This window comes from Flavobacterium sp. H4147, assembly GCF_029360735.1.
Taxonomy (GTDB): domain Bacteria; phylum Bacteroidota; class Bacteroidia; order Flavobacteriales; family Flavobacteriaceae; genus Flavobacterium; species Flavobacterium endoglycinae.
Map to the genome: position 1 here is coordinate 1 of NZ_JARKNB010000005.1, position 57,671 is coordinate 57,671.

Below are 57,671 nucleotides of genomic sequence, written 5' to 3' on the forward strand. Positions count from 1 at the left end.
TTTTCATCAGAACGGCTGTCAATTCAATATGTCTACGAACGTAATTTCTTTTCTTTTCCGCTTATCTCTCAAAGCGGGTGCAAAACTAAAACTTCTTTTTAAAACCTGCAAGAAAAATTTAAAAAAATTTTGAAACTTTTTTTTCGTCTCATTTTTCAATTTTTCTTCCAGTCTGCCAAGGAACTTTCCGTGTTTTGCGGGGTGCAAATGTAAAAAGCTTTTTCAATTCCCGCAAGCTTTTTTTGAACTTTTTTTTCGAAAATTTCTTTTCATTTCAATTCAGCTGCCTGACGGTATTTCTAAGAGCGTTTCGCTGATGCGGGTGCAAAAGTAGAACCTTTATTTACATTTACAAGACTTTATTTTATATTTTTTTCATGTTTTTTCGATGTTTTTCTTAACTCGCTGGCAGAAGTGCTTTTACATTTTGATTATTTTTAATTTTCTGTGGGGTTTTTCTGAATTGATCTGTATTTTTCTTATTTTACCCATCGTTTAGATTGGCATTTCTGAGGATTTTTTATTCTTTACAGCCGTTTTCCGCTCTTTATTATGGTTTTGAAAACATCTGTTTCCGGAAACTTTCTTCTGGAAACTGGATTTCCAGCCCCGGCAGCAGCGGAAATCCTTTTATGGCGGGGTCCGCCCTAAAAAGACTGGAGCCGACAGCGGGAATAAACTCCTTATCTTTACTGAAATTAAAAGTCTTAACTTCCAAAACTGTATCGCTTCGCTCCGCTCAGCTGGACAAACTGTACTTATATATTATATATGTATAAAAAAAACCGGCGGGTTTTAAAAACCTGTTGGATTTGAAATGAGAATTACTCTTATATATATAGCAGAAGAAAAAACGCAACCTATATTATAAAGTAAACTTGTACATATATATTGTATGTATTTCTGTAATCACCTATATTTGCATTCACAAAATTATAAACAATGATCAAGATTACTTTACCCGATGGGTCAATTAGAGAGTTCGCTTCAGGTGTAACTCCAATGGAGGTCGCTAAAAACATTAGCGAAGGTTTTGCTAGAAACGTGATTTCAGCATCTTTTAATGGTACAACTATCGAAACCGAAACTCCATTAACGACCGACGGTAATCTTATATTATATACTTGGAATGATGCGGAAGGTAAAAAAGCTTTCTGGCACTCAACTTCACACGTAATGGCTCAGGCTCTTGAGGAATTGTATCCTGGAATTAAATTAACCCTTGGACCTGCAATTGCTAATGGTTTCTATTATGATGTAGATTTTGGAGATCAGAAGATTTCTGAAGCTGACTTTAAAAAGATTGAGGATCGTATTCTAGAAATTTCAAGAGAAAAACACGATTTTAAAATGCGCCCTGTAACTAAAGCAGAAGCTTTAGAGATGTACAAAGACAACGTTTACAAGACTGAATTGATTTCTAATCTTGAAGATGGAACCATTACTTTCTGCGATCATTCTACTTTTACTGATTTATGCCGAGGTGGACATATTCCGAATACTGGGATTATCAAAGCTGTAAAAATCATGAGTGTGGCTGGTGCTTACTGGAGAGGTGACGAGAAAAACAAACAGCTGACTCGTGTTTACGGAACTTCTTTCCCTAAACAAAAAGATTTAACCGAATATCTTGAACTTCTTGAAGAAGCAAAACGTCGTGATCACCGTAAATTAGGAAAAGAGCTTGAATTGTTTGCTTTCTCTCAAAAAGTTGGCCAAGGTTTGCCTTTGTGGCTGCCAAAAGGTGCCGCCTTAAGAGATCGCTTAGAGCAATTTCTAAAAAGAGCTCAAAAGAAAGCGGGTTACGAGCAAGTTGTTAGCCCACATATTGGTCAGAAAGAATTGTATGTAACTTCTGGTCACTATGCTAAATATGGAGCAGATAGTTTCCAACCAATTCATACTCCAGCAGAAGGTGAAGAATTTTTATTAAAACCAATGAACTGTCCTCACCACTGTGAGATTTACAATGTAAGACCTTGGTCATATAAAGATTTACCAAAGCGTTATGCTGAATTTGGTACTGTATATAGATATGAACAGTCTGGAGAATTACATGGTTTAACTCGTGTTAGAGGGTTTACACAGGATGATGCACACATTTTCTGTACTCCAGAGCAATTGGATGAGGAATTCAAAAAAGTAATTGACCTTGTATTATATGTATTTGGCTCTTTAGGTTTTGAAAACTTTACGGCTCAAATTTCATTAAGAGATCAGGAAGACAGAGAAAAATACATTGGAACTGATGAAAATTGGGAAAAGGCTGAAAATGCAATTATCAACGCCGCAAAAGACAAAGGTCTAAATACTGTGGTTGAATATGGCGAAGCTGCTTTCTATGGTCCGAAACTTGATTTCATGGTTAAAGATGCTTTAGGAAGACAATGGCAATTAGGAACTATTCAGGTGGATTACAACTTACCTGAGCGCTTTGAATTAACTTACAAAGGTGCTGATAATGAATTACATCGCCCTGTTATGATTCACAGAGCTCCTTTTGGATCTATGGAACGTTTTATAGCAATTTTGCTTGAGCATACAGCAGGAAATTTCCCACTTTGGCTAATGCCTGAGCAGGCTATTATCTTGTCTTTGAGCGAGAAATACGAAAATTATGCTAAAAAAGTTTTAGATTTGCTAGAAAATCACGAAATTCGCGCCCTAATTGATAACCGAAATGAAACTATCGGTAAGAAAATTAGAGATGCAGAAATGCAGAAAATTCCATTTATGCTTATCGTTGGTGAAGAAGAAGAGAAAAATGGTACGATTTCTATTCGTCGTCACGGACAGGAAGGAAAAGGAAATATCACAGTCTCTATCGAAGAGTTCGCTTCGATTGTAGACGAAGAAATAAAAAAGACATTAAAAGTATTTACAGTTTAACTTAAATTAGAAAGTCATAGCAATAAAAAGTAACAGAGGTTTTCAACCTCGAGTAGAGAAAAAAGATGCACACAGAATAAACAATCTTATTCGTGTTCCTGAAGTACGTCTTGTTGGTGAAAACATTGAACCTGGGGTTTTTAAAATCGCTGATGCGTTACGTTTAGCTGACCAATTTGAATTGGATTTAGTTGAAATTTCGCCAAATGCAGAACCACCGGTTTGTAAAATCATGGATTACAAGAAATTTGTTTACGAACAAAAGAAGCGTGATAAGGCATTAAAAGCTAAATCGTCTCAGGTTGTAGTAAAAGAAATTCGTTTTGGTCCTCAAACAGATGAACATGATTATGAATTTAAAAGAAAAAATGCTGAAAAGTTCCTAAAAGAAGGTGCTAAATTAAAAGCATTCGTTTTCTTTAAAGGCCGTTCAATCATCTATAAAGATCAAGGGCAGATTTTATTATTACGTCTTGCAACAGATTTAGAAGAATATGGTAAAGTTGAGGCTATGCCAGTTCTTGAAGGAAAGAGAATGATTATGTTCATTGCTCCGAAGAAGAAAAAATAGTCTCAGTTTGCAGTTTCAGTATTCAGTTTTGAACCTGAAACTGTAAACTTGAAACAAAAATATAAGTAAGTAAGAATAAATTAAAACACTAGGAAAAATGCCTAAAATGAAAACTAAATCTAGCGCTAAGAAACGTTTTAAAGTTACTGGCTCTGGAAAGATTAAAAGAAAGCATGCTTTTAAAAGTCACATCTTGACTAAAAAATCTAAAAAACGTAAATTAGCTTTGACACACTCAGCGCTAGTTCACAAAACTGATGAGAAAAGCATCAAACAACAATTAAGAATTATCTAATTATAAGTCAAAAGTTGAAAGCCATAAAGTTTAAAAGTCAGCAGCTGACTTTAGACATTTGACTTTAGGACATTAGACTAAAAGATTTTCTTTAGGTTAAAAAATTATTTATATAACCTTGGAGTATGGCCATTAAGTTCCTTTGATTCAATTCAGGACGCCTGCTACAAAAACACATTAAAATTATGCCAAGATCGGTAAATTCAGTTGCTAAAAGAGCAAGAAGAAAAAAAATAATGAAGCAAGCCAAAGGTTTCTTTGGAAGACGTAAAAACGTTTGGACAGTTGCTAAGAACGCGGTAGAGAAAGCGATGAGCTACGCTTACCGTGACAGAAAACAGAATAAAAGAAACTTCCGTTCATTATGGATTCAACGTATTAACGCTGGAGCTAGATTAGAAGGAATATCTTATTCTCAATTCATGGGGAAAGTTAAAGCTAACGGAATCGAATTGAACCGTAAAGTTCTTGCAGATTTAGCTATGAACCACCCAGAAGCTTTCAAAGCAATACTTAATAAAGTAAAATAAACGTTTTATAAACTCAATTTAGATTTTACTTACTTATCATAAAAAAACCATTCGTTCTCACGAGTGGTTTTTTGCTTTTACAGCTAATCTGATTTATCTTTAAAACATAATTTAAACATCTATGATTACTGCACTTTTAAATCATATACAAAAGTTTGTTGCATTAGAACCTGAAGAAATAGATCTTTTGGAATCGAGTATTCTTTCATCAAAAGTAAAAAAGAAAGATCATTTGCTAAAAGAAGGCCAGATTTGCCATACGATGTACTTCATCGCAAAAGGTTGTGCCAGACAGTATATAATTAATTCAAAAGGTATTGAACAAACCTTGCAATTTGGTATAGAAAACTGGTGGATGACTGATTATATAAGTTATCATAATAATGTTCCTTCACACTTTTATATTCAGGCAGTAGAAAATTGCGAAATCGTTGTGCTAGAAAAAAATGTTCTAGAATCTATTTTAGTACAGATTCCTAAATTGGAAAGGTATTTCCGTATTGTTTCTCAGAAATCATTTGGAGCTGCACAAATGCGTATTAAGTTTTTGTTTACGATGTCGGCAGAAGAAAGATATAATCATTTTAAAAACCAACAACCAGATTTCGTACAACGTGTTCCTCAATATATGCTTGCCTCCTATCTGGATTTTTCTGCAGAATTTATGAGTAAAATCAGAGCGGGAAAGGTCTGATTTCATTTCTTGAAGTAGTTCAAGTTTTTAAGAGTATACATTGCTGACCTTTGTAATGAACTTTTAAACAATAAAAATGAAACCGAGAATCGTTATTCCGCAAGCAGCTCCAAAAGCTTATCAAGCGTTAGTAAATTTAGAAAAATATATTTCTTCTACATCATTAACTCCAGAACATAAAGAATTAATCAAAATTCGTGCTTCACAAATTAATGGCTGCGCTTACTGCATTAACATGCATACAGCTGATGCTAGAAAATATGGTATTTCTGAACAAAGAATATATTTAATTAGCGCATGGCGTGAAGCTGATGTTTACACTGAAGAAGAAAAAGCAATTTTAGCGTTAACTGAACAAGTAACTTTAATCCCTAATCATGTTAGTGATGAAGTTTATCAAAATGCAGCGAGTTTATTTGATGATAAATATCTGGCAGAAATTATACTTGCCATTATCACAATTAACTCTTGGAACAGACTTGCCATTACAACAGGATTAAGAGCTGTATAATTTTTTATAAAGATTTTTTGTATGAAATTTTACTAAAGCAAAAACCCTCTCTTCAGAGGGTTTCGTTGTATATAGCTGTAAATGAAAATTAGGAAAAAAGTTTTTTAGCTGTTTTTGAAAATACCGTATTTATACGCTATGCCAGGAATCTGTAATTTTTATTTTTGGTTCATGATTCCGAAATACCAGTTTCTTTTTCTCTATTTAATTCTAATTTTTGTAATTGTTTTTTCTTGTCAGGAAGCCGCTTTTACAAAAAGTAAACCGGATATTTCAACGTATTCAATTTCTGAAAACAGCATTGAAAACGTTTCTTCTCAATCTATAAATTCCGACTCAAGATCAGAAGATTTTATAAAACTACAAAACGAGCTGATCTCATTAAAGCTATTAATAAATAATAGTAAAGACAACGAATTTAAAGAGAACGTACTTAGGTATATGAAATTAAATGACAGTATCAATAAAGTACAATTAAAAGAATACAACCAATTAGCCGCTAAATCAAATTCGAAAGCATTTAATCTAAAACTAGCCGCTTATAAAACGGAAAATGAACTTCAGCTTGAAAGGCAAAGAAACCGCACTATTACTTCTTATATCATAATTGGCTTTACACTTAGTTTGGTTTTAGCCTTATACTTTTATTTTAGATCAAGGACTAATAAGGAAAAAATTGAAGCTGCTTATCAAAGTGAAATCAGAATTGCTAAAAAACTGCATGATGAACTGGCCAATGATATTTTCCACACTATGGCTTTTGCCGAAAACAAAAATCTTTCGGAAGCAGAAAACAAGGAACATCTTTTAAACAATCTCGAGGCGATTTATACAAGAACGAGAGATATTTCTAAAGAAAACAGTTTGGTGGTAACCAATGAAAAATTCGTGATTTATTTAAAAGAAATGATTTCGGGATTTAACACCTCAAATATTAATCTTCTAATAAATGGTCTCGATTCTATTTCTTGGAACCGTATAGAGAAAAATAAAAAAATTACAGTTTACAGGGTTCTTCAAGAGCTGTTGGTAAACATGAAAAAACACAGTCAGGCGACGTTAGCAGGAATCAATTTTAAGGAAGTCAATAAGAAAATCATGATTACTTATACGGATAATGGAAAAGGTGTTGCGATACAAGATTTAAGATACAATAACGGTCTTCAGAGTGTAGAAAACCGTATTCAGAATATACGGGGAGAAATCATTATTGATACCAATCCAGGGAATGGATTTAAGTTGTCTTTTAAATTTCCTTCATAAAAAGATTAAAGCATTCCAGAATTCTTAAAATATGGAAAACCGTAAAGAAAGCGTACAGGAACTGCTAATTTTGATTTAATAAAACCCTTAAAATAAATTTTACTTTAGGTTATAATACAATTCTATGTTTAAAAAAGTTTTAGTTGCAGAAGATTTAGACAGTATCAGTTTGTCAATAGTTCAGGTTTTGGAAGAATTAGAAATCCCTGTAATTGATCACGTAAAATATTGTGACGATGGAATACTAAAAATAAAAAAGGCTTTACATGAAAAAGATCCTTATGATTTACTAATTACTGATTTATCTTTTAAAAATGATCATCGAAAAACTAATCTTTTAAATGGCGATCAACTTATCGAGGCAGTTAATGAAGTACAGCCAAAGATTAAAAAACTGGTTTTTTCTATTGAGGACAAATCATACCGCATCAAAAATCTTTTTAATGATTTAGGAGTTAATGCTTATGTTTCAAAAGGAAGAAATAGTATTGATGAACTTAAAGTTGCATTAAAAAGAACTTTTAACAATGAAGAAAGAATTCTTTCTTCCGATCTAGATTTCAACTTTAATGATAAATCCTTATTGGAAATTGAGCAATATGATATATATATTTTACAGCTTTTGGCAAAAGGATATATTTTAGAAAGCATTGCTAAAGAATTTAGAGAACGTTCGATTGTACCCAATGGCACCAGCAGTATCGAAAAAAGAATCAACAAGCTAAAAATATATTTTAAAGCAAACAACAATGTACATTTAATTGCTATCGCCAAAGACTTTGGTTTAGTTTAATTCTGAACAAATATTTATTGTGCTTATGAAACCAAAATACAAATTTAATTTTTCTAAAATCAACACTTCAAACAATAAGATTATTTTGAAAACCGTATTTCTTTGTCTTTTTCTATCCATAAGTTTCGCATTTGTTTCTGAAAAATCAGGCTGGCTTGAGGTTGAGTGGAAAATTGTTTTTATTCCAACTCTTCTCGTGTTACAAATTATAATTATATCTACTGCACTCAAAAACAGATATAAAAAACATTAAAAAAGCACTCCTAATTCCCTTTAAATATTTGTCGGTTTTATCTTAAAAAAAATAATAATTTCTCCTGAGATAGAATCAAGAATTCATATATTTGACTTTTACCATTACATGAAAAACATTACAGGTTATTTGCTTTTACTGTTCATTACATTCCAGTCTTTTTCTCAGGTCAAAATTATTTCGTGGAATGTCGAAAACCTTGGAAAGTCAAAATCTCAATCTACTTTAAATTTTATTGCCAATACCGTTAATAATTATGATGTGATAGCCATACAAGAGGTTGTTGCTGGTTACGGAGGTGCTCAAGCTGTGGCACAACTTGTTAATTTACTCAATCAGAAAGGAACTAAATGGGATTACAGAATTAGTGATCCTACAAGCGGAAACAGTTATAAAAGGGAGCGATATGCTTTTATTTGGAAAACGAATAAAGTAAAACTTAAGGGTGATGCCTGGCTGGAGAAAAAATACAATCTCGAAATTGACCGTGAGCCTTATTTTGCCACATTTGAAACTAATAAAAAGAATTTTACTTTGGTTAATTTTCATGCTATTACCAAAAGTAAACAACCTGAAACTGAAATTAAATATTTCAAATTTCTTCCAGCTGAATATCCAGATCTTAATTTAGTTTTTGCAGGAGATTTTAACTGTCCGGAATCGCATACCGTTTTTAATCCATTGAAAAAAATGGGGTATTCTTCTATGTTGAAAAAAGAAAAAACGACTTTAAAACAAAAATGCAAAGAAGATAATTGCCTCGCTTCTGAATTCGACAACATATTTTACAAGCCAAATACATTAAAACACATCAATTCGGGAACTATTTTATTCTATAAAAAGTTCGAATCTTTACAAGAAGCGAGAAAAATTTCAGACCATATTCCTATTTGGTTTGAATTTTCTTTGAACTAAATCTTATGTTTTTAGCTTTTTCTTTTTCGCTGCTGGAAATAAAACGTTATTTAAAATCAAACGATAACCTGGAGAATTAGGATGTAAGTCTAAAACTGTTGGCGGGTCGCCCACTTGATGTTGATAATCTTCAGGATCATGACCTCCAAAAAAGGTAAACATTCCTTTTCCTTTTTCGCCATGAATATATCTTGCTTCACCGTTTAATTCGCAAGTCCCCATTACTAAAACATTCGATTTTACAAGTGTTTCATTAAAAGAAGTAGTCTGCCCCATAAATCCTTTTACCAATTGTGTATGATTCTGACACAACATACTTGGAATTGGATCCCATTTTGCAGAATATTCCATCAATGTAAAATAGTCTTTTTCCATAGGAACTCTTCTTTTCCCAGTCATATCAATATCTGAGAATTCATAAACTTCAGGTCTTCTTTCTAAAATAAAATCTTTAAATGCAAAGGAATTCGAATAGTTTAATTTGGATTGATAATTGGATTCACTCGGATCGCCATCAAACATCGTTTCACAAATATCGACACCATCTGCTGCCAAAGCTATATCAAAACTATCTGTTGCAGAGCACATAGCAAACATAAATCCGCCGCCAATAACAAAATCACGTATTTTTTTTGCAACAGCACCTTTTTCTTCTGAAACTTTTGAATATCCTAATTTTGCGGCCAAAGCTTCAGCATCCTTTTTCTGTTCAATGTACCAAGGAGTATTTTTGTAAGCTGCATAAAATTTTCCATATTGTCCTGTAAAATCTTCGTGATGAAGATGAAGCCAATCATAAAGCAATAATTGATCATTTAAAACTTCTTCATCATATATTGGTGTAAACGGAATTTCGGCATACGTTAATACTAAGGTTACAGCATCATCCCATGGTTGTTTTCCTTTTGGAGTATAAACCGCAATTTTGGGGGCTTTTTCAAGAATTACAGATTCCATATTTTGTGAAGGACTCGAAATATCATTTAAAATCGATGCTTCTTCACTATCCGACAATACTTCAAAACTCACTCCGCGAATTTTGCATTCTCTGCGAATTTCATCTGCATCAGGCAATAAAAATGAACCACCTCTGTAATTAAGAAGCCAGCTTGCTTTATAATCGCGGCTCAAACACCAGTAGGTAATTCCGTATGCTTTTAAGTGATTTTGCTGTGTAGTTTCATCCATTGGAAGCAATAGAAAAGATGCTTTAACATTAAATGATAACAGCAGTATAAAAATGCAGACTAAACTTTTTCTCATCAGAAAATTATTTTAGTAAAGATATAAAGGAAGGAGCCAAAAACCCAATAGAATCAGAGGATTTATGACTAAACAAAACGTTAAATAGATTAAAACGCTTACTTTGCTTGTTAATTTTATAAAAAACAGGTAAAAATACGTAAACTATAGAAAGATTTTCTGCCTAAATTTGAAATCCTGAATCGGAATACTAATCGAGGAAAAAACACAATTATGAAACTTAACCAAAGTAAAGACCAGCAAAAAGGATTAAACATTATGCAAAAAATAGGTATTGGGGTACTTATTATTACAATCGTTTTTTATTATGTTCTATCAATTCAGTTTTTGACAAGCTAAATTACAATGTTAAAACTGCAATTTCGTTCTGAATAGCATACACAACCAAACCGGCAATATTTCTGGATTCAGTTTTTAGCAATAAATTATTACGATGTCCTTCTACAGTTCGCGGACTCAAGAAGAGATGTTCTGCAATTTCTGAAGTTGTTTTTTGCTTACAAATAAGCTGTAAAATTTCAATTTCGCGTGGAGAAAGAAAACTGGTTTCCAGATTGCCTTTTGTTGAATTTTTTGAAGAAACAATCGTTTCCTGAATTGTTTTCAAAACACTTTCGTTGTAATAAAAACCTTTTTTATTGACTTCATTGATTGTTTTGATCAAATCTTTTGGAGTAGTATTTTTTATTAAATACGCCACAGCTCCAACTTGAATCATATTGGCAATAAAAGATTTAGTATCATAACTCGTTAAAGCTATAATTTTTATATCGGGATATGATTTTCTGATAATTTTTGTGGCTTCAACGCCATTAAGAATCGGCATTTTTAAATCCATAATGATAATATCGGGTTTTACCTCGCTATTATCCAATTTGGTAATGAGTTCTTCTCCGTTTGAGGCTTCAAAAATAATCTCAATATTTTCCTCTCTCTGCAATAAAAAAGCTATTCCTTTCCGGAACAAAACTTCGTCATCGACTAAAGCAATTTTGATCAGGGCATTCATTTTTTTTTGTTTTTGGTCATTTTGGTTTACCGAAAGTACAAAATATGAATTAATAAAAATGAAATAACCTTATTTTATTGATGTTAAAGAGCGATTATTTCCTGTTTTTATCTTAAAAAGTAAAATTTACCGCAATGCCTTTGCCTATTTGTGAGTCAAATTTAATGGTTCCGTTTAAAAAAGACACTCGGCTGTCTATGTTTTTCATTCCCAGACCTTTTTGGTTTTCGAGGTTACTGCTGTCAAAACCAATCCCATTATCTTCATAATGACAGGTATTGGTACCGTTGTCATTTGTAAAAGCAATCCATATTTCGCTTGCTTTTCCATGACGAAGCGAATTATTCATCAATTCTTGCAGTATTCTGAAAATATGCAAGTGGCGATCTATATCTTTCTGATCAAAATCAATTTCGTTTTTATAATGCGTTTTTACTGATTTACTGCTTTCAAATTCTTCACACAATTCTTCAACTCCAGCATTTAATCCAAATTTTTCAAAAACAGGCGGAAGTAAATTATGGGCAATTTTTCTGGAATTTTCCAACGCTTTTGCGGTTAAATTAATGATGTTCTCAGTAATTTCATTGGTTTCGTCGGTTGTTAAATTTGGAGCAGAAAGCAAATGAGTGTTTAGCGAAACGATATTTAATTTTGAACTAATATCATCATGCAAATCTTGTGCTATACGTTTACGTTCTTCTTCTTGAGTTACAATAATCGCATGAAGTTGTTCTTTTTGGTATTGTAATATCAAATCTTTCTTTTCTAGTTCCTTTTGAATGATTTTTTTTCTTGAGAAATAGAAAAATATAATCAATATGATAGCAACTATTATTAAAAACAGTGAAATGTAGAGAATTATAGCGACAAGTTCTTTTTCTGGAATTGAATGAGTAGTCATATTGCAATAAGAGGATCGTATTAAGTTAGTAGGGTCTTTTTGAAAAAACTTTTTATCCAATCATATAATATAAAGAGTTGATAAATGACCATTAAAAAAGCATTTAGTTTCCAGCTTAAGTACTTTAGATCATCACTAAGCCCTAAAGAAAGGTTTCCTATTATAAACAAAACAGTGCTTGCCAATAAATAAATCACAATACCAACAGTAACGTAATAATAGGTTTTAGTTTCTGTAAGCATATTGTAAAAATGAAGCAAGGCAAAAACCACAATAAGAAGTGATGTAAAAGTGATTTCGAACAAATTAAATTTAAAAAACTCTGCAGAATCCATAATAAGCTGTGTTGTTAACACTAATAATCCAACAGCTAAACAAGATTTTACGAATATCTTTTGGCTTTTAATCTGCATTAATGAATTGTAAAACATTCCCAGTAATATCATTTGTCCAATAAAAAATAGATTTACAACTATTAAATTTTTAATTCCCAAATGATATAACAGTTCCATAGAAAACTGCATTGTAAATGAAAAAGCCAAATAACACACAAAAAAAACATTAGCTTTTTCCTTTCGGAAAAAGCTATATGAATAGAGTATTAGATTTAATAATAAAATCAAATAACCTGAATATATTAAAAAATCATCCATTTTTTAGATACATAAAAAATCAATATGGCGGACTAGGGCGTGTACCGTCATATACTACTTCTTCAGCCTCTTCCCCAGCTCTGGCATTTATACCGTTTGAAGCACCAACTCCGTAAACATCAATGTATTTACCAGCGTCATCTTTTTCTGCTCCTACAAAAAATAAGTTTTTTTCGCCTTCATCGTTTATACCTAAATAGGCACGAACGGCTGTGGTCTCTAGTTTTAAAACATTTTCTAAAGTTTCTCTAGGAATTAGAAATCCTTTTACTTTTTGAACCCCTCTGGCAGTTTCAATGGTACTGACACTTTCGTCGTATCTTTTTTCCCATTCTTTAGCAATAGACAATGGAACTTTAATAGGTCCTGGAAAGATTTCTTCACTCATAGTTTTAAAGAATTTAAAAGTTAGTTAATTGTTTATGGTCTTGCTAAACTACCGAATTAATTTTTATGTAAGAAATATTATTCTGTAAATTATGCCAATATTCTAATAAAAGTTAAACAAAAAAAAGTCTTTGTAAGAACGTATTTACAAAGACTTTTTTAGAAATTAATTTTATTTGGAATTAAAACGGAACATCGCTGTCATCGTCGTCATCATTTAGGTTACTGCCGAAAGCTTCATTTGCAGAAGGCAGATTTTTAGTGATAAACGGGTTGTCATCGTGATTCATTTTAGATGGAAGATCATCATAACCTCCTGTAAATTCTTCTAAGTTGTCGAACTTTCCTAAATGACCTAAGAATTTCAATCGTATATTTTCAAGTCCACCGTTACGGTGTTTGGCTATAATAAACTCTGCCTGACCTGTTGTTGATGATTGTTCATCATCATCCCATTCTTCAATTTTATAATATTCCGGACGATAAATAAACGATACAATATCGGCATCCTGCTCAATCGCTCCAGATTCACGAAGATCCGAAAGAAGCGGACGTTTACTAGATCCACGGGTTTCAACAGCACGGGATAACTGTGAAAGTGCAATTACTGGTACGTTTAACTCTTTTGCCAATGCTTTTAGGTTTCGCGAAATAGTCGAGATTTCCTGCTCACGGTTTCCTCCTCCTTTACCACTACCTCCCGCAGTCATTAACTGCAAGTAGTCAATAATGATTAATTTAATTCCATGTTGTGATGCCAAACGACGGCATTTTGCACGTAAGTCGAAAATCGAAAGCGATGGCGTATCATCAATAAATAATGGGGCTTTTTCTAAATCTTTTACTTTAGTACTCAGCTGTTCCCATTCGTGTTTTTCTAATTTACCAGTTCTTAATTTTTCAGAAGACAATCCAGTTTCAGAAGAAATAAGCCTCGTAATTAACTGAACAGATGCCATCTCAAGAGAAAAAATGGCTACCGCATGTCCAAACTGAATACTAACATTTCGCGCCATCGAAAGTACGAATGCTGTTTTACCCATACCCGGACGTGCCGCAATAATAATCAAATCCGAAGGCTGCCATCCTGAAGTTACTTCATCTAATTTTTCAAATCCGGTGGCAATACCACTCAAACCTTCTTTACCGGCAATCTCTTCAATACGTTTTTTGGCTTGAAGAACCAAACTCTGTGCTGTTTCAGAACTACGCTTGATATTTCCTTGTGTTACTTCATACAACTTGGATTCAGCTTTATCTAGCAAATCGAAAACGTCTGTTGTTTCATCATACGATTCTTCGATAATTTCCGAAGAAATTCGAATTAAACTTCTTTGAATAAATTTTTGAAGAATAATACGTGAGTGAAACTCAATGTGTGCAGAAGACGCGATCTTCTGTGTAAGCTGAATTAAATAAAAATCACCTCCAGCCAAATCCAGCTTTCCGTTTTTCTTTAACTGAGTCGAAACAGTCAAAATATCAATTGGCTGTGTTTCGGTAAAGAGCTGTAAGATTGCTTCAAAAATATGCTTATGTGCATCTTTGTAAAAAGCATCGGGCTGTAAAATATCAATTACATCATCTACTCCCTTTTTATCAATCATCATCGCTCCAAGCACGGCTTCTTCTAAATCAATTACTTGAGGAGGAAGCTTACCTTTTTCGAGATTAATAATAGTGGTTTTATCTACCTTTACAGGGTTTACATTTTTGAAATTTTCCATATAGCGAAAGTAACAAAATTTAAAAAAATAATGTCAGCTAGTTATAACTATTATATTGTTTATAAATTCATTCAGGTTGTTCATAACCAAAAAAAAATCCGAAACCGCAGGGCTTCGGATCTTTTAATCATATCTTATGAATTTACTCTTTAAACTCGCCCATATTACTGTATTTGTCCATTCTTTGGGCAATTAACTGGGCTGTTGATAAGTCTTTTAATTCATTATATCCTTTAGTAATATATTCCGCTACGGTTTTAAAAGTAGTTTCTCTGTCATAATGTGCTCCACCAAGTGGTTCAGGAATTACGTCATCAACTAATTTTTGCTTTTTCATGTCAGATGAAGTCAGTTTTAAAGCTTCAGCAGCACGTTCTTTGTACTCCCAGCTTTTCCATAAAATTGACGAACATGATTCTGGAGAAATTACAGAATACCAAGTGTTTTCTAACATATAAACTTTGTCTCCAACACCAATTCCTAATGCTCCACCTGAAGCTCCTTCACCAACGATAATCGTAATGATTGGTACTTGCAGACGAACCATTTCGAAGATGTTTCTTGCAATTGCTTCTCCCTGCCCTCTTTCTTCTGCTTCAAGTCCTGGATATGCACCTGGAGTATCTACTAAAGTAAGAACTGGAATTCCGAATTTCTCTGCCATTTTCATTAAACGCAAAGCCTTACGGTATCCTTCTGGATTTGCCATTCCGAAATTACGGTATTGACGTGTTTTTGTATTATATCCTTTTTGCTGACCAACGATCATAAACGACTGTCCGTTTACTTTTCCAAGTCCGCCTACCATAGCTTTATCATCTTTAAAACCTCTGTCTCCGTGAAGTTCTAAGAAAGTATCTCCACAGATCGCTTTAATATAATCTAAAGTATACGGTCTGTTTGGGTGTCTTGATAATTGTACACGCTGCCAAGCAGTAAGGTTTTTATATATATCTTTCTTTGTTTGCTCTAATTTCTTGTTGATTTCTTTACAAGTAGGTGTAACATCAACATCAGATTCTTTTCCAATTATGACACACTTTTCTAACTGTTCTTCAAGTTCTTTTATTGGAAGCTCAAAATCTAAATATTCCATGGATTTTTGAATTTTGTTTTTAAATCGAACCGCAAATATAAAAATATTATAGTATTCGTATAATTAATTCGTACTTAAAATATAATAATGTAATTTAAAAATAAGATTTATATTACTATTTTTCTTTGTTTTGATAATGTTTGAAAACGCCGTTTAGAATAACCGTTATAATAATTATTACTGCCCCGATATAAAATTCGACGCTCATTTTTTCTTTTCCTCCTAAAATGAAATATGCCAGAACAATTCCGTAAACTGGCTCTAAATTAGTGGTTAACATTACGGTGTATGGCGTTAATCGCTGCATTACTTTTACCGAAGCTGTAAATGCGTACGCCGTACAAATCGATGCCAAAATCAATAATAAAACCCAGTTATTTAAAGACATTTGAAAGAAATCAGCAGTGAATTTTCCTTGAAACAAAAAATAAATCGTGATAAAGAAAACACCCGCTCCAAATTCATAAAAAGTAATAACAGAAGGTTCGTGATCTGAGATTAATTTTCCGTTCATTAAAGTAAATAAAACTCCCAAAATAATGGCTGCCAATGCATAATACACTCCCGTAAGGTATTTTATTTCAACTTGCAGAATCAAACCTAAACCTGCAATAATAACAAGTCCGAAGAAAACTTCATACCAAAGCACTTTTCGGCCGTAGAATAAGGGTTCTAACAAAGAAGCAAAAAATGCTCCTAAAGAAAAGATCGAAAGCGTAATAGAAACATTGGAAACATGTATTGCTTTAAAAAAGAAAATCCAATGCAATGCAATTAATAATCCAACGAAAATTAATTTAAAAAATTCTTTTACAGGAACTTGGAAAGACTGTTTTTTAAAGGCGATAAATCCACCTAAAAAAATCATGGCAATCAGCATTCTGTACCAAACTAGATTTTCGGCATCAATAGTAATCAAAGCACCTAAAATGGCTGTAAAACCCCAGATAAAAACAATTAAATGAAGATTTAAATAACTTTTAAAATTATCGTTTCGCATTACGTAATAAGTAAACTGCCAAAATTCCGAAAACAATATTTGGGAACCAAACAGCTAATAAAGGTGAGAAAGTCGATTTTTCGGCAAGTGTCCCGAATATTTTATCAAAAAATACAAATGAAAACGCAATTGCAATTCCTATGGCAAGGTTCATTCCCATTCCTCCACGACGTTTCATAGAAGAAACCGAAACCGCAATAATTGTCAAAATAAAAGCCGAAACTGGAATACTGTATTTTTTATAAAGCACCACCAAATAAGTATTGATGTTTCCGGAACCTCTTTTTCTTTCTTTTTCGATAAAATCAATCAGTTTACCTAAAGTCAGTGTTTCAGCGATGTAAACAACAGGAGTTAAATCAGCCAGTTCGAATTTAAATTTTTCTTTTTTCTCTGGCGCTTTTTCAATAACATCATTTAACTCTCCAAGCGTTCTTTTGGTATAATCGTATAAAATATAGGTTTTCGCTTTCGGATCCCATTTAATACGGCTTGCTGTGATTTTATAGGTTAATTTTTCTTTTTCGAAATGTTCTAATGTAAAATTAAAAGCGGTTTTAGACTCTTCATTAAAACTGTTTACGAAAATAAAATCGTGATCGTTAATTTGTCTGTAAACATTGGTATTTTCACCCCGCATGAGTTCCTTACCGCCACCTTTTAAATATGTATATCTAAAGTTATTATAACCTTCACTAGCTGCCGGTACAATAAAAAATCCCATTAACAATACAAAAAGCGAAACGATTGTTGCTCCTATAATATAAGGACGAAGAAAACGTGTAAATGAAATACCTGAGCTTAGAATGGCAATGATTTCGGTATTATTAGCCAATTTCGAAGTAAACCAAATTACCGATAAAAACAAAAATATCGGGAATAAGGAGTTGATAAAGTAAATGGTAAAATTGTAATAATAGAACGCAATATCCATAAACGGAATCTTGTTTTCGAGCATCTTGTTTACTTTTTCAGAAACGTCGATTACAATCCCGATTGGTGCAAACAAAAGAAGCATCACAGAAAAAGTTCCGAGATATCTTTTTAAGATGTATTTATCTATTATTGACAGCATATTTAAATTATGAATTATGAATTATAAATTATGAGTTAATGAATTGCGCCAACAGCTAATTCATAACTCATAATTCATAACTCTTTTAAAGTCTTTGACTCATATTTTTAACCATCATTTCTTTCCATGGCCTAAAATCTCCGGCTAAGATATGTTTTCTGGCTTCACGAACCAACCACATATAGAAACCAAGATTATGAATTGTGGCAATTTGTTTTCCTAAATATTCGTTGGCCGCAAATAAGTGACGTAAATAGGCTTTAGAATATTCTGTATCAACAAAAGTATGTCCCATTTCATCAATTGGAGAAAAATCAGCTTCCCACTTTTTGTTTTTAATATTGATCGTTCCGTTTGCGGTAAACAACATACCATTTCTTGCATTACGGGTTGGCATAACGCAGTCGAACATATCAATTCCTAACGCAATATTTTCTAATATATTGATTGGAGTTCCCACTCCCATTAAATAACGTGGTTTGTCTTCTGGAAGGATTTCGCACACTACTTCTGTCATAGCATACATTTCTTCTGCAGGTTCACCAACAGAAAGTCCGCCAATTGCATTTCCTTGTTGTCCAGAATTAGCAATATATTCAGCCGACTGGCGACGCAGATCTTTATATGTACTTCCTTGAACAATTGGAAAAAACGTTTGCTCATATCCATATTTATAAGGAACTTTCTCCAAATGATTAATGCAACGATCTAACCAACGATGCGTCATATGCATAGAACGCTGTGCATAACGGTAATCACAAGGGTAAGGGGTACATTCGTCAAATGCCATAATAATATCAGCACCAATGGTACGCTGAATTTCCATTACATTTTCTGGAGTAAAAAAGTGGTACGAACCGTCGATATGCGATTTAAACTTCACACCTTCTTCTTTAATTTTTCTATTTGAAGAAAGAGAATATACTTGATATCCGCCAGAATCAGTCAAAATATTGCGATCCCAATTCATGAATTTGTGCAATCCTCCTGCTTTTTCAAGAATTTCAGTCTGCGGACGTAAATATAAATGGTAGGTGTTTCCTAAAATAATATCAGGATTTATTTCTTCTTTAAGTTCTCGCTGATGCACTCCTTTTACAGAAGCAACCGTTCCAACGGGCATAAAAATAGGAGTTTCTATAACTCCGTGATCTGTAGTAATACTTCCCGCTCTCGCTTTCGACTGCGGATCTTTCTGTAATAAATCAAACTTCATAAATTCGTTTTTCTCCCTATCGTTCGGGACGGCAAAGATAAACCAATTTGAGGAAAATTTAAGTAGAAAATTTGTCAATTAGATAATTATAAAAATCGATATTCCATTTATTCCAATTTTTCATACTTCAAATCATTATTTTTAAATAGCTCTTCATTTTTTAATTCTCTAACCTTTGAAAAATAAACTATCAAAATCATTATAAATGGTGATGCCGAGTAAAAATCATGAATCTATTTTTGCTTCACACTTTTTAATTTTAATATATATGGGATTAGCAGAAAAAAGATTAGCAGAATCGATTAAAACAGAAAAACTTCCAGCTTTTGAACAAAAACTATACGAACGCTCAGGCTATAATATTACGGTAGATATTGACTGGGCAACTTTTACAGCTTATGATGAATATCCATTATCAAGATTAGACATTGTATTTGATGATATCGAATCGTTTGTAAAAAAAATCTGCAGCGATGAAATAGGAAAAGAAGCTTTAAAAGAAAGTATGTCGATTATCAAACTAACAAACACTGACGACAGCAATGAGGTAAAAATGGAATTAAAAGATTCTACTCTATTCTTAAATTTTCAACTGGCAGGATCAACTTTCAGTTCTTTTACTGATTCACAGATTGCCAGTTATGTGGAAGGAAAATTATAATTCTTGATTTGGAATTTGGAATTTTAAAAAATTGGAACTTTCACAAAACATGTAAAAGGTAGAATTCCCAAACGTAATATTATAACATTCTCAAAACATGAATTATATAATTTTACAAAGCATAAAGAGATAACCAACTACGTTATTTCGACTTGCTTTAGCCATTATTAAAACCGTAGGATTATGAAAAATTCTGAAAAAACGAATGAGAATGAAATCGAACGCAATCTGGATGAAATGAATTATCCGACCAGCGAAGACATTTACAACAATGAAGATAAATTAGAAGATATTGACGCTGATGAAATTTCTACCGATAAAACCATCACTCAAAATAATAATGAATGGAAACAGAATAGCGACAAACTAGGAAACGATTTAGACATTCCCGGCTCTGAACTTGATGACCAACAAGAAGAAATTGGTTCTGAAGACGAGGAAAACAACTATTACAGCGAAGGTGACAACTGATGCTGTTTTTACTTATAAAAAAATTGTATTTAAAAGTCCTGCCTAAACGCAGGACTTTTTTATTAACAATTTTTTTTTTTCAGGATTGAAAATAAATTGTAAAAACCACACTTATTAAGGACTCAAAGACGAAACGGTCGTTATATTTTTTTAATTAATGTAAGAAAATCGGCTAAATTTAACAATTGCTGTAAAACTAAAGCAGAAAATCATTTGTCTTCCCGCAAAATAAAAATTACTTTTGCTACCAGTTTAACTTTTACATATAAAATGAAGCCTAACACACAACAATTAAGCGATTTAACGATCCAGGTAAGAAGAGATATTCTTAGAATGGTACATGCTGTCAACTCAGGTCACCCAGGTGGATCATTAGGTTGTACTGAATTTTTGGTAACATTATACCAAAATATTATGGAACGTAAAGAAGGTTTTGACATGGACGGAATTGGAGAAGATATCTTCTTCCTTTCAAACGGACATATTTCACCAGTATTTTATAGCGTTTTAGCTCGTAGCGGCTATTTCCCAATTTCAGAACTTGCAACCTTTAGATTATTAAACTCTCGTTTACAAGGACACCCTACAACTCACGAAGGATTACCTGGAGTTCGTATGGCTTCTGGATCATTAGGACAAGGTTTATCTGTTGCTCTTGGTGCGGCTCAAGCTAAAAAATTAAATGGTGATAAACATTTAGTTTTTACATTACACGGAGATGGAGAGTTACAAGAAGGACAAAACTGGGAAGCTATCATGTATGCTTCTGCTAAAAAAGTAGACAACCTTATTGCAACTGTAGACGTTAATGGAAAACAAATTGACGGAACAACTGATGAAGTTTTAGCAATGGGAAGCCTTCGTGCTAAATTTGAAGCTTTCGACTGGGATGTTTTAGAAATTGCAGAAGGAAACAATATCGATGCTATTATCGCAGGATATACAGATGCTAAATCAAGAACCGGAAAAGGAAAACCAGTTTGTGTACTATTACATACAGAAATGGGCAACGGAGTTGATTTTATGATGCACACTCATGCTTGGCATGGTAAAGCTCCAAACAACGAGCAGTTAGAAAACGCTCTTGCTCAAAACTATTCTGCAGATCAGGTTGACTATTAAAAAGTGTGCCGTTTCAGTGTTGGGTTTTCAGCTTAGAATCCCAAGTTACTTAGAAGCTTAGCATCTCAAAAAATAAAAAATGAAAAAATATACAAATACAGGAAGTAAAGATACTCGTTCTGGTTTTGGAGCGGGAATGACTGAATTAGGTCAAAAAAACGAAAATGTAGTAGCATTATGTGCTGACTTAATCGGATCATTAAAATTTGATGATTTCAAAAAGAATCACCCAGAGCGTTTTTTCCAAATTGGTATCGCAGAAGCGAACATGATTGGAATTGCAGCAGGTTTAACAATTGGAGGAAAAATTCCTTTTACAGGAACTTTTGCTAACTTTTCTACCGGAAGAGTTTACGATCAAATCCGTCAGTCTGTTGCTTATTCAGATAAAAACGTAAAAATTTGTGCTTCTCACGCTGGTTTAACACTAGGTGAAGACGGTGCCACACACCAAATCTTAGAAGATATCGGGTTAATGAAAATGTTACCTGGTATGACTGTAATCAATACTTGCGATTACAACCAGACAAAAGCTGCAACTTTAGCTTTAGCAGATCACCACGGTCCTGCTTATTTACGTTTCGGGCGTCCAGTTGTACCTAACTTCACACCTGCTGATGAGCCTTTCGTAATTGGAAAAGCAATCATGTTAAATGAAGGAACAGATGTTACTATTATTGCAACAGGACATTTAGTTTGGGAAGCACTTATCGCAGCTGAAGCTCTTGAAGCAAAAGGAATTTCTGCTGAAGTAATCAACATCCATACTATTAAACCTCTTGACGAAGAAGCTATTTTAAAATCTGTGGCTAAAACCAAATGTGTAGTTACGGCAGAAGAACACAACTACCTTGGAGGTCTTGGAGAAAGTGTTTCTGGAGTATTAGCTTTAAACAATCCAACGCCACAAGAATTTGTAGCAGTTAAAGATAGTTTTGGAGAATCTGGAACTCCTGAGCAATTAATGGAGAAATACAAGTTAAACAACCAAGCAATTGTTGAAGCTGTAGAAAGAGTAATCAAAAGAAAATAATTCATTTTCTCATCTCATAAAAAAACCTCGAAATTCACATTTCGAGGTTTTTTATTTTATGGTCTTTTTTCTTATCCATTATTTAATTGTGAAATAGAATTTTTAGTTTCATATAAAGACAAAAAAAACCTCAAAATTGAATTTTGAGGTTTTCTATTTCTAATTAATCCTTGAAACTATTTTTTCTGATAAGGATATGTTTTATCTAAATGTATTCTTAATCTTCCCGCCGCAGTATAATCTTCATCCACAAACTTCTTAGGATTTGATATAGATTCTGGCTGAGAAGGATCTGTAAGAGCACCTGTTGGTCTTCTCGGAATTCCTCTAGGTTCAGTTTCATCTGTATTTGGTGTATTTGGATTGTCTACAACCGGATCCCAAGGATAATATGTACTTATACCGTAATTAAACCCATTAACAATACCAACTTGTCCTGCAGGTTTTGTCAATTCATAATACGTTGAAAATCCATCACCATCATCATCTGTATCTACAAAATCAGCAATACCATCGCCATCAGTATCATCTGTAAAACCAGCTGGCGGAGTTGGGAATCTTGATGTATCTCTTACATCATATAGATAACCATCTTTATTAATATCTTCATCTACATCAAAAACACCATCAAAATCATGATCCAATCGCTGCAGGTTAAACAATTTAAAACTAAATACCAAACAAGAATACGAAGGTATATCTCCAACTCCACCACCGTAATATGCTAATCCTGAAGGCAGGAACATAACCCCAGCTCCGTAATTATCATAGGTAATTGAACCATCTGCGCCAGTTGTTGAAGTTCCAGTTTTAAATTTAGGAAAAATTTCACCCCATCCATCTATTACAGATGAAGCAGCATGCATATACAATTCAAAACTTCTCGCGACTCCATAAGAAGAATCAAAAACTTTTCCATTTAATAAAGTTCCTTCATAAGAAGCAGAAATTCGATCTGTGTTTGTAGGTGCTAATCCTGTTCCTTCTCTTAAACTCAAATAATATACATCATAATTAACATCATGATTGTAAACTTTTCTGGTCTGCAACGGATAAACTTTTTGATCCCAGATAGAAACCTGAGTCCCACCCGCAGGAATCTTAGTTATTTTAATATCATAATTAGCCGTAACTTCTTCAATATAATGGGTTTTTAAATATGCCTCAATAGAGTCTTTGTCTGCTTTATACTGCTCCTTATAATCTCTCAAAGGAACTGTTTCAGGATCATCATGATCTTTATTACAAGAAACCATTGCAATACCTGCAAGTAATAAAACAAAGTAATATTTAAATTTATTCATTATTGTTATTTTTTTAGGTGCGCAAGATACAATATTGATTTATTTTTGTAAAGAATTTAACTTGGATTTTAGAAAAATTATGAGGATAGATAAATACCTGTGGTGCGTACGTTATTATAAGACCAGAAATATGGTAACCGAGGCCTGCAAAAAGAATCAGGTTACTGTAAATGGGCAGGTTGCAAAACCATCGAAAGAAGTTTTTCCTACCGACCGAATTACCTTTAGAAAAGATCAGATTACCTATATAATAACTGTACTGGATATTCCAGAAAATCGTGTTGGAGCAAAACTTGTCGATATTTATCGTAAAAACGAAACTCCGCCTGAAGCATTCGAACATTTAGAAATGCTGAAACTTTCTAAAGAACATTATCGCAGAAGCGGTACAGGAAGGCCTACCAAAAAAGATCGTCGTGATATTGACGACTACGGAAATGATTTTATTGACGACGACGACGAGATTTAGAAAATTAATTATCAATTTTTAAAAATTTCAAATTCCAAAGTAATCCATATTCAATAATGAAATCCCAATTTCAAACTACGAGATTGGATTTGAAACTTGGAATTTGGAATTCCATCATTGATTTTCATCAGTGATTTTTAATCCCAAAAAATGGAATTTGGAATTTAAATTTTGGAATTTATTATTTGTACATTAGCCAAAAAATTACATCATGAGCAAGAATATCATCTTAACCAATCAGGAAATCGAACACAAAATAAAACGTATCGCGTATCAGATTTACGAAACATTTGTTGACGAAGAAGAAGTTGTAATTGCCGGAATTGCTTCTAGCGGTTCTATTTTTGCTCAAAAAATTGCTTCGGCTTTAAAAGATATTTCTACTTTAAAAGTTTCACTTTGCGAAGTAAAAGTCGACAAACAGAATCCGCAACTGCCAATTCAGACTTCTTTAACAAAAGAAGAATATGCCAACAAAGGATTAGTTTTGGTTGATGATGTATTAAATTCTGGAACTACCTTAATATATGCAGTCCGTCATTTCTTAGATGTACCACTTAAAAAATTCAAGACTGCAGTTCTAGTTGACCGAAACCATAAAAAATACCCTGTAAAAGCTGATTTCAAAGGAATTTCTCTTTCAACATCACTATTAGAACACGTTCAGGTTGTTTTTGATGAAAACGGAGACAATTATGCTTTCTTAAGCTAATATTGCCAATATATCGTTTACCGTATCTTCGACTGTTTTATGATCAACTGACACTTTATGCTGTGCATGGTTGTAATAAAAACTTCTGTCGAACAAATGCTTTGCGATAAATTCTTTCATTTCCTCTTCATTCATATCAGCAATTAACGGGCGCTTGCTTTTGTTATGCACTAATCTATTATATAAAGTCTCAATCGAAGCTTTTAAATAAACTGAAATTATATCGTCTCGCTGCAATAACAAATGATTATTGGCATAACATGGGGTTCCTCCGCCTAAACCAATAATGTAATTTTCTGAAGATTGAAGCAATTCTAGAAACATTTCATGCTCTAATTTTCGAAAATAGATCTCTCCATGCTTTTCAAAAATCTCTTTTATGGACAAATTTGCTCTTTTTTCGATGCAAATATCTAAATCCAAAAACGGAATATTGGTAATTTTTGACAGATTTTGGGCGATCGTTGACTTTCCGCATCCCATATATCCTAATAAAACGATTTTTTTCATTTCAATAAAACCCTATAAACTAGGGCGTTGTAAAAGTTAATTAAAAAAAGACAAAATTATAATAAAAACGCTTGCAAATTATAAAATAAACTCCGTATATTTGCACCCGCATTCAAGAAATTAAATGACTCGATAGCTCAGTCGGTAGAGCACATCACTTTTAATGATGGGGTCCTGGGTTCGAGCCCCAGTCGGGTCACAAATTTTGTAATAAACAAATTAAATTTCTTGAAAGCAATGACTCGATAGCTCAGTCGGTAGAGCACATCACTTTTAATGATGGGGTCCTGGGTTCGAGCCCCAGTCGGGTCACAAAAAGGTCGAGTAATTTAATTTACTTGACCTTTTTCATTTTAGGCCATGTGGAGAAACGGTAGACTCGCCATCTTGAGGGGGTGGTGCTCGTAAGGGCGTGAGGGTTCAAATCCCTCCATGGTCACGTAACGGGACAAAGAAGATTTTTTCTGCTTTGTCCCGTTTTTCTTTGAGGTTAAATTTCTTTTTATCGTACGTTTCAAAAATCTCAAAAGAGAATAATAATTCCAAAAGCATTAGGAAGTTAAACTCTGCATCAGCATTTAAAAAAAATAAAAATATATTTCACTGCAAAATAAGCAGTTAGAACCATAAGGTAAAATTTATTTGAAATTCGCTTTAAAAAAGTGCCGTTAAGCTAAAATAAGACCTTATATTTGCACCCTCATTGAAGAAATGAAGACTCGATAGCTCAGTCGGTAGAGCACATCACTTTTAATGATGGGGTCCTGGGTTCGAGCCCCAGTCGGGTCACAAAAGGCTGAGTAATTTATTTTACTCAGCCTTTTTTTGTTTTAAGCTAAACTATTACCAATATCTTTAAGTAACCCGTTTAAGCATCCCAAATACAAAGCGAAATTTAGCAGCAAATAATCCTAATTATTTTACGTATAATTCTTTCAAAAAAGCAGAACTTTCTTAAATTCGTTTTCGAATAATTAATCACTAATCCCAAATTAGTTTTATGAAAAACCTACTACTTGTATCATTTCTTATGATCAGCTGCTCGATCTGGGCACAATCCGCAACTGCTTATTTTGACAAAGCTTTCAAAAAAGCCGAAGCTGGAAACCACAAAGGCGCCATTGCCGATTACAACAAAGCCATCAGCATGAATTCGAAATTTGTTGAAGCCTACCAAAACAGAGGTGTCGCAAAATTCAAACTAAAAGATTACAAAGGCGCTTTGGCTGATTTTAGCAAAACAATCGATCTTGACAGCATGAATGCCGATGCGTATACGGGTCGTGCCAATGTAAACTTTACGCTTTCAAATTTTAATGAAGCAATCGAAGACTGTACCTCATCACTTGGCTTAAATCCTAAAGATTATATCGCTTACAATTTAAGAGGACTTGCCTACAATAAAATTGGAGACAAGAAAAACGCTTGTGCTGATTTTTCTAAAGCAATTGAGCTTGGCAGTAAAAGTGCCGCTGTGAATAAAGCTTCGATATGCAAATAACCTTTTTAAAATAATTCAAACAAAAAGCGCAAAGTTTTTGACTTTGCGCTTTTTTCATAATCGAATTTTCGCCTAAATATATTCCTTAATTTTTCTACAGAAGTTCCTTTTTTTTTCAGAAGTAAAAAGAATATCTACACTATCTTCAACTATTATTTGATTTCAATATCTTCACATACTACATTTCTTTTTTATAATATATCATTTTGTTATTTTTTTTAATACCTTACGAATCTTAAAACAATACAATTCGTATATAGGTTTAATTCTCCAAATCGTAAACCTCTAACAATCTTTTCTTTTTAAGATTGTTTTAATGTTGCTTTTAAGATTTTATTTTACTTTTGTTCACTTAATTACATAAAATGGTAAACAATATTAAAACTGTTTTCAGTATAAAAGATCTCGAAAATTTATCTGGTATTAAAGCACACACCATTCGTATCTGGGAAAAAAGATACAACATTCTGGAACCCATGCGTACAGATACGAATATAAGGCTTTACAACCTGCAAAATTTACAGAAGCTTTTAAATATTACCTTATTACACGAATACGGTTATAAAATTTCTAAGATCGCTACATATCCGGAAGAAAAGATTCCGCAGCTGGTTCGCGAAATTATATCAAAGAAAAACTCTCAGAATTATGCCATTACTTCATTTAAAATGGCAATGATGAATTTCGATCAGGAATTGTTTTTCAATACTTTTGACTGGCTTATTTCTGAGAAAACTTTTAAAGAAGTTTTCAAAGATCATTTTTTACCATTATTAAAAGAATTAGGATTATTATGGCAGTCAGAAACCATAACTCCGGCAAATGAACATTTCATGAGCCATTTGATCAAACAGAAAATCCTGATTTATACCGAAAGCCTTCAGATTCAAAAACCAACAAAAACAGACCGAATTTTTGTGCTTTCACTTCCGTTGAATGAAATTCATCAAATTGGTTTGTTATATCTGCAATACGAAATTTTATCAAGAGGGTATAAAACCATTTATCTGGGCGAAAGTATGCCTATTGAAAACCTTCAGGATTTGACCAAACATTTTGAAAATATCACTTTTGTCTCCTTCATGACCATTCAGCCGGATCGAAATGTAATTAATCAATACGTACGTTCTATGGGGCAGAAATTATTGCAGAATAACAATGAAATATGGCTTATGGGTAAAATGGTTGAACATATTGATAGAAAGGTTTTACCCGAAAGAATCCATATTTTCGACTCGATGGAAGAAACAATGGAACGTTTTTAAAAGTTTTGTTTAAAGTTTTTGTTATATTTGTTAAACAAATGACAAAAACTATCGCAATATTAGGATCAGGCTTTTCTTCATTAGCCGCTTCTTGTTACCTTGCACAGCAGGGAAACCAAGTAACTATTTATGAAAAAAATCCAACAATTGGCGGCCGTGCCAGACAATTCAAAAAAGACGGTTTTACATTTGACATGGGACCAAGCTGGTATTGGATGCCTGATGTTTTTGAACGTTTCTTTCGGGATTTCAATAAAAAACCTTCTGATTATTACGAACTCATAAAGTTAAATCCTGCTTACAGGGTTTATTTTGGTATTAATGATTTCATTAGCATTTGTGATAATTTAGAAGATATAAAATCAGCTTTTGAAGCTATTGAAAAAGGAAGTGCCGTAAAACTTCAAAAGTTTATTGATCAAGCAAAAAGCAATTACGATATCGCCATAAAAGATTTGGTATACCGTCCCGGAGTTTCTCCGCTGGAATTAGTTACACCACAGACAGCTTTAAAACTTAATCAATTTTTCAGCTCCGTAAGCGCTGATATTCGGAAAGAATTCAAAAACGAAAAACTGATCCAGATTTTAGAATTTCCTGTTTTATTTCTAGGCGCGAAACCCACTAAAACACCTTCTTTTTACAACTTCATGAATTACGCCGATTTCGGCTTAGGAACTTGGCATCCCAAAACGGGAATGCACGATGTTGTAAAAGCAATGGAAAAACTAGCTTTAGAATTGGGCGTTACCATAAAGACGAATTCTTCTGTTGAAAAAATTATAGTTGAAAATAAATCAGCAACAGGAATTTTAATCAATGGTGAAATTATAAAGGCAGATATTATTGTAAGCGGAGCCGATTATCAACATACCGAAACGTTACTAGAAAAAGAGCATCGGGCTTATTCTGAAAAATATTGGGAAAGCCGCGTTTTTGCTCCTTCTTCACTCCTATTTTTTGTTGGTTTTGATAAAAAAATAGAAAACATTTCGCATCACGCCTTATTCTTTGATGTTGATTTCAATCAACATGCAGCCGATATTTACGACAATCCAAAATGGCCGAAAGAACCTTTGTTCTACGCCAATTTCCCATCTAAAACAGATACAACTGCTGCACCCGACGGAATGGAATCTGGATTTTTTCTGATCCCGTTAGCTCCGGGAATTGAAGATACACCAGCATTACGATTTCTCTATTTCGAAAAAATAATCGCTCGTTTTGAGCAACTTACACAGCAGAGCATTAAAAATAACATTATCTTTAAGGAATCATTCTGTAAAAATGACTTTGTAACAGATTACAACGCGTACAAAGGAAATGCTTACGGAATGGCCAATACTTTATTGCAGACCGCGTTTTTAAGACCCAAATTAAAAAGTAAAAAAGTCCGAAATTTATATTTCACAGGACAATTAACCGTTCCGGGGCCGGGAGTTCCTCCAGCCTTAATTTCAGGAAAACTGACCGCTGAATTAATTCAAAAATCTTTAAGATCTTAAAAAATGAAATCACTATTCGACGCCGTTTCTTTTAAATGCAGCAAACTAGTAACCAAAAATTACAGTTCTTCTTTTTCGATTGCGGTAAAAATGCTTTCCCCTAGTATTCGCGATGCCATTTACAGTATTTACGGATTTGTTCGTTTTGCTGACGAAATCGTAGATTCATTTCATGATTACGAAAAAGAATATCTGATTGATGATTTTGAAAAAGAATACTACAAAGCAATGCAATTAGGCATCAGCTTAAATCCGATTCTAAATTCTTTTCAGCAAACTGTAAAACAATACAATATTACCGATGATATGGTTCAAGCTTTTCTAAAAAGCATGAAACTTGATCTTATCAAATCAAATTATCAAACCCAATCAGAATATATAGATTACATCTACGGATCTGCTGATGTAGTGGGATTGATGTGTCTAAAAGTTTTTGTTTCAGGAAAAGAACATAAATACGAACAATTAAAAAACGAAGCCATGCGTTTGGGATCGGCTTTTCAGAAAGTAAATTTCTTAAGAGATTTAAAAGACGACAACCTGATTTTAAACCGAACGTATTTTCCGGGAATTAACCTCAACAATTTCAACGAAGATTCTAAAACACAAATCATCAATGAAATTGAAGAAGATTTCCGAATTGCTTATCAAGGAATTGTAAAACTGCCAATCGAAGCCAAATTTGGGGTTTACACCGCTTATGTATATTATAAAAAACTGCTGAAAAAGCTGAAGAATACACCGTATTACGAAATTGGAAATTCCAGAATCAGGGTTTCGAATTACACAAAAGCTGGACTTTTAGCGCAGTCTTTTGTAACGTATAAACTGAAATTGGTTTAATTTAAATACATAGAATCATAAAAGGCATTTTACTTGTATAACATAGCTATATGTTAGAAACTAGTTTCTTTCCACAATCTTTTCAAGAAAAATAAAAATATGTCTCTATGTGTTTAAAAAACGAAATGCTTTTGAGTTAACCTTTTATAATATAAAGCTAAACTCAAAATGCACAAAATGATACTTTTAATATTTGAATAATTGTAAAATGATTTCCTTCTTAATCTTTTTAGGCGTTTTTCTGTTTATGGAATGTGTGACCTGGTTTACGCACAAGTACATCATGCACGGTTTTATGTGGTACTTTCACGCCGATCATCATCAACCGAAATACGAAAACACTTTTGAACGCAACGATATATTCTTCGTCATTTTTGCTACTCCTAGTATAATCTTGTTCTATCTTGGTGTACAAGGCGGATTCAACTATTTGTTTTTCATTGCCTGCGGAATCACTCTTTATGGAGTGTGTTATTTTCTAATTCACGATGTTTTGATTCACCAGCGCTTTAAATGGTTTAAAAACACCAAAAACAAATACCTCATCGGATTAAGAAAAGCACATAAAATTCACCACAAACACCTCAACAAAGAAAAAGGAGAATGCTTTGGGATGTTGTTCGTACCCTTTAAATATTATAAAATATAAAATTATTAGATGTTTTCCGCGGCAGCGGATGAGGTCACCTGTTTCAAGAATAATTTGTAATTATGAAATTATATAAAATAGTAACCGTACAACATATCAATGCCAGTGTAGAAGAATGCTGGGATTTTTTCTCAAGCCCGAAAAACCTGCAGACCATTACGCTCGATAACATGAATTTCCAAATTCAGGATTACGATGACAAACGAATGTATCACGGACAGATTATAACCTATACCTTAAAACCACTTTTTGGAATCAAAATTTCGTGGGTTACCGAAATTACAGCTTGTAAAGAAAAAGAGTACTTTATAGATATTCAGCGTTTTGGCCCTTACAAACTTTGGCATCACAAACACTTTTTTGAACGATTAGAAGACGGCAGCACCAAAATGACCGACATTGTTCATTATGCTCTTCCTTTCGGAATTTTAGGACGGATCATGAATCGATTGGTCGTAAAAACCAAACTAAAAAACATCTTCGATTATCGATATAACAAAATTGAAGAATTGTTTAATTCTAAAAAAGCTTAAAAATTTAAACACATAAAAACATAGAATTTAGAGGAAGCAAAAAGGCATTTCACTCACATACATACACATAGCTATGTGTTAGAAACTAGTTTCTTTCTAAAGGCTTTAAAAGAAAAACAATAACTATGTTTCTATGTGTTAAAAAAACACGTTCAGAGAAAAAATAAATGATTTGAAATCCTTTTAATCTTTGCTAAAAAATAAAATTTAAACACATAGAAACATAGAATTTAGATGAAAAAAAAGGCGTTTCACTTGTATAAATAAACATAGTTAAAATATACACATAGCTTATGTGTTAGAAACTGGTTTCTTTACTTTCCCTTTTTAATAAAAAGAAAATCTATATCTCATGTGTTAAAATAAAACGTTCAGAAAATAAATAAATCCATTTAATCTGCAGAAAACAAAACAATAATGACAAAACAAAAAGTTACTTTATTCTGGTTTAGACGTGATTTACGTTTAGAAGACAATACTGGATTATTTCATGCTTTGCAATCTGATTTTCCTGTTGTGCCTCTTTTCATTTTCGATGATGATATTTTAGAACATCTCCCAAAAAACGACGCCAGAGTAACTTTTATATACGATTCGCTTGAAAAAATAAACTCAGAATTACATAAGCTTGATTCTTCTATTTTAATCAAAAAAGGAAAGACGAAAGACGTTTGGAAATCCCTAATTGAAGAATTTGACATTCAAGACGTTTTCTTCAACAAAGATTATGAACCTTTTGCTATTGCGCGTGATACTGCAATTTCGTCTATCTTAAAAGAAAATAACATCAAATCTTTCTCTTTTAAAGATCATGTAATCTTCGAAGAAAAAGAAATCACAAAAGCCGACGGAAGCCCGTATACTGTTTACACGCCTTATAAAAACAAATGGCTTGAAAAATATAAGCTTTCTGGGCCTGTTTCGGAATATGATACTGTAAAACTTCAATCTAATTTTGCAAAACATAGCTTCAAATTTCCCCAATTGTCCGAAATTGGTTTTGAAAGAAGTTCAATAAAAGTACAGCCTCACAATTTAACACAAATTGGAAATTACAAAGAAACCAGAGATTTTCCTGCTTTAGACAGTACCTCTTATCTTTCACCTCATTTGCGTTTTGGCACTGTCAGCATTCGGAAATTGGTGAACTGGGCAGATCGAAAGAACCAAACTTTTTTAAGCGAATTAATCTGGAGAGAATTTTTTATTCAAATTCTGTTTAGCTTCCCGAAATGTGTCAATCATAATTTCAAGTCCAATTACGACGGAATTCAATGGCGAAACAATGAAGAAGATTTCAAACGCTGGTGTTCGGGAACAACTGGTTATCCAATGGTCGATGCTGGAATGCGTCAGTTAAACGAAACAGGATATATGCACAATCGTGTGCGTATGGTAGTGGCGAGTTTTCTTTGCAAACATTTACTCATCAACTGGCAATGGGGCGAAGCGTACTTTGCACAAAAACTTCTAGATTTTGAATTAGCATCTAATGTGGGAAATTGGCAGTGGGCAGCAGGAACTGGCTGTGATGCGGCGCCTTATTTCAGGGTTTTTAATCCCGAAATTCAACAACAGAAATTTGATTCTAAAGGAGAATACATCCGCAAATGGATTCCTGAATTTGATTTAGGTTACAACGAACCAATGATCGATCACGCTTTTGCGAGAGATCGTGCGATTGAAACTTACAAGAAGGGAATCGTTAAGTAAAATTCCAAGTTTTAAAAATTCCAAATTCCAATTAGTAGACGCAATTTTTTGTCTTCCTGAGCGAAGTCGAAGGATCACAAAGTGAGGACATATAGTATTGACAATGCATAGCGATCCTTCGACTTCGCTCAGGAAGACAATCGAAATACAAACAAAATGAAATAAAAAAAACAAATTCTTACAAAAAGAGAATTATTAAATGAATTTCAAAATTCCAAAAATTTACCCGCAATCTTGTCATTGCTATAAACGGACGGCCGAACTAAGAATTCGACAAAAATTTTAACCCCAATACTAAAACATAGTCCAAGGTTTCAACCTTGGGAACGCTTGGAATGGAACACATTGTATACCCAAGGTTGAACCTTGGGCTATGTTCAAATATGCTGAAGCCTTTGTCAAAGTTTAAACTTTGACAAAGGCTTATGTTTTTAAAATTGGAATTCGGAATTTAAATATTTGGAATTTTCGAAGTCTAATATTTCAAATAATTATCAACGACAATTTTTGCTTTCAAATCAAACATTAAATTGTACAAACCAAAGAAAGTACGATTCATGTAAATAAAGTGTTTAGAACCACGGTTTCCGTTCATTTTTTTAAGGTTTGTATCTTCTGAGAAACGTTTTCCTAACTCGGCAATAGCGTTGAAGAATTTTTCATCGGCAAAATCGAAAGTTTCGTTTTGAAAAGGTTTGGTGAAAAGCGATAATAATTCATGAAACATTTCGGTGAAATATTCAATTTCCGCCGGCGTATCATCTTTACGAAGAATTTCTAATTCAAATAATTTTTCGTTGAAAAGCTTTGCATCTGTAATAACATCCTTGTTTATTAATTCAAAATATGGAGTATAGAAATCATCCGGAATTTGTTTCATACAACCAAAATCCAAAGCAATTAATTGGTTTTCATCATTCACCAAAAAGTTTCCCGGATGCGGATCTGCGTGAACTTTTCTCAAAACATGAATTTGATACATATAAAAATCCCAAAGCGCCTGCCCTATTTTATCTCCAACTTCTTGGTTTGTATTTTTGGCAGTAAATTCAGAAAGGTGAATCCCTGTCATCCAATCCATTGTTATGATTTTCTCTGACGAAAATTCAGGATAATAATTTGGAAAAATGATGTTTTCAATTTTACTACAGGCATCAACGACTTCTTGGCTTTGTTTTAATTCTAACAAATAATTGGTTTCTTCAATCAGTTTGTCTTCAACTTCTTTAAAATATTTATCCGAATCTTTTCCCTGCAGATTAAACATTCTGATTGCAATAGGCTTTACCAAAGCCAAATCGGATGAAATACTGTTGGCAACTCCAGGATATTGAATTTTAACCGCTAATTTTTTATCTCCTTTTTTAGCCAAATGCACTTGGCCAATGCTGGCTGCGTTTACTGAATTTGGATTGAATTCATCAAAAATTTCAGTCGGTGTTTTGCCAAAATTATTTTTGAATGTTTTTAAAACCAAAGGCGCAGAAAGCGGCGGAACAGAAAACTGCGAAAGTGAAAATTTCTCTACATACGCCTGAGGCAGAAAGTTCTTATCCATACTCAGCATTTGAGCCACCTTCAGAGCACTTCCTTTCAAGCTTTTTAATCCGTCGTAAATATCTTCGGCATTATTTTCATTTAATTTGTCACGGGTCAAATCAGGATTTACTATTTTTTCAGCATAATGTTTCACATAGTTTACCCCAATTTTGGCTCCAGTCTGAACCAGTTTTCCTGCTCTTTCTATTTTTGAAGTTGGAATATAATCGATGGTTTTCATGATCTGCTGTATATTTTTTCTTTAAAAAGAAACTTTCCTAAATCTATTAAGTGATTTATTGGTGCTACATTCATGAGTTCGAATGACGCATTCACTGATTTCTCAATAAAAATATCTGTTTTTTCAAAAGCGGCTGATTCGTCTTCCATCCAGAATTTAATTGTCAGCATCAATTGCAGCCAAGCCGATTCTTGAATGGCTTTTTCTTGAAACTTCTGCAATTTTTCTTGTTCTAATCTGTAATCATCCGTTAAAATTTCAGAGACATATTCTTTAAAACTATTTCGCAGTGTCGTTAACTGAACTAGGTTTTTAAGTGGATTTCTGTCGATTTTAAGTGATTGAAGCACGTAACTTCTATTAGCAGTTAAAATCTCAAAGAAAGTAAAGTAGAAGCTCAGCATTTTATTTTTCATATCATACTGCTGATATTCTTCGTTGGAGTGAAGCAGATTTACAGTATTTTCAAAAAACAGTCGGAATATTTCTTTTTCTAAACCTTCTAATGTTCCAAAAAAGGAGTAAAATTCGGCTTCAGTAAAATCATTTCCTTTGGCAAAATGATACACTGATTTTGGTTTTTGTCCTTTTTCTAACACTTCTTCCATATATTTTGAAACGATCTCATCTTTGGTAATTACCTTCTTTTTAGATGCCATTTTATTAAAATTTAGAATTTGGTATAAAGGTAAACATTGTTTAAGTACCTTTACTACTAACAAAACCTTAGACACTGTTAAATATATTATAAACTATTATGACTCAAAATGTTCTATTAACAGGCGGAACTGGCTTCATTGGAAAACATTTAACTGATGTTCTTATTGAAGCGGGATATTCCGTATCTGTTTTGAGCCGTTCTGATAGAGAAAACACACCTCGCGTAACGTACTATAAATGGGATTTAAACAAAGATTATATCGATGAAAATGCCGTTCTTAATGCAGATTATATCATTCATCTTGCTGGAGAAGGAATAGTGGAAAAAAGATGGACGAAGAAACGAAAAAAAGTTCTAGTAGAAAGCCGCGTAAAACCAGTTGAATTGATTCATTCTGTTTTAAAACGGCATGATAAAAAACTTAACGCTTTTATTTCTGCTTCGGGAATTGGAATTTACGGTGCGGTTACAAGTCATAAAATATGTACCGAAGAAACGCCTCCTGCTGATGACTTTTTAGGCATGACCTGTCAGGTTTGGGAAAATGCCGCAGATACTATTGAAAGTTTAGGCATTCGAACCGTTAAAATTCGAACCGGAATTGTTTTAGGAAAAGATGAAGGTTTTATGAAAAAGGTGGCACCCAGTTTTAAAGCCGGTTTTGGCGCTGTTTTAGGAACGGGAAAACAATATCTCCCTTGGATTTATATTGAAGATTTATGCCAGATATATTGCAAAGCAGTTACTGACGATCAATTGCATGGCCCGTACAATGCTGCTATAACAGACAATACTACCAATTCGAGATTCTCCAAAATACTGGCATCATTGTACGGATATACAATCTGGCTTCCTAAAGCTCCTTCTTTTATTCTTAAAATTGTTTTAGGAGAAATGAGTGAAGCTATTTTAACTGGGCAAAGGGTTTCATCTGAAAAAATACAAAAAACGGGATTTGAATTTCAATGTACTGATTTAGAAAAAGCGTTAATCAATTGCCTAAAGTAAGTTTACTTCAAGGTTAACATTGTATCATCGCTTCGTATTACGCCCGTTAGCTCTGTATTGGCTGTTTTTGCAATTTTACCCAGAATAGTTTCTGGAATACTAATATTAAAATCGGATATCGCAATTGGAAAATCTGAAATAACTTGAATTCCTTCTGGAACTCTCTTAATTAAAGCATTCACAATAATCTCCTTTGATTTTCCGCGTAAATTTAGTTTGCCTTTTATCAGATATTCTTTTTCTTGTTCGCTAAGATCTTTCAAATCAAATTTTTCAATCTTTCCTTTAAATATTGCTTTAGGATAACGATTGCTTTCCATATAATTATCGTTGAAATGCTCTTGCATTAAATCTAATTTAAAACGAAAATCTTTGATTATAACAGTACAGATAAATGTACTTGTTTTTGGTTCTAAAAGTATGGCAACTTGTCTATTTACAGCTTTGACTTCCTCAAACAAAGGAACAGACGCTTCAAAGTTAATTGTCCCTGTGTTAGTAAAAAACTTATCTTGGGCAATGACAGAAAAAGTAGTAAAAAGTAAAAATAATAAAGTAGTTGTTTTCATAATCGTCTACAGTTAAACAATTATGTCATTCTATTTTTATTCTTTAATAAGAAAGCAAAAAATTATTCTAAAAATCAGATTAATTTATAAAAATGGAACGGCAGTATTCAGTGAATTTTTATTGGTTAAACATATACTTAAAGTTACGATTTTTTAACCAAATGGTTTTCAGAATTTTGCCAAATGTTTGTGAATTTTTCATGTTTTGAAAAAAATCCAAAACCTAAATTCTTCTATTTATTAAAAGGATAAAACACTAATAGAAAAGTATCTCGTTGGTTTAAAAAACCCATATTTTAAATTATTACAACTAAATTTTATAGAAGAAAATAAGGTTTAAAATATAGGTTTTGCATTTATACCTTTAGTAGAGAAATTCTTAAGAAGTTACTTCTGTACAAATCTCAATTAAAAATCCATTTAAATCTCTTGCGTATGCTACAATCTGTCCCCAAGGTTTTTCTACCGGTTCTGCAACTATAACGGCCCCAAAAGAAGTTGCTTTTTGCAAAAGTTCCGGTACATTATCTGTAATAAAACCAATTTCTATTGCAAAAGGTTTGTCTTCTAAACTGCTTTCTATAAAACCATCTTTTAAATTAGTTGCTGCCAATTTTTTTGAAGCAAATGAAAGTGTGGTTTCTCCTGTAATTAATTCCCCATAATCGTTATCTGGCGAGACAAATTTTCTCGAAAAACCAAAAGTATTTTCATAAAACGAAATCGATTCTTCGACATTATCAACGTATAAAATTGTATATCCAAATTTTACCATGTTTTCTAAATTTAATGAGTTTAAAAACTAAATATAAGAATACTTAGCTGATTTCTAAAAGAACATTATATTTATCTAAACTGGCCAAATCTTCGATTGAACTTACTGTAGTTACTTTTTCGTGTTCTTCAATTTCTTTACGGACTTCTATATGTTTAATCGCTTTTCTAAATCTGCGGACTTCTTCAAGATTAGATAAAATGAGTCCTGGAACTTGTACACTTTTACCATCTTTATCTTTGGCAACCATTGTAAAATAAGACGAATTACAATGTTTTATTACACCTGTCTGAATGTTTTCTGCTTCAACACGAATACCTACAACCATTGAACTTCTTCCCACGTAATTAACAGAGGCTTTCATCGTTACCAGTTCTCCAACTTCAATTGGTTTTAAGAAATTCACGGTATCTACAGAAGCGGTTACGCAATAATTACCTGAAAATTTTGATGCCGAAGCAAAGGCAATCTGGTCAAGTAATTGTAAAATATAACCTCCGTGAATCTTACCGCTGAAATTGGTATGCGAAGGAAGCATTAGTTCTGAAATACTAATTTTTGATGATGAAACGGGTTTGTAATCTAATGTCATGTTTTTGTTTTTGGTATTTTTGATTAATTATATGCATCAACACATAGAATCATAGATTAGATTTTTGTGAAAAGAGTAAAAGAAAGAAACTAGTTTGTCACCTATCTATGCTATTTTAATAAATAACGCCTTTTAGTCAATCTAAACTTCTATATGCCTATGTGTTACAATTTAATTTAATAATTCAGTTTCATCTGCGTTTAAAGCTCTGTTGATAATATTCTCTGGAAGTGATTTTTTAGCTTTGGCTCCCATCTTTTTCAATCGTTCTACACTGGAAATTAAATTTCCTTTTCCATCAACGAGTTTATTCATCGCATTTTCATATTCTGATTTTGTGTCTTTTATTTTGTTTCCAATTCTGACCAAATCGACTACAAAACCTTCAAATTTATCATAAAGTGCTCCAGCCTGACGCGCAATTTCAAAAGCGTTTTCCTGCTGTTTCTGATTCGTCCACATACTGTCAATCGTTCGCAGAGTTGCTAATAAAGTACTTGGCGTTACGATAACAATATTTCTATCAAAAGCTTTATTGTATAAAGCTGAATCCTCGTTTAAGGCAATGGCAAAAGCAGGTTCAATAGGAATGAATAGCAGAACAAAATCCGGACTTTCTATTTGATACAAGTCGTGGTAATTTTTACTTCCTAATTGTTCAACATGTCTTTTTATGGAAATTACGTGTTCCTTGAGCAATTCAATTTTTAATAGTTCCGACTCTTCATTGACCCACTTTTCATAAGCAACCAGCGAAACTTTCGAATCGACAATCATTTTCTTCCCATCTGGCAAATTGATTACAACATCAGGGAAAACCCTATTTCCTTCACTGTTTACAAAACTCTGCTGTACTTCGTATTCGCGTCCTTTTTCTAAACCTGATTTTTCGAGAACGCGTTCCAAAACCAATTCGCCCCAATTTCCCTGCATTTTACTATCGCCTTTTAAAGCTTTGGTCAGGTTCAAGGTTTCTTTGCTCATTTGAGCATTCATTTCGCTTAAACCAATAATCTGCTGGCGGAGTGCGGCGTGATAATCAATACTTTCTTTATGTGTCTGTTCCACCTTTTGTTCAAATCCTTGAATTTTATCCTGCAACGGAAGCAGAATACTTTTCATATTCAAGGTATTCTGTTCAGTGAATTTAGCCGACTTTTCTTCGAGAATTTTGTTGGCTAGATTTTCAAACTCTTTGGTAAATTTAGCTTGAAGCTCGTTTATCTCACTTTTTTGTTCTTTATGACGTTCCCATAAGTTTTCAAAATCTACTTCTTTTTTCGAAAGCTGAATGGCAAGACTATCTTTTTCAGTACGGATATTTTCTTTTTCAGAATTGACTAATTGCAACTGTTTTTGGAAATTATTTCGTTCCATTTCAAATTGTTCTTTCTGCAACTGCATTTGATTGGCATATGCCTGCAATCGTTCTTCCAAACTTACTTTTTCTGATTGAAATCGAGCCGAAAACAGCAGTTTTCCTAAGTATATACCTATTAGTAAAGCGATTACAAAAGCCAATAAAACCGGAAGAAAATCTATCATATTTAAGTTTATTTTAAAATAAAAGTACACAATAATACAGAGTTGAAAGTTTATAAAATTAAAAAATAACGAATTACTATTGGATTTTAAATTAAACGAACATTTTTTAATAATTCTTTCTTTTTTTACGCAACCTTTTCAATAAGTCGTCATCTACATGAGTATAACCTATTAAAATAGTATCATGAAAAAATTAATGCTGTGCTTATTTGTAGCTTTTGGAATTGCTGCTTGTTCACTTGGAAACGATGATCTGCCAAATGTAAACTGCGGAACTAATGCTGAACTTCCTTTTACAGGTATTCCTCTTTTGTGCACTTATAGTGTAAAAACACTGCCAAGTACTCCAACTGCGCTTGTGATAAACTCTCAGGAAAAACTGGAAACCTATTTTACAAAGCATGAAAGTACTTGTCCTGCTTCGGGTGATCTTAACATTGATTTCTCTAAAAATTTTATAATTGGAATTTTCGCAGGAGCAAAACCAACAAATGGTTATGCTATAAAAATGACTTCAATCGTAGAGAACAACTGCGAAATTGTAATCAATTTCTATGAAAAAGCACCATTAACAGGAGAAAATGTAACGCAAACGCCAACCTATCCATCTGATTTTATTGTTATTCCAAAAACTAGTAAAGGAATACTTTTCAACAGAACAAATGAAAGCCCAGATAATATTGTAATTGGAACATTCAATGCTGGTTGTACAGGAGCTGATTGCCAAAATTTCTTTCAAATTAATGATTTCAACATTTTGAAATTTCTAAATGTAAAAGCTGGAATGTATGATTTTGGGCAATATCAATATACTGCTAAAACTAAAAGAAGTGAATATACTTTATTCTTAAAAACTGTTCCTGCTGAGATTTTAGCTTTAAAAGGTCAGACTAAAACATACGGAACACCAGATTCTTCAGGTCAGGGAGGAGTTTATTTTGAACTACGCCAAGGCACAAGTATAACAAAAATTTATATTGACAACAACGATACAGCAGATCAAAGCGCTGAGGTAAAAGCGTTTAAAAAAGCTGTTAAAGATAAAATTACAAGCTTAAAATAATCGTCTAAAAATCATTAGTCTTATGTGTTTAAAAAGAAACAAAACACTGACAACCAAAGACTAACAAAGAAATATGCTGTTAAAAGTATTTACAAAAGCCTCTTTTGTAAGCTTATTAAAACTATTTTTGCAAAACCAAAATTAATTCATTTTTTGAAAGACGATTTAGAAAAATATATTAAGCAATGCATGAAAAATGACAGAGCAGGACAACTGAAAATATATCAGTTGTTCTCTCCTGTTTTATATGGTATATGCTTAAAATATATGAAAAATGAAGATGATGCCAAAGATGTATTTCAAGAAGCCTTTGTCATTGTTTTTCAAAAAATAAACCAATATAAGTTTGAAGGAAGTTTTGAAGGATGGTTAAAACGAATCTTTATCAACAAACTTATCGAAACCTTAAATAAGAAGAAAAAAGAGAGTTTCTTTTTGGATGTTTTTGATCCCGATACTGATTTTGTTGAGGAGGAAGAACTCGAAGTCATTTCGATAGATCAGGAAAAATTACTGGAATATATTAGGGATTTACCCGATCAATACCGGACGGTTTTTAACCTCTACGTTTTTGAAAAAATGAAACACAAAGAAATAGCCGATTTATTAAAAATCTCTGAAGGAACATCAAAATCAAATTTAAATCGGGCCAAGCATATTTTGCAAAAGAGAATATTGAGCATAAAAAATTTTAAAACAGCATGAAGAAGGAAAAAATAGAAGATATTTTTTCATCAATGGAAGACTTCTCAAGTGTTCCTCCTCCAGAATTATGGAGCCAAATTGAAGAAAAATTAGACAAACCAAAAAAGAAAAGAAGAGCAGTTCTTTGGTGGTCGGCGGCAGCATGCTTGTTATTGGGCTTATTACTTCCTTCTGTTCTGCATTTTACTTCTAACTCTGCAACTAAAACAACTGTTCCGAATGTTTTAGACCAAAATACTATTGTTCTTGATCAAAAAGATCATGAAAGATCTATTCCAGCTGCATCTGATGCTCAAACTAAAGAGGCAGAACTGGAAAAACAGCTTATGAATAACAGCCGGGTTTCATCATCAGAAAAAACTAGTAATCAATCAAACCAAAACCAAACACAGGAATCAATTAATGCTCAAACTGGTTCTAAACTTAAAAATACTTTCGATTCAAAAAAACAACAAAACCATTTCAACAACTCAATTTCGGCTGAAAAGGCAATTGTTTCAGCTCAAGAAAATAAACCTGATGCGGTTTCAAAAAATCAGATTTTGAATTCTAAAAAAGGCGTTTCTAATCAAACCGTTGCAGAAAAATCATTTTCTTCGGCTAAAGGAAATGCTTTCGACCAGACTTCTAAAAATCAATATAACGATTCTAAAACTGCTAAATCTAATCAGGTTGCTGCTAAATCTTTTGTCCCAAATCGATCTGACAGCTTTAATTTTGATTCAAAAACTCAATCAGCCGATCTTGAAAAAAGAAATGCAGATAAGGTACTTGCCGAAAAAACATTTTCTTCTGGAAAAAAGAAAACATTCAATGAGGCTTCTAAAAACCAATTTTCAAATTCTGTTTTTGAAAAAGCTTCAAACCCAAAAAATAATGATGCACTTGCGTTTATTCCTTTAACCGGAAATCAAAATGCAGCAAAATCAAGTATCGAAAAGCAAACTGCTCAAAATGCCATTGAAAGCAGAGAAATGGCTAGTGTAGTTCAAAAAGAAAACTCAAAAAGTACTTCTTCTTTTCCGAATGTAAATTCAATAAATAAAAAGCAAGATGTATTAAGCCACAAAGATTCTATTCAGCTTGCAGAACTTCATAATCTTGAAAAAGGAATTTTAACGCCGGAAGACAAAAAGAATATTGAAGAAAAATTAGCCGCTAAAACAGATAAATGGGCTGTTGCGGTTTTTGCCGGAATTAACAATTCTGAAAATTATAAAAATGAAAAAACGCTGGGCAGTTCAAACGATTCTAAGCAATCTAATACCTACGGAGTTAAGACTACTTATAAGATCAGCAAAAAGTGGGCTGTAGGTTCTGGTTTAAAAGTCAATGAATTAGGTCAAAGCGTGGCTAATGTATCGTATTTAAGCGCTCGAAACTTTGCTCTAATTGCACCAAGCAATGTTTATGATTCGCCTGCACAACCTAAGCAAATTGTAAGCAGTTCAGAATATTTACTTATTTCAAATACTACCAAAGAGGCATTTAAAAATGATGATGTACAAAGTGGTAATCTGGATCAAAGTCTTCGTTATATCGAAATGCCATTAGAGGTTTCGTATTCTGTTTTCAACAGAAATAAAGCGACTATCAATATTAATACAGGAGGTTTTGTTGGTAAACTTATTTCGAATAATGTGGCTTTAGACGGACATTCTATTGGAGAAAATATAAGTGCAAAAGATTATGTTTACGGTTCGACATTAAGCAGTACTTTGCAATATCGCGTGTACAAAAAAACAAATGTTTTTGTAGAACCTGCAATGAATTATTACATCAATCCATTAAACAGCCAGTCTTTCAACCAGTTTCAATGGGGATTGAATTTTGGTCTAAATGTTTCTTTCTAAAGTTAATTTGTAGTAATTTTCAGAAAAATTTTAGAATTGATTTTTTATGAATTTTGCTATTGCTTCATCTGATTTATTATTAAGCAAAGAAATTGTTTTTGATAAAGCCGAATTACAGCCAGCTTCGTTGCAAAAAGAAACTGAAAGCGAAGAATATAGTGCATATCGTTTTGTGTTAAACCATAAAAACATTTGTTACAGAGAAGCGAAAATTACTCCAACCAAAACGGGACAATTTGTTACTCTATGGAAACGCAATCAAAGAGGAACTATTGAACCCTTTGATTATTCTGATGATATTGATTTTGTGATTGTCAATGTTCGAAAAGATCAAAATTGGGGACAATTTATTTTTCCAAAGAAAGCATTATTAGAAAAAGGCATTTTTTCTACTCAAAATAAAGAAGGAATCAGAGCGACAAGAGTGTATCCGCCTTGGGATGAAACCACAAGCAAACAAGCACAAAAAACTCAGAAATGGCAATTAGATTATTTCTTTCTCTTTACACATCAAAGCAATATTGATTTAAAAGAATTGAAAAAAATATTCGCATAAAAAACAAAAAAGGCAGTTCAAATTTAAACTGCCTTTTTTTATGTATTTAAATCGTTACGATTATTTTTTAAGCACTTTGTTTTTGTAAACCACTTTATTGTTTTCAGATAACGTATAAACGTAAAGTCCCGGATATAAATCGCGTACTGAAAGTACAGTAGTCGAAAGTTCTTGACTGCTTTTAATCTCGATTGGGTTTCCTAACAAACGTCCGTTAATATCGTAAAGTCTCAATTTAAGATTTTTATTGTCATTGGTTTTCACCGCAACATTTATAACATCATACGCTGGATTTGGGAAAGATGCCACGTAGAATCCGTTATTAACCCCAAAATCTGGTGTTGATAATACATCTTCTTTTAATTCGAAACGCGCAATAACTGGTCCGTGGTCTGAAGTCGTTGTTGTATAACTAGCAATATCATTTCGCGGATCATACACCGCAATCGAATTGGCAATATATTCGTCGTTAAGTTCATTAGAAATCATGATATGATCTAAGAATCCGCCTGAACTTAAAAAACTGTAAGCACCGGCTTGGCTGATTCCTAAAGTAAGCGCGTTGTAGTTGTTTGTATCGGTTACAAAACTTTCATAAGATGAAGGTTGCCCTGCAATTACAGAAGCTTTTACATCGTCATTATAATCTCCTAAAATAATTAGATTAGCGTTTGGATAATTCGCATCTAAACTATCTTTCAACACTTGTGTATCGTATTTACGCATGTTGTAACGAGAAAGATCTGAACCACTGTTTGCACGAGCATGAAGGTCTATCAATTTGATTTCTTTTTTAACTCCTGCAATATTTGTTTCGATTGTTACCATGTATGGAAGACGTCCTGAAGAGAAAAAACTACTGCTGTTTCCTCCAGGATAATTCGCCAATGTTTTGGTTCCGGCACGTAATTCATCGTAAAATTCTTTGAACATTACACGTGTATTTTTTACCGTAGTGGTTTGAGTGTTGTAAAGCACGACTAATTTTTGAGGAGGGAAATTAGGATCTGGTGCTTGAAATGAATACGACCAAGAAGTTGATATTGTTTTGTCGAATGTTTTTCCGTTTATATTAATTTTCTGAATTAAAATATCAATTGAAGGATCATCTGAAACTTCTTGAACCACGTAAACGTCTGCATTTAGTTTATTCATTACTTTAGCAACGTTTTCAATTTGTAATGCATCATCTACAGGGCCAAATTCTACTCCGTCTGTTCCTTTTACATCTGTTCCGAAGAATTCTAAATTATAGGTTACTACATCAAAAGTATCTGCTTTTGGTAAAGATGATCCAGTTAGAGAACCAATTTGTTTGTTTAATGAAGTTCCTGTAACCGTCAATTTTCCTGTAATAGACAATTCTTTAGTTGTTGGAGCAAATCTTACATAAACCACTTTATTATTAGCAGCATCTGCAGCATCAACTACTACACTTGATTGGAAAGTCGTATTATCTAATGATAATTGATATCCTGCTGGAGCAGAAATCGTAATATCTCCATAACCTTCTGCTTTAAAAATAAAGGATTGGCTTGCAGAAAGTGTATTTGGACTTACGTCTCCAAAATCCAAAACGGGATTAGCATCTACATAACCTATTTCATTTGTAATCGCATAATCATCAAATGACCATTCAGATGCATTGTTTGTTCCACCAGCTGTTGTTTCGTAAACCCAAGCCACATAGGTATGACTGGTTTTATAACCGCTTAAATCTATATATTGTGACGGTGTGTAAGTTCCGGTTACCGTTGGAAAATTACCGTTTAATTCTACCCATGTTGCTGTTTCCGGATTGCTTTTCCCATCGTAATCTGTAGAAACCACTAATTTTAAAGATGGTCCTGCATAAAATTTACGTGAATAAAAAGATAACAATGGAAATGCTCCAAAATTATCCAAACGTAATTTTGGTGAGATCAACCAATCTTTACTTGGTCCATTGTCAGAATATCCATTCATTAAAACTGCACCTGGAGCGCTGTTTACGTTTCTTGCTGTAGTCGTATAAGTCCATTTGTTTACAGTTCCAGCTACATTATATTGTGTCCATCCACTGTTTGTTAAAACATTTGCATCATTGAAATTTTGAACATACGGATTAATTCCTGTTCCTGTTAAAGCAATTGTTTTTGTTCCAGCTCCAGTAGATTCATTTGTAATTGACCCTGAAAAACTGGTTAGTACATCTGGAATAAATTTCACGTAAACGGTTTGAGAAGCATTTAAAGCGAAATCAGCCACAGCGAAAGTTAACGATGAAGAAAATGTGGTATTATCTTTTGAGATTGAAAAATTAGCAGGAGCTGTCACTATAACATCATTGGTAAGGTTAGCAGCCTGAATTTGATAACTTAAAGTTTCTGAATCGTAATTTACTTCAGAAAAACCTAAATCTAAAGAAGTTTCAGTTGTCGTGATAGAAGGAATAGCAACACTTGAAGTAGTCGCATCAACTTTAACTACAGCCGACTGTACATTGCCATGAGCATCTTCTGAAACAGAAAAAACAGAGTAAGTGGCGTTTAAGGCTAGTCCAGCAAAGTTTTTTATATATTCTTGAGAAGCATCTGTAATATCTAAAAATCCTGATTGCAACGCTGCTGTTCCAGTTGCATCTTGCCCCGCTTTTACCTGAGCTGCAGATGGATCTGCGCTTCCTCCCGGAAGTAATACAAAATACGTTTTTCCGATTTCGTTGATTTTATTAATAAAGTCAAAGCTTTCAGATAAAATATTATCGGCTTTTGGATAACCTGCAACATTTACTGGCGCATCAACATCGCTTCCTATTGTAATATTATCTATGGCAAATGAAGGACGAGATCCTGCTCCAGAAACTTGTCTTGAAATCCATCGAAGCTGCACTACAGGCTGATTTTCACATTCTGCTGGAAGTGTAATTGATATAGTTTGAGGATTTTGCGGAGTAGTAACTCCTGAACCCGTTTGTAATGTAGTATTATTAGAATAAACAGTTTCTGTTAAAGTTGTAAATGCCGCAGCAGTGCCTACTCTATACTGTAAAACCATTTCGTTTACACGAGTATTATTTGTCCCGTCATAAGGATTACGAATAGTCATTGCATCGTACTGAACTTGTATAGCAGATTGTCCTGTTGTATTAACAGCAAGAGCAATTGTTAAGTCTAGTGAACCTGTGTTTAGAAAACCAATTTTCCCATTATAATTATGGAAATTTCCACTATTTGTACTTGCACCACTATTGGCAACCAAAGCTCTGTCGGCTACTAAAATTCCATTGGTATTAAAAGAAGCGCTTGGAGCAGTGGCAGCCGTCCAACCCTGAAAACCTGCTGGATAAGTTGTAGAGCTTGCTGCTAATCCGTCAAAATTCTGCACATAAGGCAGATTTTGAGCAGCGGGCATGGTCTGCGCACTTAAATGTAAAGAGAAGCAATAAAAAAAAACTAAAAAAGTCATTAAATGACGAAAAGAGTAATTGTTTTTCATACGTTGTAGAATAGAGTTTTTAGAATTCAAATTTATCTCGTTTAAAGTTAAGAGAATATTGTAAAAACATAAATTAATTGTAAGGTATTTTATAAAAAAGTGTCAGAAAAATAAATCCACCACTTTTCCAATTGCGATAAATGATAGAAATTATGCTGTCTGAGAATGCATTTATAATTTCTTTCAAAAAAACAAACAGCATTTTAAATTAACAGGAAAAAACACTATTACAAATAATAGATCACCTTTAAAAACAAAAAGCCATCTGAAAAATCAGACGGCTTTTGACATATTTGATACTATTTTTTCTTTACACTGCTGTATATCCACCATCGGCTATAATATAACTTCCGGTTGTAAAGGAAGATTTGTCAGAACTTAAAAAAGTAACCAATTCGGCAATTTCTTCAGAAGTTCCTAAACGATTCATTGGTGCTTTAGCTGCCACGGCATTCATGGCATCGCTATTAAGATTATCTTTTAATAAAGCGGTTTCAATATAACCTGGACCCACTGCATTACAACGGATTTTTTTCTGAGCATATTCCGCCGCAATATTTTTGGTTAATCCTACAACACCATGCTTAGAAGCGGTATAAGCAGGACTAAGCGGAGCTGCAACCTGCCCATGAATAGAGGCAATATTTACAATGCTTCCTCCCCCGTTTTTCTCCATTTGTTCTAATTGATAGCGGCAGGCATAAAAAACACCACTTAAGTTTAATGCAATTACACGATCCCAAGCTTCTGGCTCATATTCTCCAGTTGGTTTCGCCGGACCTCCCATCCCTGCATTATTACATGCAATATCAAGTCGGCCGTATTTTGAAACGGTAACCTCAACCATATGTTTATTGTCACTTGCACTCGACGAATCTCCTTTTACAAAAAAAGCTTCTCCGCCACTATCTTTTATAATTTTTACGGTTTCTTCACCGTGTTCCACATTAATATCCGAAACTACGACTTTTGCTCCTTCTCGAGCATAGGCTTCTGCAACGGCACGTCCAATTCCTGAACCGCCGCCAGATACAAAAGCTACTTTATTTTCTAAAAGTGCCATTTTATTAGGTATTTAAATTTGTTTTCTAAATTTACGAAGATAAAACGGCGGAATACCCTAAAAACGGGAGTTTATCATAACATTAACGGATTGTGCTAATCATATGTTATTTGATGTTAAGATCGCTTTTATGTCCAAAAAAAATTGTAATATCTGTTAATTATCTTCATCTAATTTCATGTTTCCTCTATCTTCATGATTGTCGGGATGAGAATTTGGATATCTATTGGAAGCAATATCAGAATTACGGTCTTTGTTCTCTACCGTTTTTTCGGCTTCTTCTTCCGTTTCGACTCCGCGATTGGCATTCGGATTATCAGGATTTATTTGATGAGGCGCTTTCTGAATATCTTCATTTTCATTTCGAGCACGATCTACCACTTTTTTATTCCCTTCTTCGTCTGTTACAACTTCTTTTTTAAGGTTGGCATCATCGGCTTTACCATCGTGTGAAATATTTTTCCCTTTTGTTTCGTCTATATCTTTTTGTACTCCGTTTATTTTCTTGGAGCCTAAATTATTCGTTCCCATAACTGTATTATTTTGAGTTTCTATTATAATATTACGAATTCTAAATTTTAAATCTAAATGGTTTAACATTGCTTTTAGTTTATAATTACAGGATTTTCTTATTTTTAATATTTATATTTCTAATCTTAAAATACATAATTATGGGCTTTTTTAAAATCAAAACCAGCTGGTCGAATGCCGAATTTATCTTGATAAAACTTTGCATGGCTTCTGCCTATATCTTTGTGGGAAGTTATTTTCACGATTTCTTCTCTGCCTATTATCCAATTTTAGGAATCATCTTTATAGTTACCGCTGTTTGGTTTGTTTACCAATGGCTAAAAAAGATGAAATCAGAAAGAATTTAACTTTCTTTAATTAATGTGATAAAGCGAGTATCTTTGCAAAAAATTAAAAAATGCACAGACACTTCCTTCTTTTTAAACCTTATGGCTACTTAAGCCAATTTATTTATGAACTAAAAAGAAAGAAAAAGCTTTTGGGCGAATTATATGATTTTCCTGAAGGAACAATGGCAATTGGAAGACTCGATGAAGATTCTGAAGGTTTGCTTTTATTGACAACTGACGGAAAAGTAAGCGAACAAATTAGAAGCAAAAAAGTCGACAAAGAATATTATGTTCAAGTTGATGGCATTATAACCCCCGAGGCAATTGAACAATTGCAAAATGGTGTTGAAATTGGTTTTGACGGAGGTAAATACAAAACCAAACCTTGTTCTGCTTTTATCGTTACCGAAATTCCTGATTTTGGACCAAGAGCCAAAAAAATCCGGGACGAGCGTCATGGCCCAACTTCATGGGCATCTATCACCATTAATGAAGGGAAATTTCGTCAGGTTCGAAAAATGACTGCTGCAGTTGGTTTTCCTACGCTGCGTCTGGTTCGTGTTCGAATTGGGAATGTATATTTGCAAAACCTAAAAGCAGGAGATGTTCAAGAGGTTTCTGATTTTCAATTAGATAATTAGAAATGTGGTAATTAGATAATGTGATAATCAGGTAATGTGACAATTAGACAATTATTGGAAACTCATAACTCATAACTCACAACTTATAACTCATAACTAAACAAAAAATGCTAAACGTAGTTCTTGTAGAACCAGAAATACCAAATAATACCGGAAATATCGGCAGATTGTGCGTGGGCACAGAAAGCAGGCTTCATTTAATTCATCCTTTCGGTTTTGTAATTAATGATAAAAATCTAAAACGTTCTGGGTTGGATTACTGGGTTCATCTTGATGTAACCGAATATCAAAATGTAGAGGAATGGATGGCAAAAATCCCAGACCATTCGCGAGTATTTTTAATGAGTTCGCATTCTCAAAAATCATATTTAGAAAATGAATTTCAAGATGGTGACTGGCTGGTTTTCGGAAAAGAAAGTGTTGGTTTAAGTCCAGAATTTATGGCAAGATTCGAGAATCATTTAACGATTCCTATGTCGCCGCTTATTCGTAGTTTTAATATTGCGAATTCCGTTGCTTTTGTTGTCGGAGAAGCAAAAAGGCAGATTGGATTACGTAAATAATTATTTAATTCCTGAAAGGTTTTCAAAACCTTGTAGGTTTGAATAGCATCCTGATAAGCACAAATACCTACAAGGTTTTGAAAACCTTGCAGGATAAAAATTCTTAACTCACGATAAATTTTCCTTTTTCAGCATCAAAAATAATATGTTCATCTTTGAATAAGTTGCTAAAACTTCCATTTGAAATCAAATTACAAGGTTGGTCCTGCACAACATTTTCTGGAGTCATAATAATCATTTCGTCACTTAATTGTATTGCCAGATCTATATCATGAGTTGAAAACAAAATGCATTTCTGAGTTTCCTGAGTCAGCTTTTTCAGTAATTTGAATAGCGAAACTTTATGAAGCAAATCCAAATGTGTTGTAGGTTCATCCAAAATAATCAATGGTGTATCTTGTGCCAAAGCTCTTGCAATTAAAACTTTCTGCAATTGCCCATCACTTATTTGATGATGCCTTTTTTGAGCCAGATGACTGATTTGAGTAAGTTCTAAAGCTTCATTTACTTTCGTAATATCTTCCGGCGTTAAAGTCCCAATCCAATTGGTATACGGCTGGCGCCCTAAAGCTACAAGTTCAAAAACGGAAAGATTGCTTGGCGGTAATTTCTCGGTTAAAACAACACTTAAATTTTGGGCTAATTCTAAAGGTTTATAGCTTGAAAGATTCTTTTCATTCAAAAAGACATTTCCTGATAAAGGATGTTGGATTCCAGTAATAGTTCTCAGCAAAGTAGATTTTCCAATTCCGTTAGCGCCTATTAAAGAAATCAGTTTTCTTTCGTTGAAATTTAAATTCAATTTCTCAGCAATAGGTACAACGCCTTTCTTGGATTTGTATCCAATATTTAAATCTGAAGTCTTTAAGATTGTTTTCATTTTTTAAAGATTCTGAGGTCCTGAGATTCTAAGGTTCTAAGTTTTTTTACTGATAATTACTTTTTCGCATTAACAGCCATATTACAATTGGTGCACCAATGATAGAAGTTATAGCATTGATTGGCAAAGTCGTTTCTAATCCTGGTAATTGCGATGCAATATCACAAAAAAGCATGATGATGCCTCCGTAAAAAAAAGTACTCCAATATAAAACCAAATGATTACTTGTCTTAAAAGTCAGTTTTGCAATGTGGGGAACTGCTAAACCAATAAAAGCCACTGGACCGGCAAAAGCAGTAACACTTCCTGCCAAAATACTGGTTGCAAAAATAATTACCAGTTGTGCTCTTTTATAATTCAGCCCCATACTTTTGGCGTAATTCTCACCCAAAAGCAATGCATTTAAAGGTTTTATACTGCTCGCGCTTAAAAGCAGACCAAAACCAACACAAACCGCCAAAATTGAAATTGAAGTCCAAGAAAGATTTCCCAAACTTCCTAAGGACCAAAAAGTAAATTTCTGCAATTGTTCTGCAGAGCTAAAATACGTCAGAACTCCAACAATTGCACTCGTAAAACTGGCAAACATAAGTCCGATAATCAAGATTGCCATGGTGTTTCGCATTCGCTGTGCTACCAACAAAACAAGTAATAAAACTGAAACACTTCCTAAAGTAGAAGCCAATACTATTCCGTATGAGGATAATAAAAATGAGTTTAAGAAGGACGGCAGAAAACCTGCTCCTAAAATCACAATGGCTACAGCCAATATCGCTCCCGAACTTAATCCTAAAACATCAGGACCTGCCAAAGGATTTCTGAATAAAGTCTGCATCAGCAAACCACTTACCGATAATCCAACGCCCACTAAAACGGCTGTAAGAGCTTTTGGCAGTCGGTAATTAATTATAATATATTCCCAAGTCGATTTACTTGCCTGACCTCCGCTAATACTAGTATACACTTCTTTAAACGGAATTGTAATTGATCCCAGACTAATGTTTAGAAAAAAGACAAACAAAAGTGCTAAACCAAGTATGCTAAAGAGAATTATATTTCGCTTTCTATTGATCAATTATTCTTAATTAAGTTTAGAAGCAAAAGTAAATTCGTAGCTTGACAATAAATCAGGATGAAAGATTTTGATATAATCTTTTAAAACTAAATCCGGACGGCTTGGTGCTAATTCATAATAAACAGTTCCGCCTGTCGCTCCAAATTTACCTTCAAAAGTATATATAGTTTTATTTGTGAAAGCATCAAATTGAGAATAATGCGGATTTGCTTTTTGCAATTCATCCAAACTTTTGAATGATCCTGAAGCGATCCAAACATTAGCCGTTTTAGCTTTGTCCAATACTTTTTCAAAAGACAAACCTTCACTTCCTGTTCCTTTTAAATCTGCCCAGAGATAATTAGCTTTAGCATCTTTCATAAACTGCGCCACCCAGCTGTTTCCTTTTGCTACATACCAAACATCTTCGTACATAGAACCGTATAAAACTTTTGAAGTAGCGGGCTTATCATTCACTAACTTTTTCGCCTGATTATAACTTTCAACAATTTTATCAAACAATTCTTTTGCTTTGTCTTCTTTTCCAAATAAAGCTCCGTAAAGTTTGATCCATTCTGCTTTTCCAAGCGGAGATTGCTCCATCCAATCGCCTTGAATTAAAACTTTTAAACCGCTTTTTTTCAAGTTATTCAGCATTGGGTTGTTATTGTCAACTCCAAAAGTCACAATCAAATCTGGAGATAATTCGATTAATTGTTCGATGTTCAATTTTTCATTTTGTCCAACATTTTTAACCGAACCTTTATCAATTAAAGCTCTTGTTTTTTCTGAAGAAATATAATCGGTGTGTGGAAATCCAACTAATTTATTTTCTACTTCAAGCATTTCCAAAAAAGGAATATTAGTGGTTGAGGTTACGACAACAGATTCTAAAGGGACTTTAATTGAAGTATATTTTTGAAGACTATCAGGGATTTCAGTATTATTTTCTGTTAAAACATATGTAAATTTCTCATTAGCATTTGGCCAAGGGTTCACCACATTTACAACAGAATAACCTTCGTATTTCACAATAGAAAAACCAGAAGCGTATTCAATACTATTTTTAGGATTATCAGATTTTACGACTGTCTGCGTTTCATTCTTTTTACAGCCAATAAGGAGAAAAAGCGAAAAAACGACAATTAATTTAGAGAAATAATATTTCATATTTTACATTTTGTATGACAACAAAGGTAAAAGAATTTCTATTTTTTTTGTTTACTTTTATTTCTACAATTTTAAACAAATAATATTTTTATTTGATGAATGTTACAAAAACAAAAATCTGCTCCAGCTGTGATTCCGAGTTCAGCTGCGGAGATATTTCGGTTGAAAATAAATGCTGGTGCAATGATTATCCGCCTATTTTCAATCTATCAGAGGGAGGCGACTGCCTTTGTCCTTCATGCTTCCAAGAAGCTTGTGAAGATAAAATAGACGCTTACGTAGAGACTATTACCACAAAAAATGCACCTAAAAACAAAGCACAGCATTTACCCAAAACAGAAAAATTAATTGAAGGAATTGATTATTATTTAGAAGATGGAAATTACGTGTTCAAAGCCTGGTTTCATCTTAAAAGAGGCAGCTGCTGCGGCAATAAATGCAGGCATTGCCCATATTAGAAATTAAAAGTTATGAGTTATAAGTTATGAGTTTTTATACCTTTGACAAATAACTTTATAACACATAACTTCCTCAAAAATGATTTATTTAATTACCGGCGGCGAAAGATCTGGAAAAAGCAGTTATGCTCAAAAATTGGCTTTAGAACTTTCTAACTCTCCTTTATATGTGGCTACGGCACGAAAATGGGATTCGGATTTTCAAAACCGAATCGATCGTCACCAGCAGGAACGCGATGAACGTTGGACCAATATTGAAAAAGAAAAATATTTAAACGAAATTGATTTCTCTGGAAAAGTGGCTTTAATTGATTGCGTAACCCTTTGGCTGACCAATTTTTTCGTTGACCATAAAAATGATGTCGCGTTAAGTCTGGAAGAAGCTAAAAAAGAATTTCTTTCGATAGCCAATCAGGAAAATGCCACTCTAATTATTGTAACCAACGAAATTGGAATGGGCGTTCATGCTTCTACCGAAATTGGAAGAAAATTTACAGAACTGCAAGGCTGGATGAATCAGTTTCTGGCTTCAAATGCTGATGAAGTTGTTTTAATGGTTTCGGGAATTCCAGTCAAAATAAAAGGATAAAAAACTCAATGCAATTTCAAAAAACAATATTTTCAATCTGGATGTAATCACTTGAATAAAGTATAAATATTAATTCTGATTCCAAAACGAATATTTTAATTTTACTAGAACTAAAAAGTTTTGAGATTCAATTCCCTTTCTTGGCATTGATTTTTGAAATTCTTATTGATTTTTAAAAATGAGCAATCTAGACGACATATTAAAATCACGACGTGACACCCGACATTTTACAACCGATGAGGTTCCTGATGAAGTACTTCAAAAAGCTTTACAGGCCGGACATTGGGCACCATCTGTTGGTCTGACTGACGCTACGAGATATTATGTCATTAAAGCTGATGAAGTCAAAACGGCTATTAAAAACCTATTTTTAGAATACAATAAAAAAGCCGAAGAACTTACCGATAATCCCGAACAAAAAGAACTTTACAGATCTTTAAAATTAGAAGCAATCGAAGAAGCTCCTATTGGACTGATAATTGCATATGATCGCTCTGTTCTCAATCAGTTTACGATTGGGACTATTGGCAGTAACGAAGCTGTCAAATTCAGCTCGGTTTGTGCTGCTCAGAATATTTGGCTTTCACTTACTGAACAAGGTTACGGAATGGGCTGGGTTTCGATTCTTAATTATCATCAATTCAAAAAAATCCTAGATTTACCCGAACATATAGAACCACTTGGATATTTCTGCATAGGAAAACCGGCTACCAATTATGGCAATCAGCCTATGTTGCAGCAATTACATTGGAAACAAAAATCAGAGATTCCAGATTGTAAAGAAATCAAAGAGATTCATCATATATATATTCCTGAACTTGCATTGAAATCAGAAAACCACATTGAGAACCAATCTGATTTCAACAGACTTTTACAGGAAAAAATAGATTCCAAAACCAAACCCGTTGGTTCTCTGGGAACTTTAGAAACTCTGGCTTTTCAAATGTCGACCGTTTTTGAAACTTTAAATCCCAAAATAACAAAACCCAATATCGTTGTTTTTGCTGCAGATCATGGTATCGCCAATCATGGTGTAAGTGATTATCCGCAAGATGTTACACGCCAAATGGTGAATAATTTTCTTGATGGCGGCGCAGCTATAAATGTTTTCTGCAAGCAAAATGATATTCAATTATCTATCGTCGATTCGGGTGTTAATTATGATTTTCCAACCAATGCAAAATTAATCGATGCCAAAATCGCCAAAGGAACACAATCTTTCCTCCACGTACCTGCCATGAGCGAAACAGAAGTTCAATTGTGTTTTGAAAAAGGAAAAAGCATTGTTGAAAATATTGCACAAAAAGGTTCTAATTGTATTGGTTTTGGTGAAATGGGAATTGGAAATACTTCTACAGCTTCTGTTTTAATGAGCGTTATTAGTGGTTTTCCTATTGAAGAATGTGTTGGAAAAGGAACTGGTGTAGAAAATGAAAAATTACTTCACAAACAAAATTTACTCAAAAAAGCCATCGATAATTATTCCGGTCAAGCCGAATTAATGTCGCAACTCGCCTATTTTGGCGGTTTTGAAATTCTTCAAATGGCAGGCGGAATGCTGAATGCTTTCGAAAATAAAATGCTGATTCTTGTTGATGGTTTTATCTGCACCACAGCTTTTTTAATTGCTCACAAAATCAATCCGGCGATTAAACAAAATGCTGTTTTTTGTCATTGTTCCGCCGAAAAAGCACATCAAAAATTATTGAATTATCTCGAAGGTAAACCAATTTTAAACTTAGATTTGCGTCTGGGTGAAGGAACCGGCTGCGCAGTTGCTTTTCCTATTTTAAAATCGGCAGAAGCATTTTTGAATGAAATGGCTAGCTTTGAAAGTGCTGGAATTAGTAAAAAATAAGTTTCCAGTCTCAGTTTCTAGTTTTCAGATTCAATAAAAATTATATAAAATCCTCATTTTTCAAATGAAAAAACAACTCGACATTTTTTTTACCTGTTTAATGTTTTACACCCGCATTCCTTGTCCAAAAAACATTACTCATGATCCTGATTATTTAAACAAAGCCACGCGCTATTTTCCTTTTATGGGATGGATTGTGGGAAGTATTTCATTTTTGTTTTTCTATGCTTTTTCTTTTTTTCTTTCGATAGAATCTGCGGTTATTTTTGCAATCATTGCTTCTATTTTAACAACTGGAGCTTTTCATGAAGATGGATTTGCAGATGTATGCGATGGATTTGGCGGCGGATGGACGAAAGAAAAAATCCTAATGATTATGAAAGACAGTGCTATTGGAGCGTATGGCGCAATTGGACTTGTTTTGCTTTTTCTAGCGAAATTTAAACTGCTTTCAGAATCTGTTTCAATTATTACAAATCAAAATATTCTGATTTATCTGTTGTTCATTTCTGCTCATTCTTTAAGCCGATTAGCTGCAATCAGCATTATTTTTACACATGAATATTCTCGTGAAGATGCTTCCAGTAAAAGCAAACCTATTGCCAAAAAACATACT

The 57,671-nt window shown here is 33.3% G+C and carries 58 protein-coding genes and 4 tRNA genes (1 of these 62 running past the window's edge); 38 read left to right on the top strand and 24 right to left on the bottom strand.

Going from position 1 to position 57,671, the window contains the following annotated elements:
* Positions 1-942: 942 nt before the first annotated feature.
* The 9 genes from thrS to P2W75_RS20295 all read left to right on the top strand — a co-directional run bounded on the left by thrS (position 943) and on the right by P2W75_RS20295 (position 8,714).
* Positions 943-2,889 (top strand): threonine--tRNA ligase, encoded by a 1,947-nt coding sequence (gene thrS, locus P2W75_RS20255; RefSeq protein WP_276381869.1) that lies wholly within the window; start codon positions 943-945, stop codon positions 2,887-2,889.
* Between the two features lie 16 nt (positions 2,890-2,905).
* Complete coding sequence (gene infC, locus P2W75_RS20260) at positions 2,906-3,460, top strand: translation initiation factor IF-3 (RefSeq protein ID WP_373921656.1); 555 nt, start codon at positions 2,906-2,908, stop codon at positions 3,458-3,460.
* Positions 3,461-3,557: 97 nt separating this feature from the next.
* Positions 3,558-3,755: a 50S ribosomal protein L35 gene (rpmI, locus tag P2W75_RS20265; protein ID WP_011921545.1), complete on the top strand. Its 198-nt coding sequence runs from the start codon at positions 3,558-3,560 to the stop codon at positions 3,753-3,755.
* 185 nt (positions 3,756-3,940) lie between these two features.
* Complete coding sequence (gene rplT, locus P2W75_RS20270) at positions 3,941-4,285, top strand: 50S ribosomal protein L20 (RefSeq protein ID WP_276381878.1); 345 nt, start codon at positions 3,941-3,943, stop codon at positions 4,283-4,285.
* Between the two features lie 121 nt (positions 4,286-4,406).
* Positions 4,407-4,979 carry a Crp/Fnr family transcriptional regulator gene (locus tag P2W75_RS20275; protein WP_276381879.1) on the top strand — a complete coding sequence of 191 codons (573 nt, stop codon included), beginning with the start codon at positions 4,407-4,409 and terminating at the stop codon, positions 4,977-4,979.
* 76 nt (positions 4,980-5,055) lie between these two features.
* Positions 5,056-5,490: a carboxymuconolactone decarboxylase family protein gene (locus P2W75_RS20280; RefSeq protein WP_276381880.1), complete on the top strand. Its 435-nt coding sequence runs from the start codon at positions 5,056-5,058 to the stop codon at positions 5,488-5,490.
* Between the two features lie 171 nt (positions 5,491-5,661).
* On the top strand, positions 5,662-6,753 hold the full coding sequence (locus P2W75_RS20285) for a sensor histidine kinase (protein WP_276381881.1): 1,092 nt from the start codon (positions 5,662-5,664) through the stop codon (positions 6,751-6,753).
* Positions 6,754-6,877: 124 nt separating this feature from the next.
* A complete protein-coding gene (locus P2W75_RS20290) occupies positions 6,878-7,546 on the top strand; it encodes a response regulator transcription factor (RefSeq protein ID WP_207294959.1) in 669 nt (222 codons plus the stop codon).
* A gap of 361 nt (positions 7,547-7,907) precedes the next feature.
* A complete protein-coding gene (locus P2W75_RS20295) occupies positions 7,908-8,714 on the top strand; it encodes an endonuclease/exonuclease/phosphatase family protein (RefSeq protein WP_276381882.1) in 807 nt (268 codons plus the stop codon).
* 3 nt (positions 8,715-8,717) lie between these two features.
* Here P2W75_RS20295 and P2W75_RS20300 read toward each other — a convergent pair whose 3' ends face one another.
* From P2W75_RS20300 to tgt, 10 genes are all read right to left on the bottom strand, one after another.
* Positions 8,718-9,977 (bottom strand): asparagine synthetase B, encoded by a 1,260-nt coding sequence (locus P2W75_RS20300; protein WP_276381883.1) that lies wholly within the window; start codon positions 9,975-9,977, stop codon positions 8,718-8,720.
* A 340-nt stretch (positions 9,978-10,317) separates the two neighbouring features.
* Positions 10,318-10,986: a response regulator transcription factor gene (locus P2W75_RS20305; RefSeq protein ID WP_207294956.1), complete on the bottom strand. Its 669-nt coding sequence runs from the start codon at positions 10,984-10,986 to the stop codon at positions 10,318-10,320.
* Positions 10,987-11,098: 112 nt separating this feature from the next.
* Positions 11,099-11,743 carry a sensor histidine kinase gene (locus P2W75_RS20310; RefSeq protein ID WP_276381884.1) on the bottom strand — a complete coding sequence of 215 codons (645 nt, stop codon included), beginning with the start codon at positions 11,741-11,743 and terminating at the stop codon, positions 11,099-11,101.
* Between the two features lie 167 nt (positions 11,744-11,910).
* Positions 11,911-12,543, bottom strand: coding sequence for a hypothetical protein (locus P2W75_RS20315; protein ID WP_276381885.1), 633 nt, complete (start codon positions 12,541-12,543; stop codon positions 11,911-11,913).
* Positions 12,544-12,562: 19 nt separating this feature from the next.
* Positions 12,563-12,931: a hypothetical protein gene (locus P2W75_RS20320; protein WP_276381886.1), complete on the bottom strand. Its 369-nt coding sequence runs from the start codon at positions 12,929-12,931 to the stop codon at positions 12,563-12,565.
* A 181-nt stretch (positions 12,932-13,112) separates the two neighbouring features.
* Positions 13,113-14,657 carry a replicative DNA helicase gene (dnaB, locus tag P2W75_RS20325; protein ID WP_207294952.1) on the bottom strand — a complete coding sequence of 515 codons (1,545 nt, stop codon included), beginning with the start codon at positions 14,655-14,657 and terminating at the stop codon, positions 13,113-13,115.
* A gap of 142 nt (positions 14,658-14,799) precedes the next feature.
* A complete protein-coding gene (locus P2W75_RS20330) occupies positions 14,800-15,753 on the bottom strand; it encodes an acetyl-CoA carboxylase carboxyltransferase subunit alpha (RefSeq protein ID WP_207294951.1) in 954 nt (317 codons plus the stop codon).
* A gap of 115 nt (positions 15,754-15,868) precedes the next feature.
* Positions 15,869-16,753: a DMT family transporter gene (locus P2W75_RS20335; protein ID WP_276381887.1), complete on the bottom strand. Its 885-nt coding sequence runs from the start codon at positions 16,751-16,753 to the stop codon at positions 15,869-15,871.
* Complete coding sequence (locus P2W75_RS20340; RefSeq protein WP_276381888.1) at positions 16,740-17,828, bottom strand: LptF/LptG family permease; 1,089 nt, start codon at positions 17,826-17,828, stop codon at positions 16,740-16,742. Before P2W75_RS20340 ends, P2W75_RS20335 begins: the two co-directional genes overlap by 14 nt.
* Before the next feature lie 85 nt (positions 17,829-17,913).
* The gene (gene tgt / locus P2W75_RS20345; protein WP_091497473.1) at positions 17,914-19,044 is read right to left on the bottom strand and encodes a tRNA guanosine(34) transglycosylase Tgt; all 1,131 of its coding nucleotides are present in this window, start codon (positions 19,042-19,044) and stop codon (positions 17,914-17,916) included.
* A 268-nt stretch (positions 19,045-19,312) separates the two neighbouring features.
* On the opposite strand from tgt, the gene P2W75_RS20350 reads away from it, so the two are divergent.
* The 4 genes from P2W75_RS20350 to P2W75_RS20365 all read left to right on the top strand — a co-directional run bounded on the left by P2W75_RS20350 (position 19,313) and on the right by P2W75_RS20365 (position 22,331).
* Positions 19,313-19,705, top strand: coding sequence for a hypothetical protein (locus P2W75_RS20350; protein WP_207294948.1), 393 nt, complete (start codon positions 19,313-19,315; stop codon positions 19,703-19,705).
* A gap of 183 nt (positions 19,706-19,888) precedes the next feature.
* Positions 19,889-20,176, top strand: coding sequence for a hypothetical protein (locus tag P2W75_RS20355; protein WP_276381890.1), 288 nt, complete (start codon positions 19,889-19,891; stop codon positions 20,174-20,176).
* A 270-nt stretch (positions 20,177-20,446) separates the two neighbouring features.
* On the top strand, positions 20,447-21,298 hold the full coding sequence (locus P2W75_RS20360) for a transketolase (RefSeq protein ID WP_207294946.1): 852 nt from the start codon (positions 20,447-20,449) through the stop codon (positions 21,296-21,298).
* A 79-nt stretch (positions 21,299-21,377) separates the two neighbouring features.
* Positions 21,378-22,331 (top strand): transketolase family protein, encoded by a 954-nt coding sequence (locus P2W75_RS20365; protein WP_207294945.1) that lies wholly within the window; start codon positions 21,378-21,380, stop codon positions 22,329-22,331.
* Positions 22,332-22,507: 176 nt separating this feature from the next.
* Here P2W75_RS20365 and P2W75_RS20370 read toward each other — a convergent pair whose 3' ends face one another.
* The gene (locus P2W75_RS20370; RefSeq protein WP_207294944.1) at positions 22,508-23,635 is read right to left on the bottom strand and encodes an FKBP-type peptidyl-prolyl cis-trans isomerase; all 1,128 of its coding nucleotides are present in this window, start codon (positions 23,633-23,635) and stop codon (positions 22,508-22,510) included.
* A 79-nt stretch (positions 23,636-23,714) separates the two neighbouring features.
* Between P2W75_RS20370 and P2W75_RS20375 the strand changes: the two genes are divergently transcribed.
* Positions 23,715-24,104, top strand: a complete 390-nt coding sequence (locus P2W75_RS20375) for an RNA-binding S4 domain-containing protein (protein WP_207294943.1) — start codon at positions 23,715-23,717, stop codon at positions 24,102-24,104.
* Positions 24,105-24,315: 211 nt separating this feature from the next.
* A complete protein-coding gene (locus P2W75_RS20380; protein WP_207294942.1) occupies positions 24,316-24,816 on the top strand; it encodes a phosphoribosyltransferase family protein in 501 nt (166 codons plus the stop codon).
* Here the strand turns inward: P2W75_RS20380 and P2W75_RS20385 are convergent.
* Entirely contained in the window at positions 24,808-25,326 is a 519-nt protein-coding gene (locus tag P2W75_RS20385; RefSeq protein WP_207294941.1) for a shikimate kinase, read from the bottom strand. The two genes, P2W75_RS20380 and P2W75_RS20385, sit on opposite strands and share 9 nt — an antisense overlap.
* Positions 25,327-25,452: 126 nt before the next feature.
* Between P2W75_RS20385 and P2W75_RS20390 the strand changes: the two genes are divergently transcribed.
* From P2W75_RS20390 to P2W75_RS20440, 11 genes are all read left to right on the top strand, one after another.
* A tRNA-Lys gene (locus P2W75_RS20390) sits at positions 25,453-25,525 on the top strand.
* 40 nt (positions 25,526-25,565) lie between these two features.
* Positions 25,566-25,638: transfer RNA gene (locus P2W75_RS20395), tRNA-Lys, on the top strand.
* Positions 25,639-25,682: 44 nt separating this feature from the next.
* Positions 25,683-25,765: transfer RNA gene (locus P2W75_RS20400), tRNA-Leu, on the top strand.
* Positions 25,766-26,042: 277 nt separating this feature from the next.
* Positions 26,043-26,115, top strand: a tRNA-Lys gene (locus tag P2W75_RS20405).
* Positions 26,116-26,326: 211 nt separating this feature from the next.
* Complete coding sequence (locus tag P2W75_RS20410) at positions 26,327-26,827, top strand: tetratricopeptide repeat protein (RefSeq protein WP_239023083.1); 501 nt, start codon at positions 26,327-26,329, stop codon at positions 26,825-26,827.
* 365 nt (positions 26,828-27,192) lie between these two features.
* Entirely contained in the window at positions 27,193-28,092 is a 900-nt protein-coding gene (locus P2W75_RS20415) for a MerR family transcriptional regulator (RefSeq protein ID WP_207294940.1), read from the top strand.
* A gap of 38 nt (positions 28,093-28,130) precedes the next feature.
* Positions 28,131-29,597 carry an NAD(P)/FAD-dependent oxidoreductase gene (locus P2W75_RS20420; RefSeq protein ID WP_276381891.1) on the top strand — a complete coding sequence of 489 codons (1,467 nt, stop codon included), beginning with the start codon at positions 28,131-28,133 and terminating at the stop codon, positions 29,595-29,597.
* Positions 29,598-29,600: 3 nt separating this feature from the next.
* On the top strand, positions 29,601-30,440 hold the full coding sequence (locus P2W75_RS20425; RefSeq protein WP_276381892.1) for a phytoene/squalene synthase family protein: 840 nt from the start codon (positions 29,601-29,603) through the stop codon (positions 30,438-30,440).
* A gap of 208 nt (positions 30,441-30,648) precedes the next feature.
* Complete coding sequence (locus tag P2W75_RS20430) at positions 30,649-31,089, top strand: sterol desaturase family protein (protein ID WP_276381893.1); 441 nt, start codon at positions 30,649-30,651, stop codon at positions 31,087-31,089.
* A 62-nt stretch (positions 31,090-31,151) separates the two neighbouring features.
* Positions 31,152-31,622: an SRPBCC family protein gene (locus tag P2W75_RS20435; protein WP_276381894.1), complete on the top strand. Its 471-nt coding sequence runs from the start codon at positions 31,152-31,154 to the stop codon at positions 31,620-31,622.
* A gap of 417 nt (positions 31,623-32,039) precedes the next feature.
* Positions 32,040-33,335 (top strand): deoxyribodipyrimidine photo-lyase, encoded by a 1,296-nt coding sequence (locus tag P2W75_RS20440; protein WP_276381895.1) that lies wholly within the window; start codon positions 32,040-32,042, stop codon positions 33,333-33,335.
* Between the two features lie 475 nt (positions 33,336-33,810).
* On the opposite strand, the gene P2W75_RS20445 is transcribed toward P2W75_RS20440, so the two are convergent.
* Both P2W75_RS20445 and P2W75_RS20450 read right to left on the bottom strand, forming a co-directional pair.
* Positions 33,811-35,115 carry an AarF/ABC1/UbiB kinase family protein gene (locus tag P2W75_RS20445; RefSeq protein WP_276381896.1) on the bottom strand — a complete coding sequence of 435 codons (1,305 nt, stop codon included), beginning with the start codon at positions 35,113-35,115 and terminating at the stop codon, positions 33,811-33,813.
* Positions 35,112-35,774: a TetR family transcriptional regulator C-terminal domain-containing protein gene (locus tag P2W75_RS20450; protein ID WP_276381897.1), complete on the bottom strand. Its 663-nt coding sequence runs from the start codon at positions 35,772-35,774 to the stop codon at positions 35,112-35,114. Before P2W75_RS20450 ends, P2W75_RS20445 begins: the two co-directional genes overlap by 4 nt.
* 98 nt (positions 35,775-35,872) lie before the next feature.
* Between P2W75_RS20450 and P2W75_RS20455 the strand changes: the two genes are divergently transcribed.
* Complete coding sequence (locus tag P2W75_RS20455) at positions 35,873-36,784, top strand: TIGR01777 family oxidoreductase (RefSeq protein ID WP_276381898.1); 912 nt, start codon at positions 35,873-35,875, stop codon at positions 36,782-36,784.
* A 2-nt stretch (positions 36,785-36,786) separates the two neighbouring features.
* Here P2W75_RS20455 and P2W75_RS20460 read toward each other — a convergent pair whose 3' ends face one another.
* From P2W75_RS20460 to rmuC, 4 genes are all read right to left on the bottom strand, one after another.
* Positions 36,787-37,353 carry a YceI family protein gene (locus tag P2W75_RS20460; RefSeq protein WP_276381899.1) on the bottom strand — a complete coding sequence of 189 codons (567 nt, stop codon included), beginning with the start codon at positions 37,351-37,353 and terminating at the stop codon, positions 36,787-36,789.
* A 379-nt stretch (positions 37,354-37,732) separates the two neighbouring features.
* Positions 37,733-38,128 carry a VOC family protein gene (locus P2W75_RS20465; protein WP_276381900.1) on the bottom strand — a complete coding sequence of 132 codons (396 nt, stop codon included), beginning with the start codon at positions 38,126-38,128 and terminating at the stop codon, positions 37,733-37,735.
* A gap of 43 nt (positions 38,129-38,171) precedes the next feature.
* On the bottom strand, positions 38,172-38,720 hold the full coding sequence (locus P2W75_RS20470) for an acyl-CoA thioesterase (protein ID WP_207294929.1): 549 nt from the start codon (positions 38,718-38,720) through the stop codon (positions 38,172-38,174).
* Positions 38,721-38,891: 171 nt separating this feature from the next.
* The gene (rmuC, locus tag P2W75_RS20475) at positions 38,892-40,265 is read right to left on the bottom strand and encodes a DNA recombination protein RmuC (protein ID WP_276381901.1); all 1,374 of its coding nucleotides are present in this window, start codon (positions 40,263-40,265) and stop codon (positions 38,892-38,894) included.
* Between the two features lie 184 nt (positions 40,266-40,449).
* On the opposite strand from rmuC, the gene P2W75_RS20480 reads away from it, so the two are divergent.
* From P2W75_RS20480 to P2W75_RS20495, 4 genes are all read left to right on the top strand, one after another.
* Positions 40,450-41,328 carry a protease complex subunit PrcB family protein gene (locus P2W75_RS20480; protein ID WP_276381902.1) on the top strand — a complete coding sequence of 293 codons (879 nt, stop codon included), beginning with the start codon at positions 40,450-40,452 and terminating at the stop codon, positions 41,326-41,328.
* 153 nt (positions 41,329-41,481) lie between these two features.
* Positions 41,482-42,033: an RNA polymerase sigma factor gene (locus tag P2W75_RS20485; protein WP_207294926.1), complete on the top strand. Its 552-nt coding sequence runs from the start codon at positions 41,482-41,484 to the stop codon at positions 42,031-42,033.
* Complete coding sequence (locus tag P2W75_RS20490) at positions 42,030-43,886, top strand: hypothetical protein (RefSeq protein WP_276381903.1); 1,857 nt, start codon at positions 42,030-42,032, stop codon at positions 43,884-43,886. The genes P2W75_RS20485 and P2W75_RS20490 overlap by 4 nt, the downstream gene beginning before the upstream one ends.
* Positions 43,887-43,932: 46 nt before the next feature.
* Positions 43,933-44,442, top strand: coding sequence for a MepB family protein (locus P2W75_RS20495; protein ID WP_276381904.1), 510 nt, complete (start codon positions 43,933-43,935; stop codon positions 44,440-44,442).
* A 60-nt stretch (positions 44,443-44,502) separates the two neighbouring features.
* Here the strand turns inward: P2W75_RS20495 and P2W75_RS20500 are convergent, their stop codons facing one another.
* The 3 genes from P2W75_RS20500 to P2W75_RS20510 all read right to left on the bottom strand — a co-directional run bounded on the left by P2W75_RS20500 (position 44,503) and on the right by P2W75_RS20510 (position 49,513).
* Complete coding sequence (locus P2W75_RS20500) at positions 44,503-47,835, bottom strand: T9SS type A sorting domain-containing protein (RefSeq protein WP_276381905.1); 3,333 nt, start codon at positions 47,833-47,835, stop codon at positions 44,503-44,505.
* 394 nt (positions 47,836-48,229) lie between these two features.
* Positions 48,230-48,982 carry an SDR family NAD(P)-dependent oxidoreductase gene (locus P2W75_RS20505; protein WP_207294922.1) on the bottom strand — a complete coding sequence of 251 codons (753 nt, stop codon included), beginning with the start codon at positions 48,980-48,982 and terminating at the stop codon, positions 48,230-48,232.
* A 156-nt stretch (positions 48,983-49,138) separates the two neighbouring features.
* Positions 49,139-49,513 (bottom strand): hypothetical protein, encoded by a 375-nt coding sequence (locus tag P2W75_RS20510; protein WP_276381906.1) that lies wholly within the window; start codon positions 49,511-49,513, stop codon positions 49,139-49,141.
* A 140-nt stretch (positions 49,514-49,653) separates the two neighbouring features.
* Between P2W75_RS20510 and P2W75_RS20515 the strand changes: the two genes are divergently transcribed.
* The 3 genes from P2W75_RS20515 to P2W75_RS20525 all read left to right on the top strand — a co-directional run bounded on the left by P2W75_RS20515 (position 49,654) and on the right by P2W75_RS20525 (position 51,046).
* Positions 49,654-49,860, top strand: coding sequence for a hypothetical protein (locus P2W75_RS20515; protein WP_207294921.1), 207 nt, complete (start codon positions 49,654-49,656; stop codon positions 49,858-49,860).
* A 50-nt stretch (positions 49,861-49,910) separates the two neighbouring features.
* Positions 49,911-50,483: a pseudouridine synthase gene (locus P2W75_RS20520; protein ID WP_276381908.1), complete on the top strand. Its 573-nt coding sequence runs from the start codon at positions 49,911-49,913 to the stop codon at positions 50,481-50,483.
* 107 nt (positions 50,484-50,590) lie between these two features.
* The gene (locus P2W75_RS20525) at positions 50,591-51,046 is read left to right on the top strand and encodes a tRNA (cytidine(34)-2'-O)-methyltransferase (RefSeq protein WP_276381909.1); all 456 of its coding nucleotides are present in this window, start codon (positions 50,591-50,593) and stop codon (positions 51,044-51,046) included.
* 103 nt (positions 51,047-51,149) lie between these two features.
* Here the strand turns inward: P2W75_RS20525 and P2W75_RS20530 are convergent, their stop codons facing one another.
* The 3 genes from P2W75_RS20530 to P2W75_RS20540 are packed head-to-tail and all read right to left on the bottom strand — an operon-like array spanning position 51,150 to position 54,150.
* Positions 51,150-51,926: an ABC transporter ATP-binding protein gene (locus P2W75_RS20530; RefSeq protein ID WP_276381910.1), complete on the bottom strand. Its 777-nt coding sequence runs from the start codon at positions 51,924-51,926 to the stop codon at positions 51,150-51,152.
* 46 nt (positions 51,927-51,972) lie between these two features.
* Positions 51,973-53,001: an iron ABC transporter permease gene (locus tag P2W75_RS20535; protein WP_276381911.1), complete on the bottom strand. Its 1,029-nt coding sequence runs from the start codon at positions 52,999-53,001 to the stop codon at positions 51,973-51,975.
* A gap of 6 nt (positions 53,002-53,007) precedes the next feature.
* A complete protein-coding gene (locus P2W75_RS20540; protein ID WP_276381912.1) occupies positions 53,008-54,150 on the bottom strand; it encodes an ABC transporter substrate-binding protein in 1,143 nt (380 codons plus the stop codon).
* Between the two features lie 95 nt (positions 54,151-54,245).
* Between P2W75_RS20540 and P2W75_RS20545 the strand changes: the two genes are divergently transcribed.
* The 4 genes from P2W75_RS20545 to P2W75_RS20560 form a co-directional block, all read left to right on the top strand.
* The gene (locus P2W75_RS20545) at positions 54,246-54,608 is read left to right on the top strand and encodes a DUF5522 domain-containing protein (RefSeq protein WP_276381913.1); all 363 of its coding nucleotides are present in this window, start codon (positions 54,246-54,248) and stop codon (positions 54,606-54,608) included.
* Positions 54,609-54,687: 79 nt separating this feature from the next.
* A complete protein-coding gene (cobU, locus tag P2W75_RS20550; RefSeq protein WP_207294913.1) occupies positions 54,688-55,197 on the top strand; it encodes a bifunctional adenosylcobinamide kinase/adenosylcobinamide-phosphate guanylyltransferase in 510 nt (169 codons plus the stop codon).
* A 178-nt stretch (positions 55,198-55,375) separates the two neighbouring features.
* Positions 55,376-57,055: a nicotinate-nucleotide--dimethylbenzimidazole phosphoribosyltransferase gene (gene cobT, locus P2W75_RS20555; protein ID WP_276381914.1), complete on the top strand. Its 1,680-nt coding sequence runs from the start codon at positions 55,376-55,378 to the stop codon at positions 57,053-57,055.
* Positions 57,056-57,119: 64 nt separating this feature from the next.
* Positions 57,120-57,671, top strand: partial view of an adenosylcobinamide-GDP ribazoletransferase gene (locus P2W75_RS20560; protein WP_276381915.1) — the 5' portion only. It continues 234 nt past the right edge of the window; 552 of the gene's 786 nt are visible here — the first part of the coding sequence; the start codon lies at positions 57,120-57,122; its stop codon lies off the right edge, out of view.

What these genes read in the sequence shown, in the direction of transcription:
- rplT (WP_276381878.1), top strand. Translation starts at nt 3,941, where the DNA reads ATGCCAAGATCGGTAAATTCAGTTGCTAAAAGAGCAAGAAGAAAAAAA.
- P2W75_RS20480 (WP_276381902.1), top strand. Translation starts at nt 40,450, where the DNA reads ATGAAAAAATTAATGCTGTGCTTATTTGTAGCTTTTGGAATTGCTGCT.
- P2W75_RS20510 (WP_276381906.1), bottom strand. Translation starts at nt 49,513, where the DNA reads ATGGGAACGAATAATTTAGGCTCCAAGAAAATAAACGGAGTACAAAAA.
- P2W75_RS20365 (WP_207294945.1), top strand. Translation starts at nt 21,378, where the DNA reads ATGAAAAAATATACAAATACAGGAAGTAAAGATACTCGTTCTGGTTTT.
- P2W75_RS20445 (WP_276381896.1), bottom strand. Translation starts at nt 35,115, where the DNA reads ATGAAAACCATCGATTATATTCCAACTTCAAAAATAGAAAGAGCAGGA.
- P2W75_RS20520 (WP_276381908.1), top strand. Translation starts at nt 49,911, where the DNA reads ATGCACAGACACTTCCTTCTTTTTAAACCTTATGGCTACTTAAGCCAA.
- P2W75_RS20315 (WP_276381885.1), bottom strand. Translation starts at nt 12,543, where the DNA reads ATGGATGATTTTTTAATATATTCAGGTTATTTGATTTTATTATTAAAT.
- P2W75_RS20430 (WP_276381893.1), top strand. Translation starts at nt 30,649, where the DNA reads ATGATTTCCTTCTTAATCTTTTTAGGCGTTTTTCTGTTTATGGAATGT.
- P2W75_RS20340 (WP_276381888.1), bottom strand. Translation starts at nt 17,828, where the DNA reads ATGCTGTCAATAATAGATAAATACATCTTAAAAAGATATCTCGGAACT.
- P2W75_RS20415 (WP_207294940.1), top strand. Translation starts at nt 27,193, where the DNA reads ATGGTAAACAATATTAAAACTGTTTTCAGTATAAAAGATCTCGAAAAT.
- P2W75_RS20380 (WP_207294942.1), top strand. Translation starts at nt 24,316, where the DNA reads ATGAGCAAGAATATCATCTTAACCAATCAGGAAATCGAACACAAAATA.
- P2W75_RS20435 (WP_276381894.1), top strand. Translation starts at nt 31,152, where the DNA reads ATGAAATTATATAAAATAGTAACCGTACAACATATCAATGCCAGTGTA.
- P2W75_RS20335 (WP_276381887.1), bottom strand. Translation starts at nt 16,753, where the DNA reads ATGCGAAACGATAATTTTAAAAGTTATTTAAATCTTCATTTAATTGTT.
- P2W75_RS20385 (WP_207294941.1), bottom strand. Translation starts at nt 25,326, where the DNA reads ATGAAAAAAATCGTTTTATTAGGATATATGGGATGCGGAAAGTCAACG.
- P2W75_RS20505 (WP_207294922.1), bottom strand. Translation starts at nt 48,982, where the DNA reads ATGGCACTTTTAGAAAATAAAGTAGCTTTTGTATCTGGCGGCGGTTCA.
- rmuC (WP_276381901.1), bottom strand. Translation starts at nt 40,265, where the DNA reads ATGATAGATTTTCTTCCGGTTTTATTGGCTTTTGTAATCGCTTTACTA.
- P2W75_RS20300 (WP_276381883.1), bottom strand. Translation starts at nt 9,977, where the DNA reads ATGAGAAAAAGTTTAGTCTGCATTTTTATACTGCTGTTATCATTTAAT.
- P2W75_RS20490 (WP_276381903.1), top strand. Translation starts at nt 42,030, where the DNA reads ATGAAGAAGGAAAAAATAGAAGATATTTTTTCATCAATGGAAGACTTC.
- P2W75_RS20305 (WP_207294956.1), bottom strand. Translation starts at nt 10,986, where the DNA reads ATGAATGCCCTGATCAAAATTGCTTTAGTCGATGACGAAGTTTTGTTC.
- P2W75_RS20495 (WP_276381904.1), top strand. Translation starts at nt 43,933, where the DNA reads ATGAATTTTGCTATTGCTTCATCTGATTTATTATTAAGCAAAGAAATT.
- cobT (WP_276381914.1), top strand. Translation starts at nt 55,376, where the DNA reads ATGAGCAATCTAGACGACATATTAAAATCACGACGTGACACCCGACAT.
- P2W75_RS20455 (WP_276381898.1), top strand. Translation starts at nt 35,873, where the DNA reads ATGACTCAAAATGTTCTATTAACAGGCGGAACTGGCTTCATTGGAAAA.
- P2W75_RS20295 (WP_276381882.1), top strand. Translation starts at nt 7,908, where the DNA reads ATGAAAAACATTACAGGTTATTTGCTTTTACTGTTCATTACATTCCAG.
- thrS (WP_276381869.1), top strand. Translation starts at nt 943, where the DNA reads ATGATCAAGATTACTTTACCCGATGGGTCAATTAGAGAGTTCGCTTCA.
- P2W75_RS20465 (WP_276381900.1), bottom strand. Translation starts at nt 38,128, where the DNA reads ATGGTAAAATTTGGATATACAATTTTATACGTTGATAATGTCGAAGAA.
- P2W75_RS20355 (WP_276381890.1), top strand. Translation starts at nt 19,889, where the DNA reads ATGAAAAATTCTGAAAAAACGAATGAGAATGAAATCGAACGCAATCTG.
- P2W75_RS20470 (WP_207294929.1), bottom strand. Translation starts at nt 38,720, where the DNA reads ATGACATTAGATTACAAACCCGTTTCATCATCAAAAATTAGTATTTCA.
- P2W75_RS20360 (WP_207294946.1), top strand. Translation starts at nt 20,447, where the DNA reads ATGAAGCCTAACACACAACAATTAAGCGATTTAACGATCCAGGTAAGA.
- P2W75_RS20280 (WP_276381880.1), top strand. Translation starts at nt 5,056, where the DNA reads ATGAAACCGAGAATCGTTATTCCGCAAGCAGCTCCAAAAGCTTATCAA.
- P2W75_RS20320 (WP_276381886.1), bottom strand. Translation starts at nt 12,931, where the DNA reads ATGAGTGAAGAAATCTTTCCAGGACCTATTAAAGTTCCATTGTCTATT.
- P2W75_RS20370 (WP_207294944.1), bottom strand. Translation starts at nt 23,635, where the DNA reads ATGAATAAATTTAAATATTACTTTGTTTTATTACTTGCAGGTATTGCA.
- P2W75_RS20290 (WP_207294959.1), top strand. Translation starts at nt 6,878, where the DNA reads ATGTTTAAAAAAGTTTTAGTTGCAGAAGATTTAGACAGTATCAGTTTG.
- P2W75_RS20425 (WP_276381892.1), top strand. Translation starts at nt 29,601, where the DNA reads ATGAAATCACTATTCGACGCCGTTTCTTTTAAATGCAGCAAACTAGTA.
- P2W75_RS20540 (WP_276381912.1), bottom strand. Translation starts at nt 54,150, where the DNA reads ATGAAATATTATTTCTCTAAATTAATTGTCGTTTTTTCGCTTTTTCTC.
- cobU (WP_207294913.1), top strand. Translation starts at nt 54,688, where the DNA reads ATGATTTATTTAATTACCGGCGGCGAAAGATCTGGAAAAAGCAGTTAT.
- rpmI (WP_011921545.1), top strand. Translation starts at nt 3,558, where the DNA reads ATGCCTAAAATGAAAACTAAATCTAGCGCTAAGAAACGTTTTAAAGTT.
- tgt (WP_091497473.1), bottom strand. Translation starts at nt 19,044, where the DNA reads ATGAAGTTTGATTTATTACAGAAAGATCCGCAGTCGAAAGCGAGAGCG.
- P2W75_RS20515 (WP_207294921.1), top strand. Translation starts at nt 49,654, where the DNA reads ATGGGCTTTTTTAAAATCAAAACCAGCTGGTCGAATGCCGAATTTATC.
- P2W75_RS20500 (WP_276381905.1), bottom strand. Translation starts at nt 47,835, where the DNA reads ATGCCCGCTGCTCAAAATCTGCCTTATGTGCAGAATTTTGACGGATTA.
- P2W75_RS20545 (WP_276381913.1), top strand. Translation starts at nt 54,246, where the DNA reads ATGAATGTTACAAAAACAAAAATCTGCTCCAGCTGTGATTCCGAGTTC.
- P2W75_RS20460 (WP_276381899.1), bottom strand. Translation starts at nt 37,353, where the DNA reads ATGAAAACAACTACTTTATTATTTTTACTTTTTACTACTTTTTCTGTC.
- dnaB (WP_207294952.1), bottom strand. Translation starts at nt 14,657, where the DNA reads ATGGAAAATTTCAAAAATGTAAACCCTGTAAAGGTAGATAAAACCACT.
- P2W75_RS20285 (WP_276381881.1), top strand. Translation starts at nt 5,662, where the DNA reads ATGATTCCGAAATACCAGTTTCTTTTTCTCTATTTAATTCTAATTTTT.
- P2W75_RS20420 (WP_276381891.1), top strand. Translation starts at nt 28,131, where the DNA reads ATGACAAAAACTATCGCAATATTAGGATCAGGCTTTTCTTCATTAGCC.
- P2W75_RS20530 (WP_276381910.1), bottom strand. Translation starts at nt 51,926, where the DNA reads ATGAAAACAATCTTAAAGACTTCAGATTTAAATATTGGATACAAATCC.
- P2W75_RS20450 (WP_276381897.1), bottom strand. Translation starts at nt 35,774, where the DNA reads ATGGCATCTAAAAAGAAGGTAATTACCAAAGATGAGATCGTTTCAAAA.
- P2W75_RS20375 (WP_207294943.1), top strand. Translation starts at nt 23,715, where the DNA reads ATGAGGATAGATAAATACCTGTGGTGCGTACGTTATTATAAGACCAGA.
- P2W75_RS20330 (WP_207294951.1), bottom strand. Translation starts at nt 15,753, where the DNA reads ATGGAATATTTAGATTTTGAGCTTCCAATAAAAGAACTTGAAGAACAG.
- P2W75_RS20440 (WP_276381895.1), top strand. Translation starts at nt 32,040, where the DNA reads ATGACAAAACAAAAAGTTACTTTATTCTGGTTTAGACGTGATTTACGT.
- P2W75_RS20275 (WP_276381879.1), top strand. Translation starts at nt 4,407, where the DNA reads ATGATTACTGCACTTTTAAATCATATACAAAAGTTTGTTGCATTAGAA.
- P2W75_RS20410 (WP_239023083.1), top strand. Translation starts at nt 26,327, where the DNA reads ATGAAAAACCTACTACTTGTATCATTTCTTATGATCAGCTGCTCGATC.
- P2W75_RS20350 (WP_207294948.1), top strand. Translation starts at nt 19,313, where the DNA reads ATGGGATTAGCAGAAAAAAGATTAGCAGAATCGATTAAAACAGAAAAA.
- P2W75_RS20525 (WP_276381909.1), top strand. Translation starts at nt 50,591, where the DNA reads ATGCTAAACGTAGTTCTTGTAGAACCAGAAATACCAAATAATACCGGA.